A 56651-nucleotide genomic window follows, 5' to 3' on the forward strand; every position below is an offset into this window, starting at 1 on the left:
GACGCCGTCCTTGTGGGAGCGGCCTTGCGTCGCGAAAGGGGCGCAGCGCGCCCCCAGGGCTCTACCCCTTCATCCGCGGCATGTCGATGCGATGCTCATGCACTCGCCGATAAAGCGTCGCCCGCGAAATACCCAAAGCCCGCGCCGCATCAGCCGGCTTCCAGCGATGGCGAATCAGCGCGTCCAGCAACAGCTGCCGTGCCGGGCACGACACCCCGCTTTCAGCCGAGCCAACTGCTTCACCGCGCACCTCCTGCGGCAGATCCTGAAGCCGCACCTGCCCGCCTTCACTCACCGCACAGGCATACCGCAACACCTGCCGCAGTTGGCGCAAATTGCCCGGCCAGCGATAAACCAGCAGCGCCTGCAGCGCGTCATCCGCCAACACCACCTCCACCCCGCAGGCCGCAGCCTCTTCGGCCAGCAACTGGTGAATCAGCCCCAGCCGGTCATCACGCTCACGCAAGGGGGGTAGCTCAAAGCGGGCATTGGCCAGGCGGAAGTACAAGTCTTCACGAAATCGCCCGTCCTCCACCATCGCCGCCAGATCGCGATGGGTCGCACAGATCACCTGAATATCCACCCGATCCCGCCGCGCCGCACCCAGCGGCGCCACCTCGCCCTCCGCCAGCACCCGCAGCAGGCGGGTTTGCAGGTTCAGCGGCATGTCCCCGATCTCGTCGAGGAACAGCGTACCGCCATCGGCCTGCTGCAACAGCCCTTGCATGCCTTTGCTGGAAGCCCCGGTGAAGGCCCCGGCCACATAGCCGAACAACTCGCTCTCGATCAGGCTTTCCGGGATGGCCGCGCAGTTCAGGGTAACGAACGGGCCATCACAGCGCTGGCTTTGCTGGTGCAGCTGGCGGGCGAATACCTCCTTGCCGGCCCCGGTCTCACCCAGTACCAGCACCGCCAGGTTGCAGTCCTTGACCCGCGTGGCCAACCGCAGGTGTTGCTCGATACGGGTGTCCTGGGCCTGGCGCAAAGGCTGCGCACGCTGGCGTTGCTGCGGTGCGCTGACCCGGCCATACAAACCGCCCAGACCAGGCAGACGCTGGGCGGACGACGCGCTCACCCGGCGCAGTTGGTCGATGTCGAACAGTTCGCCAATATGCTCGGGCAAGCGCCCCAGGCGCTCCACCAGCCGATGCCGCGCCAGGCTGTTGATTGCCTGCAAGCGGCCATCGGCATCCCAGGCCAGCAGGTAATCGGGTTGGCTCTCCATATAGCCCGGCGTGCCATGCGCACGCATCACCCAGTGGCCCTGGGCGCTGTGCATGAAGAAAGCGTTTTCGATCTCGCGGGCGGTCTGCTCGACCAGTTGGCGGATCAGGTGCTGGCTGCGCCGATCGTCCGGCGACTGCAAGGCCGACACATCGACCACGCCCAGCAACTCGCCCAACGGGTCGAACACCGGCGCCGCGGTGCAGGTCAGGCCAATGAAGGCGGCGCGAAAGTGATCGCGCTTGTGCACCGTGACCGGGGCCTTGCTGGTCAGCACCGCCGCCACACCGCATGTGCCCTCCTCGCCCTCCGACCAGCAGGTCCCCAGATACAGCCCGGCCTTGCGACAGTCGTTGCGGATGGCCGACTCGACCCGGTAATCGATGGTGCGCCCCTGGGCATCGGTAAGCAGCACGCAGTAGTCAGCGCCGCGCACCCGTTCGTGCAAGCGCGCCACGGCATCGCTGGCGATGCGCAGGAACAGTTCGGCGCGTTCGCGGCATTCGTTGAGCAGGCTTTGGGAAAGGATCCGCGGCCCCTGCTGGGAACCGGGGTCGAGGCGGTACACATCCATGGAGCGGCGCCATGAATCGAGGATCAGCGGTGGTACCGGTGCCTGCGGCAGGCGATCGGCATTCTTCAACACCCTGCTGACGCAGTCCACATGGGCTCGGGAGTTCGCGGCAAGCATTCAGGCCCTCCGGTTCTCGTTGCTGTTTTTATCGTTGTCCGGCCATTAAGCGCCTCTGGGCATGCCCCGACAAGCACTGTGTGATTACCGGCTGGCTTGAGACGCAGCGTCTCAGTGTCTCGGCAACGCAGGCCCGGAGCTGGCACCCAGCGTCTCGCCGCCACATCCGTGAAGACCTGCCCGAACACGACCAGAACCCTCTAGCCCGGCCACTTCAGCCATCGCGAAGAAAGCTGGCACCCCGCTTGCTCCTCCCCTTGCAAACAAAAATACGAGGTGCGCCATGCCGCTACCCGCCCCGATTGTCGGGATCATTGCCAACCCTGCCTCTGGCCGCGACCTGCGCCGCCTGACCGCCAATGCCGGGCTCTATTCAAGCACCGACAAGGCCTCGGCTATCCAGCGCCTGCTGGCCGCTTTCGGCGCCACCGGCATCGGCCAGGTGTTGTTGCCCAGCGACATGACCGGCATCGCTGCCGCCGTGCTCAAGGCCAGCCAGGGCCCAGGGGCCCGTGACCAGCACTGGCCGGCCATCGAGATCCTCGACCTGCCACTGAGCCAGACCGTGGCCGATACCCGCCTGGCTACCCGGCGCATGGTCGAGCGCGGCGTGGCGATGATCGCCGTGCTGGGCGGTGATGGCACCCACAAGGCGGTCGCCGCCGAGGCCGGTGACGTGCCGCTGCTGACCCTGTCCACCGGCACCAACAACGCCTTCCCCGAACTTCGTGAAGCCACCAGCGCGGGCCTGGCCGGTGGCCTGCTTGCCAGTGGCCGGGTACCGGCCAGCATCGGCTTGCGCCGCAACAAACGCTTACTGGTAAACGTGCCTGAACAACAGCTGGCCGAATGGGCCTTGGTCGAGGTGGCCGTATCGCCGCAGCGCTTCATCGGTGCCCGTGCGCTCAGCCGCAGCGAGGACCTCTGCGAAGTCTTCGCCTGCTTCGCCGAACCCCACGCCATCGGCCTGTCGGCCCTGTGCGGTCTGTGGTGCCCGGTGTCACGGCAAGACCCGCACGGCGCCTGGGTACGCCTGGCCCCCGACGCCGAACAGGCGCTGTTGGCGCCGTTGGCGCCCGGCCTGCTGCAAGCCTGCGGCATCACGGCCTGCGGTCCGCTGACACCCGGCGTCGCCCAGCGCCTGAGCCTGGCCAGCGGCACCCTGGCCCTGGACGGCGAACGCGAAATCGAATTCGCCGAGCATGACACACCCACCATCACCCTCGACCACCAAGGCCCACTCAGTGTGGACGTCGAGGCCGTGCTGGCGCATGCCGCCCGCCACCACCTGCTGGCCGTCCCGCGCGGCCACCGGCTGCACCCTGCAAACCCGTGTTGAGACAACCCCGGAGAACAACAAGATGTCCAATCAACTCAGTACTGATCAACTGCTGCATGCCTATGAAGTCATGCGGACCATCCGCGCCTTCGAAGAACGCCTGCATGTGGAGTTCGCCACCGGCGAAATTCCCGGCTTCGTCCACCTGTATGCCGGCGAGGAAGCCTCTGCAGCCGGGGTCATGGCCCACCTGCGCGACAGCGACTGCATCGCCTCGACCCACCGCGGCCATGGCCACTGCATCGCCAAAGGGGTGGACGTGTACGGCATGATGGCCGAGATCTACGGCAAGAAAACCGGCGTGTGCGGCGGCAAGGGCGGCTCGATGCACATTGCCGACCTGGAAAAAGGCATGCTCGGTGCCAACGGTATCGTCGGCGCCGGCGCACCACTGGTGGCCGGGGCGGCGCTGGCGGCCAAGCTCAAGGGCCGCGATGACGTGTCGGTAGCCTTCTTCGGCGATGGGGCATCCAACGAGGGCGCCGTGTTCGAGGCCATGAACATGGCGTCGATCATGAACCTGCCCTGCATCTTCGTGGCCGAGAACAACGGCTACGCCGAGGCCACTGCCTCCAACTGGTCCGTAGCCTGCGACCACATTGCCGACCGCGCTGCCGGCTTCGGCATGCCAGGGGTCACCATCGACGGCTTTGACTTCTTTGCCGTCTACGAGGCCGCCGGCGCTGCCATAGAGCGCGCCCGCTCCGGGCAAGGGCCGTCGCTGATCGAGGTCAAGCTCAGCCGTTACTACGGCCATTTCGAAGGCGATGCGCAAACCTACCGCGCCCCTGATGAAGTGAAGAACCTGCGCGAATCCCGCGACTGCCTCATGCAATTTCGCAACAAGACCACCCGCGCCGGCCTGCTCACGGCCGAGCAACTGGACGCCATCGACGCCCGCGTCGAGGACCTGATCGAAGACGCCGTACGCCGCGCCAAATCCGATCCCAAGCCACAGCCCGCCGACCTGCTCACCGACGTCTACGTCGCCTACCCCTGAGCCGCGGATTACAAGAACAACAGGAGAACCACCATGGCAAGAAAGATCAGCTACCAGCAGGCCATCAACGAAGCCCTGGCCCAGGAAATGCGTCGCGACAGCACAGTGTTCATCATTGGCGAAGACGTCGCCGGTGGCGCCGGTGCGCCCGGCGAGGATGACGCCTGGGGTGGCGTGTTGGGCGTGACCAAAGGCCTGTATCACCAATTCCCCGGCCGCGTGCTTGACGCGCCGCTGTCGGAAATCGGCTACGTCGGCGCGGCCGTCGGTGCCGCCACCCAGGGCCTGCGCCCGGTGTGCGAACTGATGTTCGTCGACTTCGCCGGCTGCTGCCTGGACCAGATCCTCAACCAGGCCGCCAAGTTCCGCTACATGTTCGGCGGCAAGGCCGTGACCCCGCTGGTGATGCGCACCATGTATGGCGCCGGCCTGCGTGCGGCAGCCCAGCACTCGCAGATGCTCACTTCGCTATGGACGCACATCCCCGGCCTGAAGGTGGTGTGCCCATCCTCGCCTTACGATGCCAAGGGCCTGTTGATCCAGGCGATCCGCGACAACGACCCGGTGATCTTCTGCGAACACAAACTGCTGTACAGCATGCAGGGTGAGGTGCCGGAAGAGGTGTACACCGTACCGTTCGGCGAAGCCAACTTCTTGCGCGATGGCGACGACGTGACCCTCGTTACCTACGGGCGCATGGTGCATGTGGCGCTGGAGGCCGCCAACAACCTGGCCCGCCAGGGCATCGACTGCGAGGTACTGGACTTGCGCACTACCAGCCCGCTGGACGAGGACAGCATTCTGGAAAGTGTGGAGAAGACCGGCCGCCTGGTGGTGATCGATGAAGCCAACCCGCGCTGCTCGATGGCCACCGACATCAGCGCGCTGGTGGCACAGAAGGCTTTTGCCGCACTCAAGGGTCCGATCGAAATGGTCACCGCGCCGCATACCCCGGTGCCGTTCTCCGACGCCCTGGAAGACCTGTACATCCCTGACGCGGCGAAGATCGAAGCCGCCGTGCGCAAGGTGATCGAAGCCGCAAGGAGTGCCGCATGAGCCAGATCCATACCCTGACCATGCCCAAGTGGGGCCTGTCGATGACCGAGGGCCGGGTGGACACCTGGCTCAAGCAGGAAGGTGACGAAATCAGCAAGGGCGACGAGGTGCTGGACGTCGAGACCGACAAGATCAGCAGCAGCGTCGAAGCGCCGTTCAGCGGCGTGCTGCGCCGCCAGGTGGCCAAGCCGGATGAAACCCTGCCCGTCGGCGCACTGCTGGCGGTGGTGGTCGAAGGCGAAGCAGAAGAGGCCGAGATCGATGCCGTGGTACAGCGCTTCCAGGCCGAGTTCGTCGCCGAAGGCGGCGCCGACCAGAGCCAAGGGCCGGCCCCTCAGAAGGCGGAAGTCGGCGGGCGCCTGCTGCGCTGGTTCGAGCTGGGTGAAGGCGGCACACCGCTGGTGCTGGTGCACGGGTTTGGCGGTGACCTCAACAACTGGCTGTTCAACCACCCGGCACTGGCTGCCGAGCGGCGGGTCATCGCCCTCGACCTGCCGGGCCACGGCGAGTCGGCCAAGGCCCTGCAGCGGGGCGACCTGGATGAGTTGAGCGAAACCGTGCTCGCCCTGCTCGACCACCTGAACATCGCCAAGGCCCACCTGGCCGGCCATTCCATGGGCGGTGCCGTCAGCCTCAACGTGGCGCGCCTGGCCCCGCAGCGGGTGGCCAGCCTGAGCCTGGTGGCCAGCGCCGGTCTGGGCGAAGCGATCAACGGGCAGTACTTGCAAGGTTTCGTCACCGCGGCCAACCGCAATGCACTCAAACCGCAGATGGTGCAATTGTTTGCCGACCCGGCGCTGGTCACTCGGCAAATGCTGGAGGACATGCTCAAGTTCAAGCGCCTGGAAGGTGTGGACCAGGCCCTGCGGCAGCTGGCAGGGGCGCTCGCCGACGGCGACCGGCAGCGCCACGACTTGCGCGGGGTCCTTGGCAATCACCCGGCACTGGTGGTGTGGGGTGGCAAGGATGCGATCATCCCGGCCAGCCACGCCGAGGGCCTGGAAGCCGAAGTACAGGTGCTGCCAGAGGCCGGCCACATGGTGCAGATGGAGGCGGCCGAACAGGTCAACCAGCAACTGCTCGCATTCCTGCGCAAGCACTAAGCCCTTTTCGTGAGCCTGGAGAACAACAATGAATGACCTGAGCCACACCCACATGCGCGCGGCCGTCTGGCATGGCCGCAACGATATTCGTGTCGAACAGGTACCTTTGCCGGCCGACCCAGCGCCGGGCTGGGTGCAGATCAAGGTGGACTGGTGCGGCATCTGCGGCTCCGACCTGCACGAATATGTTGCCGGCCCGGTGTTCATCCCGGTAGAGGCCCCGCACCCGCTGACCGGCATTCAGGGCCAGTGCATCCTCGGCCACGAATTCTGCGGCCACATCGCCAAGCTTGGCGAAGGCGTGGAAGGCTATGCCGTAGGCGACCCGGTGGCGGCAGACGCGTGCCAGCATTGTGGTACCTGCTATTACTGCACCCATGGCCTGTACAACATCTGCGAACGCCTGGCGTTCACCGGCCTGATGAACAACGGGGCCTTCGCCGAGCTGGTCAACGTGCCCGCCAACCTGCTCTACCGGCTGCCGCAGGGCTTCCCTGCCGAAGCCGGGGCACTGATCGAACCGCTGGCGGTGGGTATGCACGCGGTGAAAAAGGCCGGCAGCCTGCTTGGGCAAACCGTTGTAGTGGTGGGGGCCGGCACCATCGGCCTTTGCACCATCATGTGTGCCAAAGCCGCGGGCGCAGCACAGGTTATCGCCCTGGAAATGTCCTCAGCACGCAAAGCCAAGGCCAAAGAGGTAGGCGCCAACGTGGTGCTGGACCCCAGCCAGTGCGATGCCCTGGCAGAAATCCGCGCACTGACTGCAGGGCTGGGCGCCGATGTGAGCTTTGAGTGCATTGGCAACAAACATACGGCCAAGCTGGCCATCGACACCATCCGCAAGGCGGGCAAATGCGTGCTGGTGGGTATTTTCGAAGAGCCCAGCGAGTTCAACTTCTTCGAACTGGTGTCCACCGAGAAGCAGGTGCTGGGGGCGTTGGCGTACAACGGCGAGTTTGCTGACGTGATTGCCTTCATTGCTGATGGTCGGCTGGATATTCGCCCGCTGGTAACCGGCCGGATCGGATTGGAGCAGATTGTCGAGCTGGGCTTTGAGGAACTGGTGAACAACAAAGAGGAGAACGTGAAGATCATCGTTTCACCTGGTGTGCGCTGATTGCACCTTGAAGGTAACGTGGCACCTGTGGGAGCGGGCGGGCCCGCGAACAATGCAACACGGTGGAGGGCACCGGCTTCGCCGATGTTCGCGGTTGAAGCCGCTCCTACAGGGTTCGCGCCGGGTACAAGGCCTGTGCGCCGACACAGGGGCTCGCTGTCTCAGGATCCCATTCTGCGTCATACTCGGCAGACCTATTGCCCGGTCATCGCCATGCGTCCACTGCTCCCCATTACCCTGGTCCTGCTGCTCGCCGCCTGTGGCGATGGCGAATCGCTGCTCCCGCCGGACGCACGGCTGCCTGACGGTGGGCGTTACCGGGGGCAGGTGGTCGATGGCCTGCTGCAGGGTGAGGGCCGGATCGACTACCCCAATGGCAGCTGGTACGCCGGCAGCTTCAAGGACGGCCAGTGGCACGGCCAGGGCGAATGGCATGGCCAGAATGGCGAGGTCTACCGCGGCCAGTTCGCCGAGGGGCTGTTTCAGGGCCTGGGCGAGCTGACCACCCCGGGCAGCCACTATAGCGGCACCTTCCGCCACGGCCGCCGCGACGGCGAGGGCACCCTCAAGCAAACCGACCAGACCTACCGCGGCCAGTTCAAGGACGACCTGTACGACGGCGCAGGCCAACTGGAGCTGGCCGACGGCAGTCGCTACCAAGGCCTGTTCGCCAAGGGCAAGCCCAACGGCGCCGGGGTGCGCAGCGATGCCAGCGGCAACCAGTTCAGCGGCCACTTCGTCAACGGCCAGCTACAAGGCGCCGGCACCTACGACAGCGTTGATGGCGAGCAGTACATCGGCGAGTTCAAGGACAACCGCCTGGAGGGCCGAGGCCGCTACGAAAATGCCGATGGCGACGTGTGGATCGGTGAATTCAAGGACGGCTCGCTGATCGGCGAAGGCGAGTTGCTGGGCAGCGATGGCAGCCACTACAAGGGTGAGTTCGCCGACTGGCGTCTGTCGGGCCAGGGCAGCCTGCAACTGGCCGACGGCAGCAAGTACATCGGCGGTTTCCTGAACGATGCCTACCATGGCCATGGGCGGCTGATTCTGCCCACTGGCAAGGTCGAAAGCGGAACATGGGCCAACGGCGTGCGCGTGCGCGACCAGAATGGCAAGCTGCTGCCAGACCCACTGGACCTGGCGTTGCTCAACCAGGGCCGGCTGCTGGACGAGGCGCTGGCACGGGTACCTCGCTCGGCACCACCGATCCAGCTGTATAGCCTGGTCGTGGCCGGCGATGGCCAGCAAAGCGTATTCCTGCGCGAAGCCGACTACGTCAGCAACCTGCTAAAGGTGCGCTTTGGCGCCCGTGGCCAAGTGACCCTGGTCAACCACCGCGACCACATGGCCACACGCCCCATGGCCACCCGCGAAAACCTCTCCCGCGCTGCCGCCACCCTGGCAGAGCGCAGCGGCCCCGAAGACCTGGTGTTCATCTACCTCACCAGCCATGGCAGCCAGGACCACCAGCTGGTGCTCGACCAGCCCCGTCTGCAACTGGCCGACCTGGCCGCTGACGAGCTGGCCACTGCCTTGGCGCCGCTGAAGGATCGCGACAAGGTAATCGTCATCTCCGCCTGCTATTCAGGGGGCTATATCGCTCCGCTCAAAGACGAGCGCACGCTCATCATGACCGCTGCCCGGGCCGACCGCGTCTCCTTCGGTTGCTCGGAGGAAGCCGACTTCACCTACTTTGGCGATGCCCTGTTCGCTGAAGCGCTGAACCAGACCGACGACCTGAAACAGGCGTTTGAACTGGCACGTGCCAGCGTTGCCGAAAGAGAACAAAGGGAAGGCTTCGAGGCCTCCGAGCCGCAGCTGTGGGCACCGCCGGCCGTGCTTGAGCACTGGCATCACCTGCGCCAGCAACAAGCCGAAGAAGCATTGCGTAACGCCACACAGGCCAACGTGAGGGAACAGGCAAAAATGCCCGGCACTCACTAGACTTGTGTGTAACAAGGGAGAGACATCATGTACTTGACGCCTCAGCATGTCCTGCTTGCCGGAGCCACCGGCCTGACCGGTGAACACCTGCTAGACCGCCTGCTCAACGAGCCCACCATCACCCGTGTCCTGGCGCCTACACGCCGGCCATTGGCCGAGCACCCGCACCTGGAAAACCCGGTGGGCGACCCGGCGGTATTCCTTCCGCAACTGGCCGGGCGGGTCGACATCGCGTACTGCTGCCTGGGCACCACGCTGAAGCAGGCGGGTTCCGAATCGGCTTTCCGCGCAGTGGATCTGGACATGGTGGTCGCCTTCAGCAAGCGTGCCCGAGAAATGGGCGCACGGCATCTGCTGGTGGTGAGTGCAGTGGGCGCCGACCCTAAGTCGTCAATTTTCTATAACCGGGTCAAGGGCGAGATGGAAGAAGCGCTCAAGGCTCAGGACTGGCCACAGTTGACCATCGTGCGGCCCTCGTTCCTGCTGGGCGAGCGGCTGGAGCCACGGCTCACTGAACAGCTTGTTGCGCCATTTTCCAGGTTGATCCCGGGGAAGTATCGGGGAATCGAGGCTTGTACCCTGGCGCGAGCACTGTGGCGGCTGGCGCTGGAGGAAGAAGACGGCGTGCGGGTTGTGGAGTCGGATGAGTTGCGCAGGTTGGGCAAGATCTAGGCTTCGCTTGTGCTGGCCTCTTCGCGGGCACGCCCGCTCCCACTGGTGAGTAGTCACCGGAAGATTACGGAGATCCTGTGGGAGAGGGCGTGCGCGCGAGAAGGGCCATCACAGGCCGCCGCTAGCCTGGAAGCCTATGCCGGCCGCTGTCAGCAAAGACAACGGCAGCAGCAGGGTATCGAGCAGCATGCTGCCGGGCAGATCCAGGCGCGGATACGCCGGAGCGTCCGCCCCGTAATGATCCCGCGGGCAACACCCGCCATTGATCACATACAAATCCAGCCGGGTACCGGCATACACCACCGGTGCGCCGGGCTTGTTGGCATCCAGCGTGCGCACCGTGGCGCACCCACCCAGCATCACCAGCGCCAGCAACCCCGCCAGTGCTCGCTTCAATCATCCACCCCGAAGTGGTGCTCGCCCCAACGCGGCAACATATCCTGGGGGATGTTCAGCAGGTTGAGGATACGCGCCACGACAAAGTCGACCAGGTCGTCGATGGTCTGCGGCTGGTGATAGAACCCCGGAGCCGCCGGCAAGATCACCGCGCCCATTTGCGACAGCTTGAGCATGTTTTCCAGGTGGATGGTGGAGAACGGCGCTTCGCGTGGCACCAGGATCAGCTGGCGACGCTCCTTGAGGGTGACGTCGGCAGCCCGCTCGATCAGGTTGTTGCAGGCGCCAGTGGCGATGGCCGACAAAGTGCCAGTGGAACAGGGGACCACCACCATTGCCGCCGGGGCGCCAGAACCCGAGGCTACCGGCGACATCCAGTCTTCCTTGCCATACACACGGATCTGCCCATCGGCCGCGCCGGTGTATTCAGTCAGGAAGGCCTGCATCGCCTGGGGCTTGGCCGGCAACACAACATCCGTCTCGGTGGCCATCACCAACTGTGCGGCCTTGGAGATCAGGAAGTGCACCTCGCGGTCTTCGCGTACCAGGCAATCGAGCAGGCGAAGGCCATACTGGGCACCCGAGGCGCCCGTCATGGCCAGGGTGATGCGTTCCGGCCCGTTCACTTCAGCGCCTCGGCCAGCTTGCCGTGCAGGCCGCCGAAGCCGCCGTTGCTCATGATCACCACATGGGTGCCTGGGCGAGCCTGGCCTTTGATCCGCTCGATGATCGCTTCGAGGCTGTCGGCCACCACGCTGGGTACCTTGCACTGCGCAGCGGTGGCGGCCAGGTCCCAGCCGAGGTTGGCCGGCGCATACCAGATCACCTGGTCGGCGTCGTTGACGCTTTCTGGCAGGCCGTCACGATGGGCACCGAGTTTCATCGAGTTGGAGCGTGGCTCGATCACCGCGATCACAGGTGCCTCCCCCACCCGCTTGCGCAGGCCGTCGAGCGTGGTGGCAATGGCGGTCGGATGGTGGGCGAAGTCATCGTAGATGGTCACACCTTGAACTTCGGCAACCTTCTCCATGCGCCGCTTGACGCTCTTGAACGCACTCAGGCCGTCGATGCCCATGGCCGGCACCACGCCTACATGACGCGCTGCTGCCAGGGTGGCCAAGGCATTGGCGACGTTGTGCTGGCCGGTCAGCGCCCAGTCCACCACACCCTGCACTTCGCCCTCGAACAGGACTTCAAAGCGCGAGCCATCGGGGCTGAGCAGGCGGGCTTGCCACTGGCCGCCCTCCCCGGTGGTTTGCACAGGGGTCCAGCAGCCCATGCCGATCACACGCTCCAGCGCTTGCTCGGTGGTCGGGTGGATGACCAGGCCTTCGCTGGGGATAGTCCGCACCAGGTGGTGGAACTGCCGCTCGATCGAGGCCAGATCCGGGAAGATGTCCGCGTGATCGAACTCAAGGTTGTTGAGGATCGCGGTACGCGGGTGATAGTGGACGAACTTCGAGCGCTTGTCGAAGAAGGCGCTGTCGTACTCGTCGGCTTCCACCACAAAGAACGGCGTGTCGCCCAAGCGGGCCGACACCGAGAAGTTCTGCGGCACGCCACCAATCAGGAAGCCCGGGCTCATGCCGGCGTGCTCCAGCACCCAGGCCAGCATGCTGCTGGTGGTGGTCTTGCCGTGAGTACCGGCAACGGCCAGCACCCAGCGGCCTTGCAGCACGTGGTCGGCCAGCCACTGCGGGCCGGAGACGTAGGGCAGGCCCTTGTTCAGCACGTATTCAACCGCTGGGTTGCCGCGCGACATGGCGTTGCCGATGACCACCAGGTCTGGCGCCGGATCCAACTGGGCCGGGTCATAGCCTTGGGTCAGTTCGATACCCTGGGCTTCGAGTTGGGTGCTCATCGGGGGATAGACGTTGGCGTCGGAGCCAGTGACGCGGTGGCCAAGTTCCTTGGCCAGCACCGCCAGCGAACCCATGAAAGTGCCGCAAATACCGAGAATGTGAATATGCATGGTCGACCTCGCAAAACATCGAGGCAGGGTAGCCCAGGGCGCGACAAATCGCACCCGCTGTTTCGCTCAGTCGCCCCTGGTAATGCCGTGTTTGCGCAGTTTTCGATACAAGGTATTGCGGCTGATGCCCAAGTGCTCGGCAACGCGGGTGAGATGCCAGTGTTTTGCCTCCAGGACCTCCTTCAGCGCTTGCCGCTCCGCGTCGAGCAGAACCTCGGTCCCTCCAGATTCACCCTCGATCTCTGCGGCACTGCCGGACCTGTGGGAGCGGGCTTGCCCGCGAACGAGGGCAACGCCCTCGCCCTCTATTGCCTGGTCGGACATCTTCGCGGGCTCGCCCGCCCCCACGGGAGGTGGGCTGGTGCGGATGACTGCGGGGAGGTCCGTAAAGGTGATGCGGGCATCTTCGCAAAGCGCCACCAGGGTACGCAGCACATTGCGCATCTGCCGCACGTTCCCCGGCCAGTTAAATGCGAGCAGCGCCTGCCGCGCCCTGGGCTCGATGTCTATGCGTTGCCCCTGCGTCTCCTGGCGTAGCAGAAAGTCCAGCAACTGCGCCTTGTCACTGCGTTCGCGCACCGCCGGCAGCGCTACCTCCAGGCCATTGAGGCGGTAATACAGGTCCTCGCGGAAACTGCCCTGTTCAACCCGTTCCAGCAGGTCACGGTGCGTAGCGCTGACAATGCGCACGTCCACCGCCTGTGGCTCTCCCCCGATCGGCACCACCTGGCGTTCCTCCAGTACCCGCAGCAGTCGGGTTTGCAGGGCAAGCGGCATATCGCCGATCTCGTCCAGCAGCAAGGTGCCGCCGTCGGCCTGCAACAGCTTGCCGCGCATGCCCTCCTTGCGCGCGCCGGTAAAACTGCCGCCGCGGTACCCGAACAGCTCACTCTCGATCAGGCTTTCCGGGATAGACGCGCAGTTGATCGCGACGAACGGCTTGCCGCGCCGCTCACTGGCCTGATGCACAGCCTGGGCGAAGGCCTCCTTGCCACAGCCGGTCTCGCCGCGCAGCAGTAATGGCACATCGCGCTCGAACACCCGCACGCTGCGGCGGAAATCATTTTGCAACGCAGGGTCCAGCAGACAGACCAGCGGCTCCACTTCACCTGCGGGCCGCGGCTGGGCGGCCGGCACCGACCACACCGGCGCCCGGGCCTGCCCCCGCAGGCTGGCGAACACCTGGCGACCGTCCAGGGTGCGCAGCGGCCAGGCAGTACTGCCGCCGGGCGTGGCACGGCTGAACATTTCGTCATGGCTGCACGCGAAAAAGCACGCCAACGGTTTGCCCAGCACGCCGCCCCGTACCGTGCCCAGCAGGTTCAGTGCGCTTTGGTTGGCAGCGCAAATGCGCCCATCGCCGTCGAACGCCAGCAAGCCTTCGCTGAACAGGCCGACCGACTCGGCTTGCAGGTGAAAACGCAATAACCATTGCTGCTCGAAATGGCGCAGGAAATAGCAGCTTTCGATCATCTTCGCCGACAGGCTGACCAACGCCATGGTGTGGAACTGGCTTTGCCGCGATACGTCGGGGCGCGCAGAGGACACGTCGAGTACCGCCAGCAGGTCGCCATGCGGGTCGAACACCGGGCTGGCCGAGCAGGTCAGCCCGGTGTGACGGCCACGGAAGTGCTCGTTCTGATGGATGGTCAGCGCCTGGCGCTCGACCAGGCAGGTGCCGATGCCATTGGTGCCCTCGCGCGCCTCGCTCCAGTCAGCGCCCAACCACAGCCCCGCACGCTCGAAGCTGCGCCGCTCGGTGGGGGCACTGACGCAATTGAGGATCACCCCACGGGCGTCGGTCAGCAGCACCGCGTGGCCTGCGCCGGAAAGCTGCTGGTGCAGGCTGTTCATCTCATGGTCGGCAATTTGCAGCACCTGATGCAGGCGCTCGCGGCTTTCCAGCAGGCGCCCGTGCTCAAGCACCACCGGCGCTTCGATCACCGCCGGGTCGAGGTGGTAATCCTCCAGGCAGCGCAGCCAGGAGCGGGCGATGGACGGGTCACTGCCGCCCTCCCCGGCCCCACCATGGGCAACGCTATGCACCTGCCGGGCATGGCGCGTGAAGTGATTGCTCTGCATTGTTGTAATTCTCCGCAGATAGAGCGTCAGCCCAGCATCCTCCACCCGGGTAGGCTTTGCAATGCACACGCCTGTGATGTGTCGTAAACGGCACAAAATGTCACCCCAGGCGTACCGGCACCGGTACAGCGGCCCTTTATCAGCCCCGTAAAAATGACTCAAGTCATTGATTTGCCTGGCGTGGCCAACACTGGCCCAACCCTTGCTCTATGCTTTCCAACTCCCTAAAAAGCACAATACCAAGGAGACACACCATGCGTTATGCACATCCCGGTACCGAAGGCGCGAAGGTTTCCTTCAAGAGCCGCTACGGCAACTACATCGGTGGTGAGTTCGTTACTCCGGTAAAGGGGCAGTACTTCGAAAATACCTCCCCGGTGAATGGCAAGCTGATCGCTGAATTCCCCCGCTCTACTGCCGAAGACATCGAGAAGGCCCTGGATGCCGCCCATGCTGCGGCCGACGCCTGGGGCCGCACTTCAGTGCAGGATCGCTCCAACGTGCTGCTGAAGATCGCCGACCGTATCGAGCAGAACCTCGAATTGCTGGCCATCACCGAAACCTGGGACAACGGCAAGCCGATCCGCGAAACCCTCAACGCCGACATTCCGCTGGCGGTCGACCACTTCCGCTATTTCGCTGGCTGCATCCGCGCCCAGGAAGGCGGCGCTGCCGAAATCAATGAAGGCACCGTGGCCTACCACATCCACGAGCCACTGGGCGTGGTCGGGCAGATCATCCCCTGGAACTTCCCGATCCTGATGGCTGCCTGGAAGCTTGCCCCGGCACTGGCCGCTGGTAACTGCGTGGTGCTCAAGCCTGCCGAACAGACGCCGCTGGGCATCACCGTGCTGCTCGAAGTCATTGGCGACCTGCTGCCACCTGGCGTGCTCAACGTCGTGCAAGGCTATGGCCGCGAAGCCGGTGAAGCCCTGGCCACCAGCAAACGCATCGCCAAGATCGCCTTCACCGGCTCTACCCCGGTGGGCTCGCACATCATGAAATGCGCCGCCGAGAACATCATCCCGTCCACCGTCGAACTGGGTGGCAAGTCGCCGAACGTTTACTTCGAAGACATCATGCAGGCCGAGCCAAGCTTCATCGAGAAGGCGGCAGAAGGCATGGTGCTGGCGTTCTTCAACCAGGGCGAAGTGTGCACCTGCCCGTCGCGTGCCCTGGTGCAAGAGTCGATCTATCCGCAGTTCATGGAAGTGGTGATGAAGAAGGTGCTGCAGATCAAGCGCGGCGACCCGCTGGACACCGACACCATGGTCGGCGCCCAGGCCTCGCAGCAGCAGTTCGAAAAGATCCTCTCGTACCTGCAGATCGCCCAGGACGAAGGCGCCGAGTTGCTCACCGGCGGCAAGGTCGAGAAGCTGGAAGGTTCGCTGGCTACCGGTTACTACATCCAGCCGACCCTGCTCAAGGGCAACAACAAGATGCGCGTGTTCCAGGAAGAAATCTTCGGCCCGGTGGTCAGCGTCACCACCTTCAAGGACGAAGCCGAAGCACTGGCGATTGCCAACGACACCGAGTTCGGCCTGGGCGCCGGCGTGTGGACCCGCGACATCAACCGTGCCTACCGCATGGGCCGCGGCATCAAGGCTGGTCGTGTGTGGACCAACTGCTACCACCTGTACCCGGCGCATGCCGCGTTCGGCGGGTACAAGAAGTCGGGGGTTGGGCGTGAGACGCACAAGATGATGCTGGATCACTATCAGCAGACCAAGAACCTGCTGGTGAGCTACGACATCAATCCGTTGGGCTTCTTCTAGACCGCGTCGCCTTCTTCGCGGGTAAACCCGCTCCTACAGGTTCACCGTTTGTTACAGAACCGGTGCGGTACCTGTGGGAGCGGGCAAGCCCGCGAAGAGGCCGGATCTGCGTAACACAAAACCCAGGGCAGCAACCGTGCACCAGCCGCCCTGGCTCGCTTTCTGCAGCACCCATCACCATCGGCCCGGAACCCTTCCGGCCCACCAAGAAAAAAAACAGGTGAATCTATGCCAAGCGAACATTCCGCCGGATCGCCGGCAGGCTCTTCCGTCGACTTCGAGAAAGTCGGCTCTGACTATTTCCAGCAACGTGAACTGAAAAAAGGCGCCGCCGGCTGGGTACTGCTGGTCGGCCTGGGCGTGGCGTACGTCATTTCCGGCGATTACGCCGGCTGGAACTTCGGCCTGGCGCAGGGCGGCTGGGGCGGCATGTTCCTGGCCACCTTGCTGATGGCAACCATGTACCTGTGCATGTGCTTCTCGCTGGCCGAGCTGTCGTCGATGATCCCCACCGCTGGCGGTGGCTATGGCTTTGCCCGCAGTGCCTTCGGCCCGTGGGGCGGCTTTTTGACCGGCACGGCGATCCTGATCGAATACGCCATCGCCCCTGCCGCCATCGCGGTGTTCATCGGCGCCTACTGTCAATCGCTGTTCGGTATCGGCGGCTGGATGATCTACCTGGCGTTCTACATCGTGTTCATCGGCATCCACATTTTCGGCGTGGGTGAGGCACTGAAGCTGATGTTCATCATCACCGCCATCGCCGCCATTGCCCTGGCCGTATTCCTGATAGGCATGGTGCCCCATTTTGATGCAGCCAACCTGTTCGACATCGCCAAAACGGACGCCGTCGGCGCCAGCAGCTTCCTGCCGTTTGGCTATGTCGGCGTGTGGGCAGCCATCCCCTACGCCATCTGGTTCTTCCTTGCCGTCGAAGGCGTGCCGCTGGCCGCAGAAGAAACCAAGAACCCCAAGCGTGACCTGCCACGCGGCCTGATCGGCGCCATGCTGGTACTGCTGGCCTTCGCCTTGCTGATCCTGGTGGTCGGCCCAGGCGGCGCAGGCTCCGAGGCGCTGAAGGCCTCCGGTAACCCGCTGGTCGAAGCCCTGTCGAAGGCCTACGGCGGCTCCACCTGGATGGGCGGCTTCGTCAACCTGGTCGGTCTGGCCGGGCTGATCGCCAGCTTCTTCTCGATCATCTATGCCTATTCCCGGCAGATCTTCGCCCTGTCCCGCGCCGGTTACCTGCCGCGCAAACTGTCGGAAACCAACAAGAGCAAGGCCCCGGTACTGGCCTTGGTCATCCCCGGCATCATCGGTTTTGCCCTGTCGCTGACGGGCCAGGGTGACTTGCTGATCCTGGTGGCAGTGTTTGGCGCTACCCTGTCTTACGTGCTGATGATGGCTGCGCACATCACCCTGCGCATCCGCCGGCCAAAGATGGAGCGCCCCTACCGCACCCCGGGTGGCATCTTCACATCCGGCCTGGCGCTGGTGCTGGCGTGCATCGCCGTGGTCGCCGGATTCCTGGTTGACCCGCGGGTAGTCATTGGCGCTGCAGTGATCTATGCGGTATTAATTGCCTACTTTGCTTTCTACAGCCGCCACCACCTGGTTGCGGGCACACCGGAAGAGGAATTCGCCGCGATCCAGAAGGCCGAAGAGGCCCTGCACTGATCGCCGCCACCCGCCGCGGGGCAACCCGCGGCTCTGGAGATTCTGTATGGCAAGTTTCGTACACACGGTCGGCCACTTGGTCTACCGCTTCGACAGCCTCAAGGACGTGATGGCCAAGGCCAGCCCGGCACGCTCCGGGGACTGCCTGGCAGGTGTCGCGGCCAGCAACGACGGTGAGCGCGTCGCCGCGCAGATGGCGTTGGCCAATATTCCGCTGACGCACTTTCTCAATGAAGCACTGATCCCTTACGAAGCAGATGAAGTGACCCGCCTGATCATCGACACCCACGATGCCCAGGCCTTCGCCCCGGTCAGCCACCTGACCGTGGGTGGTCTGCGCGACTGGCTGCTGAGCGAGGAAGCCAACGAAGACAGCCTGCGCGCCCTGGCGCCCGGGTTGACCCCGGAAATGGCCGCTGCCGTTTCGAAGATCATGCGCGTGCAGGACCTGGTGCTGGTGGCGCAAAAAATCCGCGTGGTCACCCGGTTCCGCGGCACCATGGGCCTGCGCGGGCGCCTGTCGACCCGGCTGCAACCCAACCACCCGACAGACGAACCGGCCGGTATTGCCGCCAGCATTCTCGACGGCTTGCTGTACGGCAACGGCGACGCCATGATCGGCATCAACCCGGCCACCGACAGCATCGCTTCGATCTGCGCCCTGCTGGAAATGCTCGACGCCATCATCCAGCGCTACGACATCCCCACCCAGTCCTGCGTGCTGACCCACGTCACCACCTCGATTGAAGCAATCAACCGCGGCGTGCCACTGGACCTGGTGTTCCAGTCCATCGCCGGCACAGAGGCGGCCAACGCCGGCTTCGGCATCAACCTGAACGTGTTGCAGGAAGGCTACGAAGCGGGTCTGTCGCTGAAACGCGGCACCCTCGGGCAGAACCTGATGTATTTCGAAACTGGCCAGGGCAGCGCGCTCTCGGCCAACGCCCACCACGGCGTCGACCAGCAGACCTGCGAAACCCGCGCCTATGCCGTGGCCCGTCACTTCAAGCCGTTCCTGGTCAACACCGTGGTCGGTTTCATTGGCCCGGAATACCTCTACAACGGCAAGCAGATCATCCGCGCCGGCCTCGAAGACCATTTCTGCGGCAAGCTGCTGGGCGTGCCGATGGGTTGCGATATCTGCTACACCAACCATGCCGAAGCCGATCAGGACGACATGGACACCTTGCTGACGCTGCTGGGTGTGGCCGGCATCAACTTCATCATGGGCATCCCCGGCTCCGACGACATCATGCTCAACTACCAGACCACCTCGTTCCATGACGCGCTGTACGCGCGCCAGACCCTGGGCCTGAAGCCCGGCCCGGAATTCGAGGCATGGCTGGCCCGCACCGGTATCTTCACCCAGGCCGATGGCCGGGTGCGCTTCGGTGACAACCTGCCGCCGGCCTTCCGCCAGGCCTTGGCACAGCTTGCATAGGGATGACCATGGACCATCGCACGCCTACCCCCGACAACCCTTGGCTGGCCCTGCGCAACCTGACCCCGGCGCGCATCGCCCTGGGCCGCACCGGCACCAGCCTGCCGACCGGGGCGCAGCTGGACTTCCAGTTCGCCCATGCCCAGGCACGAGATGCCGTGCACCTGGCTTTCGACCACGCCGGCCTGGCCAGCCAGCTGAGTGACCGCGGGCGCGAAAGCCTGGTGTTGCACAGCGCTGCCAGCGATCGCCACCAGTACCTGCAGCGCCCGGACCTTGGACGGCGGCTGAACGAAGACTCGATTACGACGCTTCGCCAGCACGCCCAGGCCAACCCCGGCGGCGTCGATCTGGCCATCGTGGTGGCTGACGGCCTCTCGGCACTGGCCGTGCATCGCCACACGCTACCGTTCCTGACCCGCTTCGACGAACAGGCTGCCGCCGACGGCTGGACCAGCGCCCCGGTGGTACTGGTGCAGCAGGGCCGCGTGGCAGTGGCCGACGAGGTCGGCGAGCTGCTGGGCGCCCGGATGACGGTGATGCTGATCGGCGAGCGCCCGGGGCTGAGCTCGCCCGACAGCCTTGGCCTGTATTTCACTTACGCACCCAAGGTTGGCCTGACCGATGCCTACCGCAACTGCATTTCCAATATCCGCCTGGAGGGGCTGAGCTATGGCATGGCGGCGCACCGCCTGTTGTACCTGATGCGCGAAGCCTGCCGGCGCCAGCTTTCCGGGGTGAATCTGAAGGACGAAGCCGAGGTCCATAGCCTGGAGAATGAAGACAGCGCCAGCCAGAAAGGTAACTTCCTGCTCGGCAAAGAGTAAAAAACCTGTCACGGAAGGCGGATTGCACTTGTGCCGTGCATTGGGCAGCATGCCCTTGAACGCTGCTGGCATTCCGCTGTTTCCCAAATGGACTCTGAGGGCCGCACATGCGCATCATCAAAGCAACCTTGGAACACCTCGACCTGCTCACCCCGTTGTTCGTCAAATACCGTGAGTTCTACGGGCAACTGCCCTACCCCGACAGCTCGCGCAGCTTTTTGGAAAAGCGCCTGAAGCGGGACGAATCGGTGATTTACCTGGCACTTCCGGATGATGACGACGGCAAACTGCTGGGCTTTTGCCAGCTGTACCCGAGCTACTCGTCGCTGTCGTTGAAGCGGGTATGGATTCTCAACGATATCTATGTAGCCGAGGACTCCCGGCGCATGCTGGTCGCCGACCACCTGATTCGCGAAGCGAAGAAAATGGCCAAGGAGACCAATGCTGTGCGCATGCGCGTGTCGACCAGCGCGAACAATGAAGTGGCGCACAAGACTTACGAATCCATCGGGTTTCGTGAGGATACCGAGTTCAAGAGCTACATCCTGCCAATCAGCCAGGATTGACTGGCACCGCCCGCTTCCACAAGCAAGGTAGTGATCCTTGTGGGAGCGGGCGTGCCCGCGAAGCGGTTGGCAAAGGAATACCCCTCTACCGTAACCCCCCGCTACAAACTCTCCGGGCATGTTCCTGACTTAGCCGTATAATGGCTCACCTGTCATGTGTGAAAATTTACCCTCCCCCCGGTAACCAAGCCTACGCCCAAGAACACAGGTGCTGTACATGGATTTCAACCCGCTGGACCTTATCCTGCATCTCGATGCCTACCTCGATCTGCTGGTCACCAATTACGGTCCCTGGATCTACGCCATCCTGTTCACCGTGATCTTCTGCGAAACCGGCCTGGTAGTGATGCCATTCCTGCCAGGCGACTCGCTGCTGTTCATCGCCGGCGCCGTGGCGGCGGGTGGCGGCATGGACCCGGTGCTGCTGGCCGGCCTGCTGATGGCCGCTGCAATCCTGGGCGACAGCACCAATTACGTGATAGGCCGAACAGCCGGCGAGCGTTTGTTCAACAACCCTAACTCCAAGATCTTCCGCCGCGACTACCTGCAGCGTACCCACGATTTCTATGAACGCCATGGCGGCAAGACCGTGACCATGGCGCGCTTCCTGCCCATCTTGCGCACCTTCGCACCGTTCGTCGCGGGCATCGCTCACATGCACTATCCACGCTTCCTCGGCTTCAGCGTTGCCGGTTCGCTGCTTTGGGTCGGCGGCCTGGTCACCTTGGGCTACTTCTTCGGCAACGTGCCGTTCATCAAGCAGCACCTGTCGCTGATGGTGGTGGGCATCATCATCCTGTCGCTGGTGCCGATGATTCTCGGCTTGCTGCGTGGGCGCCTGGGCCGTACGGCCAAGGCTCACTGAACAGGTAAAGAACAAACGGCATGTGGTCATTCAGCGCCTGGCGGCGCAAACGTACTCTGGCGCGTTACCCAATCACGCCACAGCAATGGCAGGCCGTACGCGAGCGGCTGCCGATGCTGGACGGCATCAGCGACGCTGAAGACCGCTGGCTGCGCGAAGCCTGCATCCTGTTCTTGCTCGACAAGCACCTCACCTGCCTGCCCGGTGTCGAGCTGGACGACGAGCAGCGCCTAATGCTGGCCGCCCAGGCACAGTTACCCCTGCTTCACCTGGGTGAGCTGAACTGGTACCAAGGCTTCCACGAAATCATCCTGTACCCCGACGACTTCAAGAGCCCCCAGCGCCACCGCGATGCCAGTGGCGTGGAACATGTGTGGGACGGCGAACACAGCGGCGAGGCCTGGCAGCAGGGGCCGATCATCCTGGCCTGGAACGGCGTGCAGGCCAGTGGTGGCTGGGAGGCTTACAACCTGGTCATCCATGAGCTGGCGCACAAGCTCGACATGCTCAATGGCGATGCCAACGGCCTGCCACCGCTGCACAGCAGCATGCCAGTTGATGAGTGGGCAACAGCCATGCAGCAGGCCTACGACGACCTCAACCACCAACTGGACGCCAACCCCGACGCCGAAACCGCCATCGACCCCTACGCTGCGGAAAACCCGGCAGAGTTCTTTGCCGTTACCAGCGAGTACTTCTTTAGTGCCCCCGACCTGCTTCATCAGGCTTATCCACAGGTCTACCGCCAGTTGTCGCTGTTCTACCGGCAAGACCCGCTGGCGCGCCTGTGCCAGCTGCAGGCGGAACACCCCGAGTACCGCGAAAGCCACGCCTGACGGGCCCGCACATCAGGCCAAGCGTGGCATGCCCCGGCAGAATGTGCCTATAATCGCCGCCACTTTTTGGTCAAACACGGGGGCACTGCCCAATGAGCTACAGCAAGATTCCGGCGGGCAAAGACCTGCCGAACGACATCTACGTCGCCATCGAGATCCCGGCCAACCACGCGCCGATCAAATACGAAATCGACAAAGACAGCGACACGCTGTTCGTCGACCGTTTCATGGCTACCCCAATGTTCTACCCAGCCAACTATGGCTTCATCCCGAACACCCTGGCTGACGACGGTGACCCGCTGGACGTGCTGGTGGTTACCCCTTACCCAGTGGCCCCAGGCTCGGTTATCCGCGCCCGTCCGGTTGGCGTGCTGAACATGACCGACGACGGTGGCGGCGACGCCAAGGTCATCGCTGTTCCTCACGACAAGCTGTCGCAGCTGTACGTTGACGTCAAGGAATACACCGACCTGCCAGCCCTGCTGATCCAGCAGATCGAGCACTTCTTTGCCAACTACAAAGATCTCGAGAAGGGCAAGTGGGTCAAGATCGAAGGCTGGGAAGGCGCCGACGCCGCCCGTGCCGCGATCACCAAATCGGTCGCTGCCTACAAGGGCTGATTCCGATTGCAGGAGAAACCCCGCTTAGGCGGGGTTTTTTTATGCAGGAATGGGCAATACGCACATTACTGGTAATAAATCCTACGCCGTCCTACACCAGAGCCTTACAAACAACCACTTTTCATACAAACCCCGTCAACATCCGGTTCATATCCTGTCTGGCAATTCGCCGCTACACTCGCCGCCATGAACACTTCCGGCGACCGCCTCAGGGCCCTGCTCCAAGAATGTGGCCTAACCCCTTCCGATTTCGCCGCCCAGCGCAGCGTCACAGCACAGCACGTCAACAACTGGTTCAAACGCGGTGTACCTTTGGCCCGGCTGGACGAACTGGCCGATCTGTTCTGTGTGCACCGACGTTGGCTGCGCACCGGTGAAGGCCCCAAACACCCCAATCCACTCCTGCGCAACGGCCTTCCACGGCCAGTGCCCGCCAACCCGCTTACCCCGCTGTCGGGCCATCGTGGCCGGTTATTGAAGGTGCCCTACTACGAAGTGAGCAACGGCTTGCTGTCGCCAGTGAGCAGCAAGCACCTGCGCTTGCCGGCAAAAGCCCTGAAGGGTTTGGGTGTGCAAGCCGGCAACGCAATCTGCCTGGCAATGCCGGCCAGCAACATGCTCCCGCTGATTTCCCTGGAAGCTACCCTGGCCATTGATCTGGGCATGACCCGGGTGGTCGAGGGCGAAACCTATGCCCTGCTGCAAAACGGCATGCTCAGGGTAAACAACCTCAGTCTTGGCCCGCACGGCACCCTGTACCTGCACAGCCATGACCGGCGCAACTACACGGTCGAACGCTACACCGCTGCCCAGCGTCAGGCGCAGGGCCTGGAAATTCTTGGCTGGGTGTTCCACTGGTCACATTTCCGCCAGCAGCGGCCCAGTTGAAGCGCCCTGGGCAATTTTTTGCTGGGCATCCTGCGCCCGCCCTTGTATGCTACGCCGCACATTAAGCCCCGACCGGCGCGAGCCGCGTTCCAGAGGGCTCGGCGATATCCCACACGGGCATCTGCCATCTCTTTCAGGCCCTTGATGGCCACACAGTTAAGGCGATTGCGACTTACCATAAATTAGTCGGAAGCGTCCCCGAGAAGCCGGCCACAAGCCGGCTTTTTAATTCCTAACCCTCTGAAGTAAAAGAGAATTTGTGCTAGGCCAAGGTCAGCCCATGCTCTGTCAAAGCACATCCCCCGCACCTATCTGTGCCAAGTCGGCATGAGAATGAAGGCAAGCTATTTCTCACTTGGCCTGAAAATCTCGGGATAGCATCGTCGAAGCCATTGACGGCTCAATAGCTTGATCACCTCAGAACTGTCGAGCAGCGATACACGATGGAATCGCGTCAGCATTTCATCGTAGTTTGTGAGTGATTGCGTATTGAGGCGCAAGCGAAGTGCTGTTCCTTGGTACGAGGTTACTCGGTCTTCTTTACCCGTTGCGCCAAGGAGAAGCCCTGCCCATTACTCGCAATGAAGAAATTGCCCCCTGCTCTTGGCCCTTTCAGTTTGCAGCAAGTAACGCAACCCACGGGAAGCTGACAGAAAAGTAATGTCGGGCTCAGTTATCTGACAGCCTCAGGTAGCTAGATTGTCCTTGAGCATAGCGCCATCAGGCCTGTCCGCTTGATTAGGAAGGCAAGCAAACCGGCACACGAGTTGCTGAGACGCGCTTCCAAAAATGTAATTACCCCAGCATCAAAACGATGGCAGCGTCGAGCTTCTTTCCCCCGTAAAGCTTGTGCTCTTTTGAACGTCGTCGAGGCTGATGGGAGCGCTATTGAAACCGTAGGTTGCTACATCCAGCAGCCTGGACACCAGCAATCCATATGAGTGGGCGCAACGGCATGCAAAGTAAAACCACCAGACGCTCCTTCGTCAAAGGCCTGGCTGCCACCGGAATACTCGGCGGGTTGGGCATGTGGCGCATGCCAGTGTGGGCGTTGACCAGTCCTGGCCAGCCGAATGTGCTGACGGGCACCGACTTTGATCTCTACATCGGTGAACTGCCGGTGAATATCACAGGTGCAAAACGGACAGCCATGGCAATCAACGGTTCTGTACCTGGCCCAACGCTTCGGTGGCGTGAAGGCGATATCGTTACGCTTCGTGTGCGCAACCGCTTGAAACAGGACACCTCGATCCACTGGCACGGCATCATCCTGCCGGCGAACATGGACGGTGTCCCAGGCCTGAGCTTCCATGGCATCGCACCAGATGGCATGTATGAGTACAAGTTCAAACTCCATCAAAACGGCACCTACTGGTACCACAGCCACTCTGGCTTCCAGGAGCAAGTCGGGGTGTATGGCGCACTGGTCATCGACGCGAAAGAACCCGAGCCTTTCGCCTATGACCGGGATTACGTGGTTATGCTAAGCGACTGGACGGATGAGGACCCTGCCCACGTTCTATCCAAGCTAAAGAAGCAGTCTGACTACTACAACTTCCACAAGCGGACCGTGGGTGACTTCGTCAACGACGTAAGCGAAATGGGCTGGTCTGCTGCGATGGCCGATCGCAAGATGTGGGCCGAGATGAAGATGAGCCCCACTGATCTCGCGGATGTGAGCGGGTATACCTACACCTACCTCATGAACGGCCAGGCTCCGGATGAAAATTGGACGGGTGTTTTCAAGCCTGGCGAGAAAATCCGGCTTCGGTTCATCAACGGCTCCGCCATGACGTATTTCGATGTACGCATTCCTGGCCTGAAAATGACAGTGGTTGCAGCGGATGGGCAGTATGTCCATCCGGTCTCGGTCGACGAGTTCCGTATCGCAGTAGCCGAAACCTACGATGTCATTGTTGAGCCAGAAGACGAACAGGCATACACCATCTTCGCTCAATCCATGGACCGTACGGGCTTTTCCAGGGGCACCCTGGCCATCCGTGAAGGCTTGCAAGCTGCTGTTCCAACCGTTGACCCACGCCCCCTCATTTCCATGAATGATATGGGCATGGACCACAGCAGCATGGCCGGCATGGATCACAGCAAAATGGCTGGCACGGACCACGGCAGCATGGCCGGCATGGATCACAGCAAGATGGCTGGCACGGACCACGGCAGCATGGCCGGCGTGGATCACAGCAAGATGGCTGGCATGGACCACGGCAGCATGGCCGGCATGGATCACAGCAAGATGGCTGGCACGGACCACGGCAGCATGGCCGGCATGGATCACAGCAAGATGGCTGGCATGGACCACGGCAGCATGGCCGGCATGAGTAAGGAAATGCAGAGTCATCCAGACTCAGAGCTCAACAACCCATTGGTCGACATGCAGACGATGACCCCGACGGCAAAATTGGATGACCCGGGCATCGGGCTACGTAACAACGGCCGCCGCGTCCTGACCTATGCAGACCTGCGGAGCACCTTCATCGACCCAGATGGACGAGAGCCTAGCCGGAATATCGAGCTGCACCTGACGGGTCACATGGAGAAATTCGCCTGGTCCTTCGACGGCATCAAGTTTTCCGATGCCGCCCCCCTGCGCCTCAAGTACGGAGAGCGCCTTCGTATCACCTTGATTAACGACACCATGATGACTCACCCCATCCACCTTCATGGCATGTGGAGCGACCTGGAGGATGAGAACGGCAACTTCATGGTTCGAAAACACACCATCGACATGCCACCAGGCTCAAAACGAAGCTATCGCGTAACTGCGGATGCTTTGGGGCGTTGGGCCTATCACTGTCACCTCATGTTCCATATGGAAACGGGCATGTTCCGAGAAGTCCGTGTGGACGAATGAACGGGAGATCCGAGATGAGCAAACCAATGAAACGAAGCACGTTTTTCCTCTCCGCTGCGATGGCTGGCCTGTTTGCTATTTATGCCCCGTTGTCGTGGTCCAGCGATGACCATGAGCAGCACGCCCAGAAAACTGCCGATGCTGCGAAAGGCAAAGGTTCCCAGGGCATGGATCATGGATCCATGATGGGTATGGATCATGACTCGATGAAGGGCATGGATCATGAATCCATGATGGGTATGGACCATGACTCGATGAAGGGCATGGACCACAAAAAAATGATGGAATCACATGGCAGCGACAAAGCTAAGGCAGGGAAAGATGGCCAATAGCCTGGCGCGACCATCGCTGCTGGCCTTGACCCTTTCAGCCGGCATGCTAGGCGCTGTGCCCAGCTTTGCCGCTGACGAAATGGACCATTCGGCAATGGGGCACGGGTCCATGAAAATGGGCAGGGCCCCGTCGCATGACTCGATGCCAGGCATGGACCATGGGGCGATGGATCACTCTACGATGAACCATGGCTCTAGCGAGCCTGCGACCAGCAGCCGTACCCCGATTCCCGAACTAACGGACGCGGACCGCCAAGCGGCCTTCCCCCCACTGGGCGGGCATCAGATGCACGACAGCGCGATCAACAGCTTCTTCTTGCTGGATCAACTGGAGTATCAGGACGCAGACGACGGCAGTGCGCTGTCGTGGGACGCTTCTGGCTGGATAGGCGGCGATATCAACCGGCTCTGGCTCCGCTCCGAAGGTGAACGCACTAGCGGCGTCACTGAAGATGCCGAGTTGCAAGTCCTCTATGGCCGTTCTATAAGCCCCTGGTGGGATGTGGTTGCCGGGGTGCGCCAGGACTTCAAACCCGAATCCCCCCAGACCTGGGCGGCGTTCGGTATTCAGGGTATGGCACTTTACGACTTCGAAGCCGAAGCCACGGCATTCATCGGTGAAAACGGTCAGACCGCCGCTCGCCTGGAAGGCGACTACGACATTCTCCTGACTAATCGCCTCGTCCTGCAGCCAACAGTTGAAGCCAATTTCTATGGCAAGAACGATCCCGCGCGCGACGTAGGTTCCGGCCTCGCGAATACCGAAGTCGGACTGCGGCTACGGTTTGAAATCGTCCGTCAGTTCGCACCCTACATAGGCGTCACCTGGAGCCGCTCCTACGGCAAGACCGCAGACTTCATCCGCGATGAGGGTGGGGATGTGGATGAAGCGCGTTTCGTTGCCGGTATTCGCATGTGGTTTTGAGAGCCTTACATGAAAAGAACAATTACAACGCTCGTAGTAGCGGGTGCCGCGGCCAGTGCAGGGATATTGGGTGCAGCTTACCTTGGCCTGGTCAACGTCGGCGCTGACGATCCGCATTTCCCTGCAGTGCATGCATTTCTGGTCATGGCTCGGGATCGCTCCATTGAGGTACGCGCACGAAACATCGAGGTACCGAACCTCAAGGATGAAAACCTGATTCGTGTCGGCGCCGGCAACTACAACGCCATGTGCATCGGTTGCCATCTTGCCCCTGGCGTCGAGAAAACAGAGCTCAGCCAGGCGCTTTATCCGTCTCCTCCCAACCTTGGCAAGCTTGGGGTCGGTGGTAAACCCGCCGTAGCATTCTGGACCATCAAGCACGGCATCAAAGCCTCTGGCATGCCTGCCTGGGGCAAGAGCATGGGCGATGAGTACATCTGGGGACTCGTTGCATTTCTGGATCAACTACCCCAGATGAACGCCCAACAGTACAACGCGATGGTCGCGATCAGTGGCGGTCACCAGCATGGTGGAGGTGAAAGTGAAATGCACAGCCATGAAGGCCAACACGGCGACAACGTGCCCAATCATCCAGAGGCAATCTCGGGGAGAGATCATCATGACAGGGGACATGCAGAGGCACACCATCCCAAATCACCATCACCAGAGCCCGCGCCTGAACACCACGGCCATGACGAAACCGGCAGTGATCACCACTCAAAGCCGGCTCAGAAGAAGCATATTCACCGTGATGGTGCGGAGCATACCCATGAAGGCTAATTACGATCCTCCCATGAATCAGCCGTCATAAGTCGCAGAAAAAGCCGGTCAAAAACGACCCCAAAGTGGCGGATTTCAACGCTTTAAAAAGTTTAAAAGTTAATACTAATCATATGGATATTCTTAAAATACCAACCATAAGCCAGCTTTTTAATTTAACAAGATTTTAAAAACATCAGTCACAATCCGCGGGTATCCAACCCCTACCTACGTGCATACGCAGCCCTGCACCTCCCGTTGTGCTCAGCCGCCGCTGTTCACGGGCAGCACACAAGCGATCCTGGCATGTCTGCTTTTTCTTGCAACGCATATAGACATCAAATTGATATTTCGAAATCTTCCAAGGGGGCGGTTTTTTTGAAGGTGAGCGTTTCGCACTAGTCTATAATTAAAGGATTAGATGAATGCCGACACGTGCAGCTATCCTTGGAGATTGCTTAATAATATTTAATCTGAAACGGCTTGGTGTAGTGATGAGGACTTAGCATGAACGCCTTGTTGAAAGAGCTGCACGCCTATCATCATGAGGTGGCTACCAAAATTACTCAGATCAAAGAATTACTGGAGAGGATAAGGCACGGATCCGCGGGGGCCGATGACTGCAAGCTGTTGTTTAAGCAGCTGGAAGCCTTGCATGGTGATGCAGAGCGACACCACCATGAAAATGAAGAGCTTATTCGGCTGGCCTTGCTGGCAACCGACGCACCGATTCACCAACGGGTCATGGCTATCGAGCAAGATCATAAAGCCTTCAAGCGAATTGCCGGACAGCTCAAGATGTTGGAGCAGTCAACGCAAGAGGCGAGAGTAATCGCCGACACGATCGAAGACTTCATCAAGAAATATTATGACCATATGGATGCCGAGGAGAATATTTTCTTTCCGGTGGCAGACAAGTGGTTGTCAGACACCCAATGGCAGGAAATAAAGCATCAATGGCACCCCTCGTAGATTTAATTTTCTTGAATTAAAAGCACGCTACTTATTAACACGCGGCCTCACAACTTTATGGCCCTGATACCCGAGGGTGCAGATACGCTCCCACGTTTCTCATCATTCAGCCTCAAGGCCGCGCCCTTTGCAGGCGCGGCCTTGTTTTACGGCGCACCTGGCAGCCACAGACTTCGTCAGAAGTCATACCGCGCCCCAACCATCATGCTGCGCGACGGCCCGTAGAAGTTGAACGTCGAGGTAGACCCCACCCGCGACAGGTAGTCCCGGTCGAACAGGTTGTTGACGTTGAGGGTGGCCGTCAGCTTCGAAGTCACCGGGTAAGACAGCATCGCATCCACCGTGGCATAGCCCGGTGCATCGATACGCACGCCGCCACTCTCGGAGTGGAAGTTGCTCATCGCCGATATACCGCCACCCACGGCCAAGCCGGTCAGCGGCCCTTGGCTGATGGTGTACTTGCTCCAAAGCGAAGCCTGGTTGCGCGGCATGATGAAGAACGTGGTTTCGGCGTCCCCCTTGACGGTTTCGGTCTCCATCCACGTGTAGCCAGCCAGCAGTTCCCAGTTTGGCGTCAGCTTGCCGCTCACTTCCACTTCCGCGCCCTTCACACGGGTCTTGCCGGATGCAACGGAGTCGGTGGTGGCCACACCATCAGCATCGTACACAGTGGTAGCGCGGTTCTTGTCGGTCAGGCGGAATACCGAGAAGCGCGTATTCAAGTCGCCGCCAAAGTAGCTGCTCTTGAGGCCGAACTCGTACTGCTCGCCTTCACGCGGTTTCAGCACCCGACCATTGCTGTCGGTGTCGGACTGCGGCTTGAACACCTGCGAATAGCTGGCGTACAGCGCGTGGTTGTCGGTCAGGTCATAGACCAGGCCACCATAAGGGGTGAAGTGGCCGTCGACGCGTTTGCTGTCATTGGTGGTGGCGCCGCTGCTAAGGGTGGTGGTGTAGAAGTCACCGCGATACCAGCTGAAGCGGCCACCGGCAATCAGCGCCAGGCGTTCCACCGGGCGGAAGGTCACTTTGGAGTACAGGCCGTACTCTTCTTCCTGCATGCCGGTCTCGGTGCTGTAGTTGGGCGACGGCTTGGCGAACTGCTTCGGCGAGTAAGTATTCACGTTGATCGCGCCGAGATTGGTGGTGCCGTTGAGGTACTCGGTGTCGTAGTTCTTGTAGTCACTCCCGACCACAAACTCGCTTACCTGCCCGAAGGTCTCGAACGGCTGGCTGTAGCTGGCGTCCAGCGAATAAGTGTCTTGCGTGAAATCACGGGCGCTGGCGCGCTCGGAGTTGGCGCCTGTGGTGGCATTGGTTGCAGTGAAGGCGTACAGATAGTTGGTGTCGCGGTGCGAACCACGGGCCGCGACACGGCCGTAACCGCCATTGTCGAAGCGGTGGGTCAGCTCGGCGACCAAGTCGGTGGTCTTGCCGTCGAAGTAGTTCCAGTCGGCGCCCAGGAAACGCGAATGGCTGAAGTCGGGCACCTCGCCGGACAACGTGGCCGGGTAGCCGTTGTGCGGGGTGATGTTCTTCACTTCATGCATCAGGCCGAACGACAGGGTGGTGGCGTCGTCCAGGTCGATGTCCAGCGCACCGTAGTAGGTGTTGCTGGTGTTGGCGTTGTAGTCCACTTCACCATTGGTGTCGTCACGGGATGCGATGAAGCGCCCGCGCACGCGACCGGCCTCGTCCAGCGGCCCGCTCAGGTCGATTTCCTCATGATTGGTGTCCCAGGTGCCGTAGCTGCCTTCGATATGCCCCTGAAACTCGGCGGTCGGGCGCTTGCGCACCATGTTGACGATGCCACCCAGCTCGCTGGTACTGCTGAACAGCCCGGCCGGCCCGCGCATGATTTCGACACGGTCGAACGCCGCCAACGACGGGACAGTACCGAAGATGCTGGCCATGGGCGCCGGCAGGCCGTCGATATTGAACTCGCTGTACTCGTAGCCACGGGCGTAGATCGACGAGCGGCCGCTGTCATTGGTCAGGGTGCGCAGGCCAGCGGTGTACTTGGCCAGGTCATCCAGGTGCACGAACTGGCGATCCTTGACGTAGTCCTGGGTGTAGACGGTGATCGACTGCGGGATGTCCTTGAGCGCTGCCGGCGTCTTGGTGCCCACGGTAGCGGCATCGACGCTGTAACCGCCGGTTTCTTCCGAAGGCAGCATGTCGTACAGGCGGTTGCCTTCGATGGTCAATGCAGGCAGATCAAGCGAGTTGTCTTCGGCCGCCACCTGGGCCGCTACCGTTTCGGCCACTGCCGATAAAGAAAACGGCGCCAGCAACCCCAGCGCCAGCCATCCCCGAACCCGCTGTAAGCTGCCCACACTTTTGAAACCGGTCATGACACACCCTTCGCCCAAATGATATTGAATCGCAAACGAAACAAGTTGCTTTTTGCGAACGATACCGGAGCGAAAACCAGGGTGCAGCAGGATTAACCTTCTTAACACATCAAGGCGTTGCCCTTTCCCTGCAGCCAGTGGGATGATTCGCAACTGATAAAAGTTCTCATCAAGGCTCGCCGTGCCCACCTCACTTCTCCTTGCCGAAGACGACCCACGCCTGCTTCAGGACCTGGACCGTCATTTCCGCAACCGCGGTTTCCAGGTGCACGCCTGCACCAGCGGCACCCAGGCCCTGAATGCCATACAGCAATCGCAGTTTGAACTGGTGCTGCTGGACATCATGCTGCCAGGCATCGACGGCCTCAGCCTGCTCGACGCCCTGCGCCGCCAGCAGGCCGTGCCGGTCATGCTGATGTCGGCACTAGGGGCCGAGCAGGATCGCATCAGCGGCTTCACCCGTGGTGCAGACGACTACCTGCCCAAGCCCTTCAGCCTGGCAGAGCTGGACGCACGGGTAGATGCCTTGCTGCGTCGCGTGGCATTCGATCGTGGTACGGCGCTGCGTCCCGACGTGGGGGAGGTGATGCTGGACCACGACCGCCAGGACGTTATCCACAACGGCAACGCCGCTGGTCTTACCGCTTCCGAATTCCGCTTGCTGGTCACGCTGCTGGCCCACCCCGACGAAGCGTTGAGCAAGCCCTTCCTGTACCAGACCGTGCTGCACAGGGCCTATACCCGACTGGACCGAGGCCTGGATGTGCATGTGTGCAACCTGCGCCGCAAACTGGCCGACATCAACGCCCAGCACCTGCAGATCCAGGCCGTGCGTGGCCAAGGGTACATCCTGGTCGACACGGAGCAGACCTGATGCGTCGCCACCCGTTGCTGTGGAAACTGGCCTTGCTGCAAGTCAGCTTCTGCCTGTTGCTGATCTGGCTCATCTGGACCTGGGGCCTTTCGGTGGAACGCAGTACCTATTTTCTGTCCCAGGCCGACCAGGACTACCTGGCGCGTTATGCTCAACAGGCCGAACAGGCGTGGGAGCAGGACGGCGCAGCCGGCACCGAAGCCTGGCGCAAGCAGGTGGCACTGGCCGAGGACACCTGGGTGGCCGTGATAGGTCCACACCTTCAGAGCCTTGGCATCACCCCGCTGAGCGCCGAGGAAGCCAGCCACCTGACATTCATGCGCAAGCTCGACTGGCCGATGAGCCGGCGCCTGCAGGATGAATTGCCATACGTCAGCATCGAATTTCCGCAACACCCCGAGCATGGCCGCCTGGTGCTGCAACTGCCCGAACGGCTGCTACCCACAGGCCTGACACCCTGGACCCATGTGGTGACTCATGGCGTTGCCCCCGCGCTGCTGGCCCTGCTGCTGGGCCTTGCGCTATACCGGCACCTTGTCGTGCCGCTGAACCGCCTGCGCGACCGCGCCGACGCCCTGCGGGCCGATGACCTGGACAGCCCCGCCCTGCCCCTGCAGCAACGCCGTGATGAGCTGGGTGAACTGGCTCAGGCCTTCGAGCACATGGCCGGGCGCCTGCGCCAGAGCCTTGAGCAACAGCGCCTGCTGTTACGCACGCTGTCTCACGAACTGCGCACGCCGCTGGCGCGGCTGCGCATCGCCCATGACAGCGACTTGCCACCGCCGCAGTTGCGCGAGCGCCTGGACCGTGAGGTGGCCGACATGCAGAAGTTGCTGGAAAACACCCTCGACCTGGCGTGGATGGACACCGAACAACCCAGCCTGTCGACCGAGCCGGTATTGGTGCTTTCCGTGTGGGAAGCCTTGTGCGAGGACGTCTGTTTCGAAAGCGGCTGGGACCGTGCGCGCCTGCCGTGTTCACTTGGCACTGACTGCCTGCTGCAGGCCCATCTGGACAGTCTGGCCCAGGCCCTGGAAAACCTGTTGCGCAATGCCATTCGCCACTCGCCGACCGAAGGCCGGGTCAGCCTTGATGGCTGGCGCGAGGGCGCATGCTGGCACCTGCGCCTGAGCGACCAAGGGCCAGGCGTACCGGATACCGACCTTGAGCGCATTTTCAAGCCCTACCAGCGCCTGGCCGACAGTGGCGCAGGCTTCGGCCTGGGCCTGGCTATCGCCCGCCGCGCCATCGAACTGCAAGGCGGGCGGTTGTGGGCCAGCAATGGGCACCCGGGCCTGTGCCTGCACATGACCTTGCCTGCGGCCTGAGACTGTTTAGAAAGTTAATGCGCTTTACGCTCGATCGGGACTGGTTATCATCTGGGCGCTCAAGCCTTGCGCTCCTTGCAAAGCCCTGACGAGACGCCCGATGAGCAAGAAGACCCTGATGCTGGCCTTGGCACTTGCCCTGGCGGCCCCTCTTGTCCTGGCCCAGCCCGAGCATGACCAGAAGATGGACACGTCGGTGTTACAGCGCCAGGACCTGGCCTATCACTTCAGCCAGCTTGATCTGGACTCGACCGATGGCCTGCGTCACTACCGCCTGTGGGTTGGCAAGCCGAATCGTCCAGCGCCAGCATCGGGGTACCCGGTGCTGTGGATGCTCGATGGGAATGCTGCACTGGGGACGCTGGATCAGCAGCAACTGGACAGGCTCGCCGCGGGCCAGGCGCCCCTGCTGGTGGCGGTGGGTTACCGGACCGAACTGCGCATCGACAGGGCCGGCCGCACGCTGGACTACACCCCGGCGCTGCCGGAGCAGGTGCAGCAGCGTGATCCGCTGACCGGCCAGCCCAGCGGCGGGGTCGATGCGTTCCTGAAGCTTCTGACCGGGCGCATGCGCACGATGGTGTCGGCTGTGGCGCCGATCGATCCGCAACGACAGACGCTGTGGGGGCACTCCTATGGTGGCCTGGCTGTGCTTCACGCACTGTTTACCTGCCCCGGCGAATTCAGCCTTTACGCTGCTGCCAGCCCGTCACTGTGGTGGCGCGATGGTGTGATTGTCCGGGAGGCGCAAGGACTTTCCTCACGCCTGGGGGAGGCGCGCCCGCACCTGTTGCTGATGCGCGGCGGGCAGGAGCCCGCCAGCCCGCATGGTTCGCCGCACGAGAACGACGAGTTGCCTGCGCGCCAACTGGCGGCAGATCTGGCCGCGATCAAAGGCCTCGACGTGCGCTTTGAGCGCTTCGAGGGTCTGGGGCATGGGCCCATGCTGGGCGCCTCCCTGCGCAGGGTGATCGAAGGCATGTCTGGCCAGTGACCAGCCCTGTGCCTGCCCGGCTCAACGTTGCGCGTACTTGAGCACGTACAGGCACAGCTCGCGGTAGACATCGACAGGCAACTGCGACATCAGCCTCTGAGCCTGGCCGAGGGTTTTGCAATTGAGTTCGGCCATCGCCCGACGGTGTTCCGAACCCAGCAGGCCGGCATGCACCACCTGCGCATACTGAATATAGGAACAGGGGAAATCGGCCTGGGGACTGCGCTGGACCTTGAAGTTGATCTTCAGGTCTGCCCCGCGGAAGAATGCTCTGCCCTGGTAGGTCTGCTGGGGCACGAGGAGCCCTTTTTCAGGACAGGTGCTGTGACAGACCGGCAGGCTGTTCTTTTCCGTCTCCAGGCCACGTCGATAGATCACGATTTCGGAACCCGGTACCTCGATACAGGCGTTTTCGAAAGCATCGATGATGGACCTGCCATTGATTTGCGCCTCTTCGATCTGCGTCAGGCTGACCACACGCTCGATCTCATGATTGCCAACGCTGTTGACCACACGGTCCAGGGTCGACCAGTGGCTGAACTCTTTCTGACACGCTATCAGATGGACCTCGCTCTGATAGCCCTGCCGGGCGGCTTCAGGTGGAAAATCAGCGAAATGAGGGCTGTCGAGCGCGGTCTCCATGATGATGTTGTATTTGTTTTCCATCGCATACGTGCAAATCATGGCCCCCAGCCGCCAGATGAACGACTCGGTATGCTCATAGACATGCAGCACGCCTTTGTCTTCCATCGCCCGATAATGAGGGTGTAGTTCACGAAAATGGGTTTCGTAAAGGCGAACATAATTGTCGTAGCGCCCGCTCTTCAGCAGCGTGTTTTCCAGCAAGTACGTCTTACCCGAGCCTTGTGTACCGGCAATGATGAGCATTTTGGGCTTGAGCACGCCGTCGACGTAGTCGCGCTTCTTGTCGAACAAAGTGTCGACGACCTTTCTGAATGCGAGATGGAGATCGGTATCGGTAAAAGGATAGAGAGAGGACATGACGGTTCGTTTCCTAGGTTTGCCAATGTGACCGTCACGAAGGTAAGCGCTGCGGCAAGTGCAAAGGGGTAGATGGTTACTGCTGCAAGTCTCATCGAAGGTAGTAGAACCGCGGGTTGCCACTGGGGTGGCCCTGTGCTGTATGCTTGGTCGGTCTTCAGGGCGGGGTGTAAGTCCCCACCGGCGGTAAATCGAAAGATGAGCCCGCGAGCGCCCCGACCATGTCGGGGGTCAGCAGATCTGGTGCAACTCCAGAGCCGACGGTCATAGTCCGGATGAAAGAAGGCGTCATGCAGGGGCCATCCGGGCGCCCTTGCGCGCGCATTTTGTTCGCCCCGAGACGTTCATCGATCATTCACGAGGAGCGTTTCATGTTCACCCAGCACCACACGCAATTTCCCACTGTTTCCGCCGCCATCGCCGCCTTCCAGGCCGGGCGCCCTGTACTGTTGCTCGACGATGACGACCGCGAGGACGAAGCGGACATCATTGCCGCCGCCGAGAACATTACGCTGCAGACCATGGCCATGATGATTCGCGATTGCAGCGGCATCGTCTGCCTGTGCCTGGACGAAGCCACCGTCGACGAACTGCAACTGGCACCCATGGTGCAGAACAACCAGGCCCGCCACGGCACCGGTTTCACCGTCACCATCGAGGCGGCCGAAGGTATCACCACCGGGGTTAGCGCCCAGGACCGCATCACCACCATTGACGCAGCACTGCGCTCCAGCGCCGAACAGCGCCATATCGTCAGCCCGGGGCATGTTTTTCCGCTGCGCGCCCGCAATGGCGGTGTGCTGACCCGCCGTGGGCACACCGAAGGTTCGGTAGACCTGGCGCGCCTGGCCGGCCTGCGCCCGGCAGCGGTCTTGTGCGAGCTGATGAACCCCGATGGCAGCATGGCCCGTGGCGAGCAGGTGGCGGTATATGCACGGCAGTACAATTTGCCGGTGCTGACCATCGAGGAGCTGGCGCGGTACCGTGAGGCGATGCTGGAACGGGAAGCAGAGCCGGCCTGATCCACCGAACCGGGACGCTTTGCGGTCCTTGTGAGAGCGGCCCTTTCGCGACACAGGGCCGCTCCTCCATCGGTCTGTATCAGCCGATGCAGTTGCCGGAAGTTTGCTCCCCCCGCCCCGCTCTGCTAGTGTCGCGCCGTTCTGAATGCCACCGAGACAGTCGCCATGGCCCGCAAAAAAGCCTCCCTCGATTTCGAGCAATCCCTCGCAGACCTGCAAGCACTGGTCGAGCGCCTGGAGAACGGCGAGTTGTCGCTGGAAGAGTCGCTGGCCGCCTTTGAACAAGGCATCGCCCTGACCCGTGACTGCCAGGGCGCCCTGGCCCAGGCCGAACAGAAGGTGCAAATTCTGCTGGAGCGCGACGGTGAACTGGCTGCCCAGCCCTTCGACGCGGAGCCGGAAGCATGATTGGCACCTACCAGGCCAGTTGCCAGGCCCGAGTCGACGCAGCCCTCGAACCGCTGTTCATCGCCCCGAGCAAAGAGCTGGAACGCCTCTACGCCGCCATGCGCTACAGCGTGATGAACGGCGGCAAACGCGTGCGCCCGCTGTTGGCCTATGCGGCCTGCGAAGCCTTGGGCGCCCCGGCCGAACAAGCCAACGGCGCAGCCTGCGCGGTAGAGCTGATCCATGCTTACTCGCTGGTGCATGACGACCTCCCGGCCATGGACGACGACGACCTGCGTCGCGGCCAGCCGACCACCCACAAGGCGTTTGACGAAGCGTGCGCAATCCTCGCGGGCGACGGTTTGCAGAGCCTGGCTTTCAGTGCCCTGCTCGACCCATGCCTGAGCCCTCAGATCGACAGCATTCGCCTGGCCATGGTTCAGGTACTGGCCAAAGCTGCCGGCCCGGCCGGCATGGTTGGCGGCCAGGCGATCGATCTCGGTTCGGTGGGCCAGAAGCTGGACCAGCAGGCGCTGGAGTTCATGCACCGGCACAAGACCGGCGCGCTGATCGAAGCCAGCGTACGCCTCGGCGCCCTGGCCAGTGCCCGTGCCGAACAGGCGCAGCTGGATGCCCTGCAGACTTATGCACAGGCCATTGGCCTTGCATTCCAGGTGCAGGACGACATCCTCGACGTGGAAAGCGACACTGCTACCTTGGGCAAACGCCAAGGTGCAGACATAGCGCGTGACAAACCGACCTACCCGGCCCTGCTGGGCCTGGAAGCCGCCAAAGCCTATGCAATCGAACTGCGCGACCAGGCGCTGGCTGCACTGCAAGGGTTCGGCGAAACGGCCGAACCGCTGCGGGCCTTGGCGCGTTACATCGTCGAACGCCGTAACTAAACAGCTTCACCTATCCCTGTAGGAGCGGTTACCCGCGAATGCGATCTTGAATTTGCCGACGCATTCGCGGGTAGACCCGCCCCCACAGGGGACCGCGTAACCTGTGGTCGAATGGGCACTTTTCCCACAATGGGGTAAACTGCCGCGTCTTCACACACCTATAACGACTCGCCTGATGCCCACGACGTTTCAAGAGATCCCCCGCGAACGCCCGGTCACGCCGTTGCTCGACCGCGCTGACACGCCTGCCGGCCTGCGCCGGTTGGCCGAAGCCGACCTGGAGACGCTGGCCGACGAACTGCGCCAGGAACTGCTCTACACCGTCGGGCAGACCGGTGGGCACTTTGGTGCCGGTCTGGGCGTGATCGAGCTGACCATCGCCCTGCACTACGTGTTCGACACCCCGGACGACCGGCTGGTGTGGGACGTAGGGCACCAGGCCTACCCGCACAAGATCCTCACCGGGCGTCGTAACCGCATGCTCAGCCTGCGCCAGAAGGACGGCATCGCGGCCTTCCCGCGCCGCAGCGAAAGCGAGTACGACACCTTTGGCGTTGGCCACTCCAGCACCTCGATCAGCGCCGCGCTGGGCATGGCCATTGCTGCCCGCCTGCAGAACAGCGCACGCAAGTCGATCGCGGTGATCGGTGATGGCGCGCTGACCGCCGGCATGGCGTTCGAGGCGTTGAACCACGCCCAGGAAGTCAATGCCGACATGCTGGTGATCCTCAACGACAACGACATGTCGATTTCGCGCAACGTCGGCGGCCTGTCCAACTACCTGGCCAAGATCCTCTCCAGCCGCACTTACGCGAGCATGCGCGAAGGCAGCAAGAAAGTGCTGTCGCGACTGCCAGGCGCCTGGGAAATCGCCCGTCGCACCGAGGAATACGCCAAGGGCATGCTGGTGCCAGGCACGCTGTTCGAAGAACTGGGCTGGAACTATATCGGCCCGATCGACGGCCACGACCTGCCCACCATGATCGCCACCCTGCGCAACATGCGTGACCTGAAAGGCCCGCAGTTCCTGCATGTGGTGACCAAGAAGGGCAAAGGCTTCGCCCCTGCCGAGATTGACCCGATCGGCTATCACGCCATCACCAAGCTGGAGCCGGCCGACAAGCCAGCTGCGCCGAAGAAAGCCAGCGGTCCGAAATACTCCGCAGTGTTCGGCCAGTGGCTGTGCGACATGGCCGCCGCCGACAACCGCCTGGTGGGCATTACCCCGGCAATGAAGGAAGGCTCGGACCTGGTCGACTTCAGCGAGCGCTACCCTGAGCGCTACTTCGACGTTGCGATCGCAGAGCAGCATGCCGTGACCCTGGCGGCCGGCATGGCCTGCGAGGGCAGCAAGCCGGTGGTGGCGATCTACTCCACCTTCCTGCAGCGTGCCTACGACCAGCTGATCCACGACGTGGCGGTGCAGAACCTCGACGTGCTGTTCGCCATCGACCGCGCCGGCCTGGTCGGCGAGGACGGCCCGACCCACGCCGGCAGCTACGACCTGTCGTACCTGCGCTGCATCCCGGGCATGCTGGTGATGACCCCCAGCGACGAGAACGAACTGCGCAAGATGCTCAGCACCGGCCACCTGTACAACGGTCCGGCCGCTGTACGGTACCCGCGTGGTACCGGCCCGAATGCGCCGATCAGCGGTGACCTGCAACCACTGGAGATCGGCAAGGGTGTGGTCCGCCGCCAGGGCGAGAAAGTGGCCCTGCTGGTGTTCGGCGTACAACTGGCCGAGGCCATGCAAGTGGCCGAACAGATCAACGCCACGGTGGTCGACATGCGCTTCGTCAAGCCGCTGGACGAGGCGCTGGTGCTGGAGCTGGCAGGCCGCCATGAGCTGCTGGTAACCATCGAAGAAAACGCCATCATGGGTGGCGCGGGCGCTGCGGTGGGTGAGTTCCTTGCCAGTCAGGCAGTGCTCAAGCCGCTTCTGCACCTGGGGCTACCGGATATCTATGTCGAGCATGCCAAGCCTGCGCAAATGCTGGCTGAGTGCGGGCTGGATGCGGCCGGGATCGAGGCTTCGGTGAAGGCCCGCATGGTCAAGCTCGGGCTCTAGGGCGCTTTCGCGGGTAACCCGCTCCTACGACGGCCTGTGCCGAATCACCGGTGCGTTTTCCACCACCGTGGTAGGAGCGGGTTTACCCGCGAATACGGTAGCGCCGGCAACGGTGAACGGCGTGTGGAAACTGGCCTGCAGGACCGGCCCGTTCGCGGGTAAACCCGCTCCTACGGGGACAGCACAGTGCTGTGGAAACCCTTTGGAACTGCCTATGAAAAAGTTTGCCTGGGCCACGATTCTCTGTACCCCTACATTCCTTCTGGCCGCTGAGCGCGACGACGCCCTCAAACTCCCCGACGTGCTGATCAGCGCCAGCCGCCAGGTCGAATCGCGTACCGCCACCAGCGCTGCCAACACGGTCTTCACCCGCACCGAAATCGACCGCCTGCAACCCACCAGCGTTACCGACCTGCTCTCCCGCGTGCCGGGCGTGCAAGTGGCACCTACCGGTGGCCGTGGTAGCCTGCCGGGCATCTTTATCCGTGGCACCAAGGCCGCGCAAAGCCTGGTGCTGGTCGATGGCGTGCGCATCGCCAATGCCACCTCGGGCGACAGCGGCCTGCAGTTTCTGGACATCGACCAGATCGAGCGCATCGAAGTACTGCGCGGCTCGCGCTCAGCGGTGTACGGCAGCGATGCCATTGGCGGGGTGATCCAGATCTTCACCCGACGCAGCAGTGGCCCCGGTCTGCAGCCACGCCTGCGCATGGCCGCCGGCAGCAACCAGACATTCCAACGCAGCCTGGGGCTTTCTGGCGGCAACGACACGACCCGCTTCAACCTTGGCGCCAGCCTGGACGAAACTGCCGGCATCGACTCGACCGGGCCATCCTTCGCCAGCGATGGTGACCACGACGCCTACCGCAACAAGGCGTTGAACCTGAGCCTGAGCCACACCTTCGGTGAGCGCTTCGAGGCCGGCCTGAACCTGCTCGACAGCCGTGGGCGCAGCGAGTACGACAACCCGTTCGGCGGCTTCGACCCCGTTACCTTCGAGAGCTTCGGTCAACAACCCTACACCGACTTCAGCGTCAGCAGCCTGGGCAGTTACGTTGACGTTCAGGTCACCGAAACCTGGCATTCACGCCTTGAACTGGCCCATGGCGAGAACCGAGACGACAAACGCGACAAGCTCAGCGCTGAGCGTTTCGTGTTCAACACCTATCGCGATCAGGCCACCTGGCAGAACGACCTGGCCCTCGGCGAACAGAACACCATATTGATCGGTGGCGACTGGTACGAAGACCGCGTACACGGCAGTACCGACTTCACTGAGGACAGCCGCTGGAACCGTGCCGTGTTCGCACAGCACCGCTACCAGGGCGAGCAGATTTCCACTGAGCTGGGGGTGCGCCATGACCGCAACCAGCAGTTTGGTGGCCAGACCACCTGGAGCGGCAGCCTGACCGTACCGCTGAACGCGCACAACGATGTGCTGCTGTCCTACAGCGAAGGCTTCCGCGCGCCAACGTTCAACGACCTGTATTACCCACAGTTCAGCAACCCGAACCTGGACCCAGAGCACTCCAGAAGCTACGAGCTGCAATGGCGCAGCCAGCTGACTGCAGAGAGCCGGCTGGAGACTTCGCTATACCGCACCGACCTGCGCGACGCGATCATCTTTGGCCAGGACTCGATACCCCGTAACGTCGCCTCGGCACGAATCAATGGCGTGGAAATGGCGCTGGCGCAGCAATGGGGCGCCTGGCACAGCCAGCTTGGCCTGGCGCTGATCGACCCACGCAACCGCGACACTGGCCACACCCTCGCCCGCCGCGCCCGCCGCACCTTGAGCCTGGACCTGGACCGTGAGTTCGGGCGTTTCAGCGCGGGTGCCAGCTGGCAGGCGGTCAGCAGCAGTTATGACGATGAGGCCAACCGTAACCGCATCGGTGGCTATGGCCTGCTAGGTTTGCGCGGCAGTTGGGCGGCTAGCGACGAACTGAAACTCGAAGCCAAGCTGGATAACCTGCTGGACCGCAGCTACAGCCGCGCCCTTTATAGCTACGAGGGTGCGTATCACCCTTACCGCGAAGAGGGCCGCACTGTGCTCTTCAGCATCACCTGGACACCGGCGCTTTAGCGTCCAGCAACGCACACAAGCGGGCGGTGGCTTCGATCATCTGTCCGCTGGGGCGCTCCAGCCCTTTGTCCGGCACCACCAGCAGGCGCCCATCAGCCACCGCTCGAATCTGCGGCCAAGCCTTCCAGCTGGCCAGTTGCGCCTCATCAGCTGCCAGGATGACCTGCGGATTACGCAGCAGCACGGACTCCACATTCACCTGTGGCGCCGGCTGGCCAAGGTCGGCGAACACATTGCGCGCCCCGCACACGGCCAGGGCGTCGGTCACGACCTGTCGGCCACCGAGCGTGTACAACGGCCGATCCCAGACTTGATAAAACACCTGCAAGGGTTCGTCACGCCGATACTGCTGGCGCAGCTGCTGCAGCCGCTCACGCAGGGCTCGTGCGTAGGAATGGCCTTGCTCGGCACGCCCGATACGCCCGGCAATGGCCTCGATCTGCTCGATCAGCTGGCTGATATCGTGGGGTTCGGCGCTGAAGGTGGCCATACCCAGGCGCTTGAGTTGGTCGCGCTGGGCCGGTGGCACACTGCCTGGCCACAGCAGCAACAGGTCGGGGCGCAGGCTGAGCAGGCGCTCCATGTCCAGTTGCCCTTGGCGCCCGACCGAAGGCAAATGGCGCAGCGCAGCCGGCCGTTCGCCACCGTCGAGCACGCCCACCAGCAGGTCGTCTGCCTGCAGCTCAAGCATGATCTCGCTCATCGAGGGGGCCAGACTGACGACACGCAGCGGTTCTGCAGCCAGTACAGTGCAGGCGAACAACGCCAGCAGGCCAGGTAGCAGTCGCATCAGCCCAGCTGGCGCGGAATGCGATAGAGGTACAGCACTACAACGGTAGACAATGCGAGGAGGATCTGCGGCACTGCCTCCAGACCGACCAGCACCGACAGTGCGGCGACCCAAGCCGGGAAGCAGGCATACAGCATGGCCATGCGCCGCACCCGCGCCAGTTCGATCCAGGCAGCGGCTTCTTCGCCCGTACCGAGCACCTTTGAGGTGGCGATAAGTGCGCGCTTGTAGGCACCGAAGCGCGGCAGGCTGAGGAACATGGTGGCCGCACCGGCGATGAACAGTGGCATGGCCAACACCGGGATCAGTGCATCACCGCCCCCAAAGGCCCAAGCCATGACTGGCAGCGGCACCAGGCCCACCGCCAGGTACTGCCACCAGGCCAGCGCCAGGCGCCGCTTGACCTCGGCGCGAGTCACGCCTGGGGCACCTCGCCCTGGTGTTCGTTGCCCAGCATGTGGCCCAACTTGCCGGCCTTGGTCGCCAGGTAGTAGCGGTTGTGCGGGTTATGCCCGGTGTGCAGCGGCACACGCTCGGCAACCACGATGTTCATGTCGGTCAGGGCTTTGACCTTGCGCGGATTGTTGGTCATCAGGCGCAGCGACTTCACGCCCAGGTGCTCGAGCATCGGCAGGCATATGGCGTAGTCACGCTGGTCGGCAGCGAAGCCCAGGCGTTCGTTGGCTTCGACGGTGTCGGCGCCACCATCCTGCAGCTCGTAGGCGCGGATCTTGTTCAGCAGGCCGATGCCACGGCCTTCCTGACGCAGGTACAACAGCACCCCACGGCCTTCGCGGGCGATGGCCTGCAGCGCGGCTTCCAGCTGCGAGCCGCAGTCGCAGCGCTGGCTGAACAGTGCATCGCCGGTCAGACACTCGGAATGCAGGCGCCCCAGTACCGGCTGGCCGTCCGCGATATCACCCAGGCTGAGCACCACATGCTCACGGCCTGTGGCTTCGTCGAGAAAGCCATGCATGGTGAAGGTCGCGAAGGGCGTCGGGAGTTTAGAGGCGGCAACAAAGACGACGGGCACGTTGTGCTCCTGGAATAAGTAGGAAATTTCTCGTGGGCCGATTGTATCAGCAGGTTGGGGGATGTGGGCTGGCTGTATACGGTGGCTTAAGATCGAAAAGTTCGATACTTATTAAAAAGCCATCGCTCAATCACAAGCCCGCTGCCACAGGGGGCCGCGATGTACCTTGGTGTATTCAGCCTCAGTGCGGGTGACTACCGGCGTTGAACGGATAGGGCTGTTTCCAGTGCTCGAAAATCGGTTTCAGTTCGCCGCTACGCACCAGCTCCTTCATGCGCTTGTCGAACAGGTCGCACAGGGCCTTGGCCTGGTCGTTACGGGCAAAAGCCAGGTACAACGGCAACTCGGCCACGTGGGTACGGCGGAAGCGCTCAGGCTGGGAGGCTTGCCCTAGCACGTAGTCGACCTCGGTCAGTGCGTCGATGTAGTAGTCCACCCGGTCGTGCTCGAGCATCGGCAAAATGCCCTCGCGACGCTGGATTTCGCGGAATTCGTGCACATTGGGCAAGTAGCTGCCGTAATCATAACCACGCACCCAAGCCAACCGGTACTTGCCGATGGTATCCAGGGTAGGCGCAGGTTTGCTGGCCAGCCCCAGGGCATAAATGTGGTCCATGTCGAAGTGCCAGCGCGGGTACAGGTTGTCGTCGTTCTCTTCCTTGTACGAGCCAACCCAGGCATCAGCCTCGCCGCGCTTGACCAGGCCAACCGCCCGGCTGTAGGGCGCGCTCTGGGTAACCACCTCGACGCCGGCCGGCTCGAACACTTTGCGCAGCACATCCCAGGCCACCCCGGTACCGTCGGCATTGGTGTAGTCGAGCCACTCCTCGCTAACCAGATGGATCTGTTTCGGGATACCCTCGGCAGCCGTTACCCACGGGGCAATACTCAGCAGCATTGCCAGCAGTACAGTCCTTACGGCCATTCACGCACTCCCTGTTTCAGGCAACCGCCCACACCAGAACCTGCATGCCCAGCCAGGCAAACACGCCGGCCAGGATATCGTCGAGCATGATGCCGACGCCCCCGTGCACATGGCGATCGATCCAGCGGATCGGCCACGGCTTGAGGATGTCGAAGAAGCGGAACATCAGGAACCCTGCCAACAGCCACTGCCAGCCCTCCGGCACCAGCCAGAGGGTGATCCACATGCCGACAATCTCGTCCCAGACAATGCCTTCATGGTCGTGTACACGCAAGTCATTGGCAACTTTGCCGCACAACCAGAAGCCAAACAGCATGCTCACGCCGAGCAACAGCCAGTATCCCCAGTCGGGCAACATCTGCCAAAGCGGGATAAACGGTATGGCCACCAGCGAGCCCCAGGTACCTGGCGCCTTGGGCAAGGTGCCAGAACCGAAGCCAAAAGCGATGAAGTGCCACGGGTTGCGCCAGACCGAAGGCGGAACGAACTCCGCAGGCACCTGGTTGGGGTGATCGGTCACGGTCTCTCCCTAAAGTGTTGATAGCCCCGCTGGACGGGGGTTATGTCCTGGCCCTGCGCGTCGCGCAAGGTCACGCCTTGCCCTTCGAGCACACGACCGACGGTATGCACTTCGATAAAATCGAAGGCTGCCAAGGGCGCCAGCGCCTCGGGTGGCAAGGTGAAGGCCAGTACGTAATCGTCGCCACCGGTAAGCGCCGCCTGCACGGCTGCTTCACGGCCGAGGAAGGCCTCCAGAGCAGGAGACACTGGCACTTGCGCCAGGTTCACCTCCAACGCGACACCGGATGCCTTGGCAATATGCCCACAGTCGGCGAGCAGCCCGTCGGAGATGTCCAGCGCCGCCGTGGCCCGGCCACGCAGCAGGGCACCGAGGGTGAGCTGCGGCATCGGTGACCAGTAATGGGCCAGCAGCGGCTCGGCCTGCGCGGCAGGCGCCTCGCGCTCGCCCAGCACCAAGGGCAAGGCACCGGCGGCCTTGCCCAGCGAACCGCCGACACACAACAGGTCACCCGGCCTTGCACCGCTGCGGCGCAAGGCCTGGCCAGCCGGCACGCGGCCGAACACGGTGACGGTGATACTCAAGGGGCCGCGCGTCGTGTCACCACCGATCAGGCTCATGCGGCAACGGTGGGCCATGCGACCAAGGCCGTCGGCATAGGCCGCCAGCCAGTCAGGGCCAACGTCAGGGAGGGTCAGTGCGAGGGTAAAGCCGATTGCAGTCGCGCCCATGGCTGCCAGGTCACTGGCCGCCACAGCCAACGATCGCTGGCCAAGCAGCAACGGATCGCAAACAGCAGGAAAGTGCACCCCGGCGACCAGGGTGTCGGTCGACACCGCCAGTTGCTCACCGGGGGGAAGGTCCAGCAGGGCACAGTCGTCGCCGATACCCAGCGCCACGCCCTCGCCACCCTGCGCACAGGGCGCAGCGGCGAAGTAATGGTTGATCAGCTCGAACTCACCCATGACCAGGCAGCGCCAGGATCAGCGCTTGTTCGCCTTGACTTCTGCTTCACGCAGCGCCGGGGCTAGCTTGTCGAGCACGCCGTTGACGAACTTGTGGCCGTCAGTGGCACCGAAGACCTTGGCCAGTTCCACACCTTCGTTGATCACGACGCGGTACGGCACGTCGACGCGTTTGATCAGTTCCCAGGTGGACAGACGCAGCACGGCCAGCTCGACCGGGTCGAGCTCTTCCAGTGCGATGGTCATGCAAGGCACCAGCGCTTTGTCGATTTCGCCCTTGATTGCCGGGACCCCATGCAGGATCTCGCGGAAATAGGCACCGTCGACATCGGTGAAATCGTTATCCACCCGGAACTGCGCTTCGATCTCGTTCAGCGAATGCTGGGCCATGTGCCACTGGTAGAGGGCCTGGGTCGCGAGCTTGCGGGCTTCGCGGCGCTTGGCGCTCTTCGAGGGCTTGCCGGCATCCGCAGGTTTTGGATCGCGCGGGTTGAAACGATCGCTTTCGTCGCTAATCACTTGGCCTCCAACTGCGCCAGCAGGCTGACCATTTCCAGTGCGGACAGGGCAGCTTCAGCACCTTTGTTGCCGGCTTTGGTGCCAGAACGCTCGATGGCTTGCTCGATGGAGTCGACGGTCAGTACGCCGAAGGCCACCGGAACACCGAACTCCATGGACACCTGGGCCAGGCCCTTGGTGCACTCGCCCGCCACGTATTCGAAGTGCGGGGTACCGCCACGGATCACGGCGCCCAGGGCGATGATCGCGTCGTAGGCGCCTTGCTGGGCGACCTTCTGTGCCACCAGCGGGATCTCGAATGCACCCGGGGCACGGATGATGGTGATGTCGCTTTCGCTGACACCGTGGCGTACCAGGGCATCAACGGCACCGCTTACCAGGCTTTCGACAACGAAGCTGTTGAAGCGGCCAACCACCAAAGCATAGCGACCTTTGGGGGCGATGAAGGTACCTTCGATGGTCTTCAGGGTCATTCCGATATTCTCATCTTCAAGAGCGAGGCCGCATACAAGCGGCCTCGACAGGGGTCTGGACTCGAGCAGAGGGCGTCAATGCCGCCTCAAGTCACTCGGAGGGCACGTATTCTACAACTTCCAGATCGAATCCGGATATCGCGTTGAACTTCATCGGCGAACTCATCAGGCGCATCTTGCGCACACCGAGGTCGCGCAGGATCTGCGAACCGGCCCCCACGGTGCTGTAGGTAGTCGGTGCCTTGGCCGGTGCATCGCCCGCGCTTTCGCGGATGTGCGCCAGCAGCACGTCGCCGTCCAGCGGGTGCCCCAGCAGCAGCACCACGCCACTGCCGGCTTCGGCCACTGCGGCCATGGCCGCGCGCAAGCTCCAGCGGCCTGGCTGCTTGACCAGCAGCAGGTCACGCAGTGGGTCCATATTGTGTACCCGTACCAAGGTCGGCTCTTCGGCGCAGATCTTGCCCAGGGTCAAGGCCATGTGCACGTCGCCTTCGACCGCGTCACGGTAGGTGACCAGGTTGAACTCACCCAGCTCGCTCTCCACCGATTGCTCGGAAACACGCTGCACGGTGCGCTCGTGGATCATGCGGTAGTGGATCAGGTCGGCGATGGTGCCGATCTTCAGGCCGTGCTCGGCGGCGAACACTTCCAGTTCGGCGCGGCGCGACATGGTGCCGTCGTCGTTCATCACTTCGCAGATCACGCCGCTTGGCTCGAAACCGGCCATGCGCGCCAGGTCACAGGCGGCTTCGGTGTGGCCGGCACGCGCCAGCGTACCGCCTGGCTGGGCCATCAGCGGGAAGATGTGACCAGGGCTGACGATGTCTTCGGCCTTGGCGTCCTTGGCAGCGGCAGCCTGCACAGTGCGGGCGCGGTCGGCGGCGGAAATACCGGTGGTGACGCCTTCGGCGGCCTCGATCGACACGGTGAACTTAGTGCCGAAGCCCGAGCCGTTGCGCGGCGCCATCAACGGCAGCTTCAGCGTTTCGCAACGCTCGCGGGTCATCGGCATGCAGATCAGGCCACGGGCGTGCTTGGCCATGAAGTTGATGTGCTCCGGCTGGCAGCATTCGGCCGCCATGATGATGTCGCCTTCGTTCTCGCGGTCTTCGTCATCCATCAGGATGACCATTTTGCCCTGGCGGATGTCTTCGACCAGTTCTTCGATGCTGTTGAGCGCCACGCGGCACCCCCTTCTCAATCAGGATTTCAAGAAGCCATTGGCGGCCAGGAAGCTTTCGGTAATGCCACTGCCCTTGCTCGGTTCGGCGGCCTTGTCACCCAGCAGCAAGCGCTCCAGGTAACGGGCCAGCAGGTCGACCTCAAGGTTTACCCGACGCCCTGCACGGTAATCGGCCATGATGGTTTCGGACAGAGTGTGCGGGACAATGGTCAGCTCGAACTCGGCGCCATTGACCTCATTGACCGTCAGGCTGGTGCCGTCGACGGTGATCGAACCCTTGTGGGCGATGTACTTGGCCAGTTCCTTCGGTGCACGCACACGGAACTGGATTGCGCGGGCGTTATCGCTGCGCGAAATGATTTCGCCAACCCCGTCGACGTGGCCGCTGACCAGGTGCCCGCCCAGGCGGGTGGTGGGGGTCAGGGCTTTTTCCAGGTTGACCTTGCTGCCGCTCTTGAGGTCGATGAAGGCGGTGCGCTTGAGGGTTTCGACGCTGACATCGGCCCAGAAGCCGTCGCCCGGCAGTTCTACGGCCGTGAGGCATACACCGTTGACGGCGATGCTGTCGCCGAGCTTGACGTCCCCCAGGTCGAGCTTGCCGGTTTCTACATAGACGCGCACGTCTCCACCCTTGGGGGTCAGGCTGCGGATGGTGCCGATGGATTCGATGATGCCGGTGAACATGGGGTCTTCCTCAAAAACGGTTTGCGCGGGGCAAGCCCGGCATTATACGCCGGGTGCTGGCAGGGGGATGGCCGTGACCCGCCAGTCATCGCCCACTGCGCGCATTTCGGTAATTTTCAGCCGTGGTGCTTCGCTCATCTTGTCCATCGGCCAGTCCAGCAGTGGCCGGGCCTGAGAGCCCAGGAAGGTGCCAGCGACGAACAGCTGGTACTCGTCGACCAGGCCTTGCCGAGCGAAGGCACCGACCAGGCCGGCACCGGCTTCCAGCAGGATTTCGTTGACGCCGCGGGCAGCCAGGGCGCGAAGCAGCGCCGCCAGGTCGACCTGGCCATTGTCGCCCGGCAAGCTGAGCAATTCGTGGCCGGCAGCGGCATAGCGCGGGTCATCTGCGACAGCAGTCACCACCAGCGTTGGGCCCGCCTGGAAGAACGGCGCCGCCAGTGGCAGGCGCAGGCGGCCATCGACCAGCACCCGCAAGGGTGTGCGGCTGAGTGCCAGGGCGGCTGTTTCGGCATCCAGGCCCAGCTCGGCGCCACGCACGGTCATGCGTGCGTTGTCTGCCAGCACGCTGGCGGCGCTGGTCAGCACCACGCTGGAGCGGGCGCGCAAGCGCTGCACGGCTGAGCGCGCGGCCGGCCCGGTGATCCACTGGCTTTCACCACTAGCCATGGCCGTGCGGCCGTCCAGGCTCATGGCCAGCTTGGCGCGAACGAACGGCAGGCCGTGCTCCATGCGCTTGAGGAAGCCTGGGTTGAGGGCGCGGGCCTCGGCTTCGAGCACTCCGCTGGCCACTTCGATTCCGGCTTCGGCCAGGCGCCGCAGGCCCTGTCCCGCCACTTGCGGGTTAGGGTCCTGCATGGCGGCTACGACACGCGTCACGCCGGCCTTGACCAGTGCCTCGGCACACGGTGGCGTACGGCCATGATGGCTGCATGGTTCCAGGGTGACGTAGGCACAAGCACCGCGGGCAAGTTCACCGGCCTGGCGCAGGGCATGCACTTCGGCATGAGGCTCGCCGGCGCGAACGTGCCAACCTTCGCCAACCACTTCACCATCACGCACGATCACGCAGCCTACGCGCGGGTTCGGGTGGGTGGTGTACAGGCCTTTACGCGCCAGCTCCAGCGCACGGGCCATGTAGTGGGCGTCAAGGATGGCAGCTTGGCTGGGCATGTTCACTCTTTAGCTGGCTCACGGGCCAGGCGGTCGATTTCTTCGCGGAACTCGTCGAGGTCCTGGAAGCGCCGGTACACCGAAGCAAAGCGGATATAGGCCACTTCATCGAGTTTGCGCAACTCGGCCATGACCATTTCACCGACCACCAACGATTTGACTTCGCGCTCGCCTGTGGCACGCAGCCGGCTCTTGATGTGCGCCAGCGCAGCTTCCAGGCGCTCGACGCTGACCGGACGCTTTTCCAGGGCCCGTTGCATGCCGGCGCGCAGCTTTTCTTCGTCGAAGGGCTGGCGCGTGCCGTCCTGCTTGATCAGCCGGGGCAGCACCAGCTCGGCAGTTTCGAAGGTGGTGAAACGCTCGCCGCAGGCCACGCATTCACGGCGGCGGCGCACCTGCTCGCCCTCGGCGACGAGGCGAGAGTCGATGACCTTGGTGTCGTTGGCACCGCAAAAGGGACAGTGCATGGTGGCAGGCAACAAAAAAAGGGAGGGCCATGGTAGCGCATTGCACTGGCAAGACAAGCCAAAGGGGTTAACATCCATGGGAAATATGCCCGTGAAGGACTCCTCCATGCACTACCGAGCGCTCGTCGTGCTGTGCTGCGCCGCTCTGCTTGCCGCCTGCGGCAGCGACAGGCCAAAGACCGACAACCCAGTGCCCGCGCCAGCCCCCTCGACCAAGGCCGAAGTACTGGGCCCGCTGCCGGCCTACCAGCGCGAGCTGAGCGGCACCTTGCTGGAAATTCCGGCGGGTGCCGAGGTGGAACTGGCCTTGCTGGTGATCGACGAACGCGACCGCCCGCAGCGCCTGCTGGCCAGCAGTAATCTGACCGGTACCGGCCAGGCACTGCCCTACCACCTGCGCTTCAACCCCGAAGCCTTCCCGCCCGGTGCCCGGGTCGAACTGCGTGGCCGCGCCAGCAACTCCGGCCAGCTGATCATGCACCTGCCCCCGGTGCGCATTACCCAGGCACAAACCCAGGTCACCGGCCCGCTGCGTTTCGAGAAGGCGCCTTAAGTGATGCCGCTGGCCCTGCAACAGGCCCTCAGCGGCCTGATCGGCGAAGCACGCCTGATCGTCAGCGAACTGCCCGACTGTGACGTGAAGCTATGGCTGATCGACGACCAGAACATGGATCGCGCCTTCAGCAGCGAAGAAACCCGGCGCATTCTTGAAGAACCTCCCTATTGGAGCTTCTGCTGGGCCAGCGGGCTGGCAATGGCCCGCTACCTGGCCGAACGCCCGGAATGGGTGGCGGGCAAGCGCGTGCTGGACTTTGGCGCCGGCTCTGGTATCGCCGGCATTGCTGCTGCACGCGCCGGTGCACGGGAAGTGGTGGCCTGCGACCTCGACCCGCTGGCCCTCGATGCCTGCCGTGCGAATGCAGCACTGAACGGGGTGACATTACGCTACAGCAGCGATTTTTTTGCCGAGGAAGACCGCTTCGACATGATCCTGGTTGCCGATGTGCTGTACGACCGCGCCAACCTGCCGCTGCTGGATGCCTTCCTGAGCCGCGGTCGGCAGGCCTTGGTGGCCGACTCGCGGGTACGTGACTTTCACCACCCGTTGTACCAGCAATTGGGCGTGCTCGAAGCACTGACCCTGCCGGACCTGGCCGAGCCACACGAATTCCGCCGGGTCAGCCTGTACCACGCCAGCCGCGACACCTTATAGTGGTGCCATACACGATTTTGCGAGAGTCGCGATGAGCCAAGACACGCCTTACATTTTCGACGCCACCGATACCAACTTCCAGCAACTGGTGATCGAGAACTCCTTCCACAAGCCAGTGCTGGTGGACTTCTGGGCCGAGTGGTGCGCGCCGTGCAAGGCGCTGATGCCATTGCTGGCAAAGATTGCCGAGGGTTACCAGGGCGAACTGCTGCTGGCCAAGATCAACTGCGACGTGGAGCAACAGGTGGTTGCCCAGTTCGGCATCCGTAGCCTGCCGACAGTGGTGCTGTTCAAGGACGGTCAGCCAGTGGACGGTTTTGCCGGGGCGCAACCGGAGTCGGCGATCCGCGCCATGCTCGAGCCGCATGTACAACTGCCAGCCGCGCCCACCGCATCGCCACTGGAGCAGGCAAAGGCGCTGTTTGCCGAAAGCCGTTTTGCCGAAACCGAAGCGCTCTTGCAGGCGCTGCTGGGTGAGGACAACAGCAATGTCGAGGCGCTGATCCTGTATGCCCGCTGCCTGGCCGAGCGTGGCGAGCTGGGCGAAGCGCAAGTGGTGCTGGATGCGGTCAAGACTGACGAACACAAAGCTGCACTGGCCGGTGCCAAGGCCCAGCTAACCTTCCTGCGCCAGGCTGCCAGCCTGCCGGAAGTGGCAGACCTTAAAAGCCGTCTGGCGCAGAACCCGCAAGACGACGAGGCGGCGTATCAGCTGAGCATTCAGCAACTGGCGCGCCAGCAGTATGAGGCGGCGCTGGAGGGGCTGCTGAAGCTGTTCCAGCGTAACCGTGGCTACGAGAACGGGCTGCCGCAGAAGGCGCTGTTGCAGGTGTTCGAATTGCTGGGTGGCGATCACCCGCTGGTTGGTGTTTATCGTCGCAAGCTGTCGGCGGCGATGTTCTGAGTGACCTTGAAGCCGGCGCTGGACCTGTGGGAGCGGGCATACCCGCGAAGAAACCGACACAGTGGATGGCACCGGCTCTGCCGGTGTTCGCGGGTAAACCCGCTCCTACGGGTGACAGCGCAGGCGTTTCAATTTTCAAGCAAGACAGCGCTCACCCTACCCAGTGATAAACAGGCGCATCCACGCCGCTCTCCACCTTTACCTCACTGCTGTGCCGCAAGCGCACCAGCAACCGTTTACCCGCCGCCGTACTCCCCGCCAACCCTTCCAGCCGGTCCAGCAATTCCGGCCCGCTCATCTGTCCTGCCAGACGCAACACATTACGCGCCGCAGCCCACTGACCGTCATCTTGGCGCGGTGCGACCACCGCAGCTGTCGCGGCCGCCTGGGCTACCATCGGCACCTCGGTCTGCCGCCCCAGTTGCGCCCACTCTTCAGGCGTCAGCTCGATGGTCAGGTCCACCGGCCAGTCACCAATCTGTCCACGAATTCTCATGATGCATTCCTTGAGCCCAAATCAATGCAGCCATGCTACCGCAACATGAAACATGCGCCACACAGGCTGGCGGCACGCTGAGAAGTTGTTATAACATAACTCGATCTTTCAGCCCGCTCCGGAGTCGTCCATGCGTCGCCTGCTGCTCGCCCTGCCCTTCGCTTTGCTGCCACTGGCCGTGGCCCATGCTCACGATGACCATGACCATGATCATGACCATGCCCACGGCTCCCTCGGCGCCCACGAGCATGGCGTAGCCAAGCTGAACGCAGTGCTCGATGGCAATACCTTGGAACTGGAACTGGACAGCCCGGCAATGAACCTGGTCGGCTTCGAGCATGCCGCCAGCAGCGATGCCGACAAGGCCAAAGTCGCCGCCGTGCGCCAGCAACTTGAACAACCACTAAAGCTGTTCGGCCTTTCCGCCGCCGCAGGCTGCAAGGAAGACCAGCAGGCACTGGAAAGCCCTCTCTTCGGTGACGCCTCCAAGGCCGACGACGAGGGTGACGAGCACGAGCACGGCCATCAGCACAGCGACATCGGCGCCCATTATCAGCTGACTTGCGCCAACCCCGACAAACTGACAGAGCTGGACCTGGCGCCGCTGTTCAAGGCCTTCCCCGCCACCCAGAAAATCAACGTGCAACTGATCGGCCCCAATGGCCAGAAAGGCGTGGAAACCACGCCGGCCAAGGCAACGGTCGCCTTCTGAATGAACCAGCCGTTGATCGATCTGCATGACCTGATGTTCGCCTGGCCAGGTCACCCGCCGCTGCTGGATATTCCGTCATTACGCCTGGACGCTGGTGAAGCGCTGTTTCTCAAGGGCCCCAGCGGCAGTGGCAAGACGACCTTGCTGGGCCTGCTGGGTGGGGTGAACGTGCCGGTCCAGGGCCGCATCCAGTTGCTCGGTCAGGACCTTGGCAGCCTGAGCCAGGGCGCCCGCGACCGCTTTCGGGTCGATCACACCGGGTATATCTTCCAGCAGTTCAACCTGCTGCCGTTCCTCTCGGTACGTGAAAACGTCGAGCTGCCCTGCCGCTTCTCGCGCAGCCGCAAGGCCCGCGCCGAGCAGCGCCATGGCAGTGTTGACCAGGCGGCCAGCACGCTGCTGACCCACCTGGGCCTAGGTGACCCTGCCATGCTCGCCCGCCGCGCCGACAGCCTGTCGATCGGCCAGCAGCAACGGGTCGCCGCCGCCCGCGCACTGATCGGCCAGCCTGAGCTGGTGATTGCCGACGAACCGACCTCGGCACTGGATGCAGACACCCGTGAAGCGTTCATCCGCCTGCTGTTCGATGAGTGCCGTGCCGCCGGTGCCAGCTTGCTGTTCGTCAGCCACGACCAGAGCCTGGCACCGCTGTTCGACCGCCACCTGTCGCTTGCCGAACTGAACCGCGCCGCCAAGCCCCGGGAGGCCTGATGTACCTGCTCCGCCTTGCCTTGGCCAGCCTGGCCAACCGCCGCTTCACGGCGTTTCTGACCGCCTTTGCCATTGCCCTGTCGGTGTGCCTGCTGCTGGCTGTCGAGCGGGTCCGTACCGAAGCCCGTGCCAGCTTCGCCAGCACCATCAGCGGCACCGACCTGATTGTCGGTGCCCGCTCCGGCTCGGTAAACCTGCTGCTGTATTCGGTGTTCCGCATTGGCAACGCGACCAACAACATCCGCTGGGACAGCTTCCAGCACTATGCACAGGACCCACGGGTGAAGTGGGCAATCCCGATCTCGCTGGGCGACTCGCACCGCGGTTACAGAGTGATGGGTACCACCACGGATTACTTCAGCCATTACCAGTACGGCCGCCGCCAGCACCTGGAACTGAGCCAGGGGCGTACGTTCGCCAACGACCCGTTCGAAGTGGTGCTCGGCGCCGAAGTGGCCGAGGCATTGCACTACAAGCTGGGTGACAAGCTGGTGCTGGCCCACGGTGTGGCCGCAATCAGCCTGGTCAAGCACGACGACAAGCCGTTTACCGTGGTCGGCGTACTCAAGCGCACCGGCACACCCGTCGACCGCACCCTGCATATCAGCCTGGGCGGCATGGAAGCGATCCATATCGACTGGCACAACGGCGTACCCGCTCGTGGCGCCGGCCGCATCAGCGCCGAGCAGGCCCGTACCATGGACCTGCAACCTGCCGCCATCACTGCGTTCATGCTTGGCCTTAACAGCAAGATCGCAACCTTCAGTTTGCAGCGAGAGATCAACGAGTACCGCAGCGAGCCGTTGCTGGCGATTCTGCCAGGGGTTGCCCTGCAGGAGCTGTGGAGCCTGATGGGCACTGCAGAACAGGCATTGTTCGTGGTGTCACTGTTCGTGGTGCTGACCGGTT

Annotated in this window: 55 protein-coding genes and 1 riboswitch (1 of these 56 running past the window's edge); of the genes, 35 read left to right on the plus strand and 20 right to left on the minus strand. The window is 62.7% G+C overall.

Annotation, left to right across the window (positions count from 1 at the left end; translation table 11 throughout):
- Positions 1–61: 61 nt before the first annotated feature.
- Entirely contained in the window at positions 62–1915 is a 1854-nt protein-coding gene (locus ACF8Q6_RS13665) for a sigma-54-dependent Fis family transcriptional regulator (protein WP_392492539.1), read from the minus strand.
- Positions 1916–2198: 283 nt separating this feature from the next.
- Here ACF8Q6_RS13665 and ACF8Q6_RS13670 point away from each other — a divergent pair, with 283 nt between their 5' ends.
- From ACF8Q6_RS13670 to ACF8Q6_RS13700, 7 genes are all read left to right on the plus strand, one after another.
- Positions 2199–3254 carry an ATP-NAD kinase family protein gene (locus tag ACF8Q6_RS13670; protein WP_108191695.1) on the plus strand — a complete coding sequence of 352 codons (1056 nt, stop codon included), beginning with the start codon at positions 2199–2201 and terminating at the stop codon, positions 3252–3254.
- Between the two features lie 22 nt (positions 3255–3276).
- Complete coding sequence (locus ACF8Q6_RS13675; protein WP_003255338.1) at positions 3277–4254, plus strand: thiamine pyrophosphate-dependent dehydrogenase E1 component subunit alpha; 978 nt, start codon at positions 3277–3279, stop codon at positions 4252–4254.
- Positions 4255–4287: 33 nt separating this feature from the next.
- Positions 4288–5310, plus strand: a complete 1023-nt coding sequence (locus ACF8Q6_RS13680; protein WP_003255340.1) for an alpha-ketoacid dehydrogenase subunit beta — start codon at positions 4288–4290, stop codon at positions 5308–5310.
- Positions 5307–6413 carry an acetoin dehydrogenase dihydrolipoyllysine-residue acetyltransferase subunit gene (locus ACF8Q6_RS13685; RefSeq protein WP_392492536.1) on the plus strand — a complete coding sequence of 369 codons (1107 nt, stop codon included), beginning with the start codon at positions 5307–5309 and terminating at the stop codon, positions 6411–6413. The genes ACF8Q6_RS13680 and ACF8Q6_RS13685 overlap by 4 nt, the downstream gene beginning before the upstream one ends.
- Before the next feature lie 52 nt (positions 6414–6465).
- Complete coding sequence (locus tag ACF8Q6_RS13690; RefSeq protein ID WP_223279163.1) at positions 6466–7530, plus strand: 2,3-butanediol dehydrogenase; 1065 nt, start codon at positions 6466–6468, stop codon at positions 7528–7530.
- A 213-nt stretch (positions 7531–7743) separates the two neighbouring features.
- On the plus strand, positions 7744–9477 hold the full coding sequence (locus ACF8Q6_RS13695; RefSeq protein WP_014755199.1) for a C13 family peptidase: 1734 nt from the start codon (positions 7744–7746) through the stop codon (positions 9475–9477).
- Positions 9478–9504: 27 nt separating this feature from the next.
- Complete coding sequence (locus ACF8Q6_RS13700) at positions 9505–10149, plus strand: oxidoreductase (protein WP_003255346.1); 645 nt, start codon at positions 9505–9507, stop codon at positions 10147–10149.
- Positions 10150–10257: 108 nt separating this feature from the next.
- On the opposite strand, the gene ACF8Q6_RS13705 is transcribed toward ACF8Q6_RS13700, so the two are convergent.
- From ACF8Q6_RS13705 to ACF8Q6_RS13720, 4 genes are all read right to left on the minus strand, one after another.
- Complete coding sequence (locus ACF8Q6_RS13705) at positions 10258–10545, minus strand: YceK/YidQ family lipoprotein (RefSeq protein WP_003255347.1); 288 nt, start codon at positions 10543–10545, stop codon at positions 10258–10260.
- Positions 10542–11171, minus strand: a complete 630-nt coding sequence (gene ubiX, locus ACF8Q6_RS13710; RefSeq protein WP_003255348.1) for a flavin prenyltransferase UbiX — start codon at positions 11169–11171, stop codon at positions 10542–10544. The genes ACF8Q6_RS13705 and ubiX overlap by 4 nt, the downstream gene beginning before the upstream one ends.
- The gene (mpl, locus tag ACF8Q6_RS13715) at positions 11168–12517 is read right to left on the minus strand and encodes a UDP-N-acetylmuramate:L-alanyl-gamma-D-glutamyl-meso-diaminopimelate ligase (protein WP_003255349.1); all 1350 of its coding nucleotides are present in this window, start codon (positions 12515–12517) and stop codon (positions 11168–11170) included. The genes ubiX and mpl overlap by 4 nt, the downstream gene beginning before the upstream one ends.
- A 66-nt stretch (positions 12518–12583) precedes the next feature.
- On the minus strand, positions 12584–14599 hold the full coding sequence (locus ACF8Q6_RS13720) for a sigma-54-dependent Fis family transcriptional regulator (RefSeq protein ID WP_392492532.1): 2016 nt from the start codon (positions 14597–14599) through the stop codon (positions 12584–12586).
- Between the two features lie 254 nt (positions 14600–14853).
- Between ACF8Q6_RS13720 and ACF8Q6_RS13725 the strand changes: the two genes are divergently transcribed.
- The 14 genes from ACF8Q6_RS13725 to ACF8Q6_RS13790 all read left to right on the plus strand — a co-directional run bounded on the left by ACF8Q6_RS13725 (position 14854) and on the right by ACF8Q6_RS13790 (position 29951).
- A complete protein-coding gene (locus tag ACF8Q6_RS13725; RefSeq protein ID WP_004577014.1) occupies positions 14854–16374 on the plus strand; it encodes an aldehyde dehydrogenase family protein in 1521 nt (506 codons plus the stop codon).
- Positions 16375–16602: 228 nt separating this feature from the next.
- The gene (gene eat, locus ACF8Q6_RS13730) at positions 16603–18051 is read left to right on the plus strand and encodes an ethanolamine permease (RefSeq protein WP_143495038.1); all 1449 of its coding nucleotides are present in this window, start codon (positions 16603–16605) and stop codon (positions 18049–18051) included.
- 46 nt (positions 18052–18097) lie between these two features.
- Positions 18098–19492, plus strand: a complete 1395-nt coding sequence (locus tag ACF8Q6_RS13735; RefSeq protein WP_003255356.1) for an ethanolamine ammonia-lyase subunit EutB — start codon at positions 18098–18100, stop codon at positions 19490–19492.
- A gap of 8 nt (positions 19493–19500) precedes the next feature.
- Complete coding sequence (eutC, locus tag ACF8Q6_RS13740) at positions 19501–20319, plus strand: ethanolamine ammonia-lyase subunit EutC (RefSeq protein WP_003255358.1); 819 nt, start codon at positions 19501–19503, stop codon at positions 20317–20319.
- 107 nt (positions 20320–20426) lie between these two features.
- Positions 20427–20885, plus strand: a complete 459-nt coding sequence (locus tag ACF8Q6_RS13745; protein ID WP_003255360.1) for a GNAT family N-acetyltransferase — start codon at positions 20427–20429, stop codon at positions 20883–20885.
- Between the two features lie 217 nt (positions 20886–21102).
- Positions 21103–21750, plus strand: coding sequence for a DedA family protein (locus ACF8Q6_RS13750; RefSeq protein ID WP_003255361.1), 648 nt, complete (start codon positions 21103–21105; stop codon positions 21748–21750).
- Positions 21751–21770: 20 nt separating this feature from the next.
- Entirely contained in the window at positions 21771–22586 is an 816-nt protein-coding gene (locus ACF8Q6_RS13755; protein WP_019750343.1) for a zinc-dependent peptidase, read from the plus strand.
- A gap of 92 nt (positions 22587–22678) precedes the next feature.
- Complete coding sequence (ppa, locus tag ACF8Q6_RS13760) at positions 22679–23206, plus strand: inorganic diphosphatase (protein WP_003255365.1); 528 nt, start codon at positions 22679–22681, stop codon at positions 23204–23206.
- Between the two features lie 186 nt (positions 23207–23392).
- Positions 23393–24094 carry a helix-turn-helix transcriptional regulator gene (locus ACF8Q6_RS13765; protein ID WP_392493369.1) on the plus strand — a complete coding sequence of 234 codons (702 nt, stop codon included), beginning with the start codon at positions 23393–23395 and terminating at the stop codon, positions 24092–24094.
- A 955-nt stretch (positions 24095–25049) separates the two neighbouring features.
- A complete protein-coding gene (locus tag ACF8Q6_RS13770; protein ID WP_392498957.1) occupies positions 25050–26963 on the plus strand; it encodes a copper resistance system multicopper oxidase in 1914 nt (637 codons plus the stop codon).
- Positions 26960–27295: a hypothetical protein gene (locus ACF8Q6_RS13775; RefSeq protein WP_003255368.1), complete on the plus strand. Its 336-nt coding sequence runs from the start codon at positions 26960–26962 to the stop codon at positions 27293–27295. The genes ACF8Q6_RS13770 and ACF8Q6_RS13775 overlap by 4 nt, the downstream gene beginning before the upstream one ends.
- The gene (locus tag ACF8Q6_RS13780; protein WP_392491267.1) at positions 27285–28220 is read left to right on the plus strand and encodes a copper resistance protein B; all 936 of its coding nucleotides are present in this window, start codon (positions 27285–27287) and stop codon (positions 28218–28220) included. The genes ACF8Q6_RS13775 and ACF8Q6_RS13780 overlap by 11 nt, the downstream gene beginning before the upstream one ends.
- A gap of 9 nt (positions 28221–28229) precedes the next feature.
- Positions 28230–29000 carry a c-type cytochrome gene (locus ACF8Q6_RS13785; RefSeq protein ID WP_392491266.1) on the plus strand — a complete coding sequence of 257 codons (771 nt, stop codon included), beginning with the start codon at positions 28230–28232 and terminating at the stop codon, positions 28998–29000.
- A gap of 486 nt (positions 29001–29486) precedes the next feature.
- Positions 29487–29951: a hemerythrin domain-containing protein gene (locus ACF8Q6_RS13790; protein ID WP_392491265.1), complete on the plus strand. Its 465-nt coding sequence runs from the start codon at positions 29487–29489 to the stop codon at positions 29949–29951.
- 176 nt (positions 29952–30127) lie between these two features.
- Here the strand turns inward: ACF8Q6_RS13790 and ACF8Q6_RS13795 are convergent, their stop codons facing one another.
- On the minus strand, positions 30128–32305 hold the full coding sequence (locus ACF8Q6_RS13795; RefSeq protein ID WP_047605332.1) for a TonB-dependent siderophore receptor: 2178 nt from the start codon (positions 32303–32305) through the stop codon (positions 30128–30130).
- A gap of 181 nt (positions 32306–32486) precedes the next feature.
- On the opposite strand from ACF8Q6_RS13795, the gene ACF8Q6_RS13800 reads away from it, so the two are divergent.
- The 3 genes from ACF8Q6_RS13800 to ACF8Q6_RS13810 all read left to right on the plus strand — a co-directional run bounded on the left by ACF8Q6_RS13800 (position 32487) and on the right by ACF8Q6_RS13810 (position 35501).
- Positions 32487–33179 (plus strand): response regulator transcription factor, encoded by a 693-nt coding sequence (locus ACF8Q6_RS13800; protein WP_392491264.1) that lies wholly within the window; start codon positions 32487–32489, stop codon positions 33177–33179.
- Positions 33179–34507 (plus strand): sensor histidine kinase, encoded by a 1329-nt coding sequence (locus tag ACF8Q6_RS13805; protein WP_003255374.1) that lies wholly within the window; start codon positions 33179–33181, stop codon positions 34505–34507. Before ACF8Q6_RS13800 ends, ACF8Q6_RS13805 begins: the two co-directional genes overlap by 1 nt.
- Before the next feature lie 100 nt (positions 34508–34607).
- On the plus strand, positions 34608–35501 hold the full coding sequence (locus ACF8Q6_RS13810; protein WP_121782802.1) for an alpha/beta hydrolase: 894 nt from the start codon (positions 34608–34610) through the stop codon (positions 35499–35501).
- A gap of 21 nt (positions 35502–35522) precedes the next feature.
- Here the strand turns inward: ACF8Q6_RS13810 and ACF8Q6_RS13815 are convergent, their stop codons facing one another.
- Positions 35523–36503 carry a zeta toxin family protein gene (locus ACF8Q6_RS13815; protein ID WP_012051064.1) on the minus strand — a complete coding sequence of 327 codons (981 nt, stop codon included), beginning with the start codon at positions 36501–36503 and terminating at the stop codon, positions 35523–35525.
- A 149-nt stretch (positions 36504–36652) separates the two neighbouring features.
- A riboswitch (FMN riboswitch) is annotated at positions 36653–36794 on the plus strand.
- A gap of 80 nt (positions 36795–36874) precedes the next feature.
- Between ACF8Q6_RS13815 and ribB the strand changes: the two genes are divergently transcribed.
- The 5 genes from ribB (at position 36875) to ACF8Q6_RS13840 (ending at position 42974) form a co-directional block, all read left to right on the plus strand.
- Positions 36875–37525, plus strand: a complete 651-nt coding sequence (gene ribB, locus ACF8Q6_RS13820) for a 3,4-dihydroxy-2-butanone-4-phosphate synthase (protein WP_003255379.1) — start codon at positions 36875–36877, stop codon at positions 37523–37525.
- A 165-nt stretch (positions 37526–37690) separates the two neighbouring features.
- A complete protein-coding gene (locus ACF8Q6_RS13825; protein WP_003255380.1) occupies positions 37691–37933 on the plus strand; it encodes an exodeoxyribonuclease VII small subunit in 243 nt (80 codons plus the stop codon).
- Positions 37930–38817, plus strand: coding sequence for a (2E,6E)-farnesyl diphosphate synthase (gene ispA, locus ACF8Q6_RS13830; protein WP_003255382.1), 888 nt, complete (start codon positions 37930–37932; stop codon positions 38815–38817). The genes ACF8Q6_RS13825 and ispA overlap by 4 nt, the downstream gene beginning before the upstream one ends.
- Positions 38818–38992: 175 nt before the next feature.
- Positions 38993–40888, plus strand: a complete 1896-nt coding sequence (gene dxs / locus ACF8Q6_RS13835; RefSeq protein ID WP_392498964.1) for a 1-deoxy-D-xylulose-5-phosphate synthase — start codon at positions 38993–38995, stop codon at positions 40886–40888.
- A 214-nt stretch (positions 40889–41102) separates the two neighbouring features.
- Entirely contained in the window at positions 41103–42974 is a 1872-nt protein-coding gene (locus ACF8Q6_RS13840) for a TonB-dependent receptor domain-containing protein (RefSeq protein WP_392494320.1), read from the plus strand.
- Here ACF8Q6_RS13840 and ACF8Q6_RS13845 read toward each other — a convergent pair.
- The 12 genes from ACF8Q6_RS13845 to nrdR form a co-directional block, all read right to left on the minus strand.
- A complete protein-coding gene (locus ACF8Q6_RS13845) occupies positions 42952–43764 on the minus strand; it encodes a cobalamin-binding protein (RefSeq protein WP_014860924.1) in 813 nt (270 codons plus the stop codon). The genes ACF8Q6_RS13840 and ACF8Q6_RS13845 overlap by 23 nt on opposite strands.
- Positions 43764–44183, minus strand: a complete 420-nt coding sequence (locus tag ACF8Q6_RS13850; protein ID WP_003255388.1) for a hypothetical protein — start codon at positions 44181–44183, stop codon at positions 43764–43766. The genes ACF8Q6_RS13845 and ACF8Q6_RS13850 overlap by 1 nt, the downstream gene beginning before the upstream one ends.
- On the minus strand, positions 44180–44797 hold the full coding sequence (gene ribA / locus ACF8Q6_RS13855; protein ID WP_003255389.1) for a GTP cyclohydrolase II: 618 nt from the start codon (positions 44795–44797) through the stop codon (positions 44180–44182). Before ribA ends, ACF8Q6_RS13850 begins: the two co-directional genes overlap by 4 nt.
- A gap of 181 nt (positions 44798–44978) precedes the next feature.
- Complete coding sequence (locus ACF8Q6_RS13860; RefSeq protein WP_003255390.1) at positions 44979–45722, minus strand: ABC transporter substrate-binding protein; 744 nt, start codon at positions 45720–45722, stop codon at positions 44979–44981.
- Positions 45723–45738: 16 nt separating this feature from the next.
- A complete protein-coding gene (locus ACF8Q6_RS13865; protein ID WP_003255391.1) occupies positions 45739–46242 on the minus strand; it encodes a phosphatidylglycerophosphatase A in 504 nt (167 codons plus the stop codon).
- Entirely contained in the window at positions 46239–47207 is a 969-nt protein-coding gene (gene thiL / locus ACF8Q6_RS13870; RefSeq protein WP_011953348.1) for a thiamine-phosphate kinase, read from the minus strand. Before thiL ends, ACF8Q6_RS13865 begins: the two co-directional genes overlap by 4 nt.
- 18 nt (positions 47208–47225) lie before the next feature.
- On the minus strand, positions 47226–47726 hold the full coding sequence (nusB, locus tag ACF8Q6_RS13875) for a transcription antitermination factor NusB (RefSeq protein WP_003255393.1): 501 nt from the start codon (positions 47724–47726) through the stop codon (positions 47226–47228).
- Entirely contained in the window at positions 47723–48199 is a 477-nt protein-coding gene (gene ribE / locus ACF8Q6_RS13880; protein ID WP_003255395.1) for a 6,7-dimethyl-8-ribityllumazine synthase, read from the minus strand. The genes nusB and ribE overlap by 4 nt, the downstream gene beginning before the upstream one ends.
- Positions 48200–48290: 91 nt before the next feature.
- On the minus strand, positions 48291–49382 hold the full coding sequence (ribBA, locus tag ACF8Q6_RS13885; protein ID WP_003255398.1) for a bifunctional 3,4-dihydroxy-2-butanone-4-phosphate synthase/GTP cyclohydrolase II: 1092 nt from the start codon (positions 49380–49382) through the stop codon (positions 48291–48293).
- 18 nt (positions 49383–49400) lie between these two features.
- A complete protein-coding gene (locus tag ACF8Q6_RS13890) occupies positions 49401–50066 on the minus strand; it encodes a riboflavin synthase (RefSeq protein WP_003255399.1) in 666 nt (221 codons plus the stop codon).
- A 42-nt stretch (positions 50067–50108) separates the two neighbouring features.
- Positions 50109–51239: a bifunctional diaminohydroxyphosphoribosylaminopyrimidine deaminase/5-amino-6-(5-phosphoribosylamino)uracil reductase RibD gene (ribD, locus tag ACF8Q6_RS13895; RefSeq protein WP_392494321.1), complete on the minus strand. Its 1131-nt coding sequence runs from the start codon at positions 51237–51239 to the stop codon at positions 50109–50111.
- Positions 51240–51241: 2 nt separating this feature from the next.
- The gene (gene nrdR / locus ACF8Q6_RS13900; protein WP_003255402.1) at positions 51242–51706 is read right to left on the minus strand and encodes a transcriptional regulator NrdR; all 465 of its coding nucleotides are present in this window, start codon (positions 51704–51706) and stop codon (positions 51242–51244) included.
- A gap of 106 nt (positions 51707–51812) precedes the next feature.
- Here nrdR and ACF8Q6_RS13905 point away from each other — a divergent pair, with 106 nt between their 5' ends.
- Genes ACF8Q6_RS13905 through trxA form a run of 3 tightly spaced genes read left to right on the plus strand, consistent with a single transcriptional unit; the run spans position 51813 to position 53823 of the window.
- On the plus strand, positions 51813–52259 hold the full coding sequence (locus ACF8Q6_RS13905) for a YbaY family lipoprotein (RefSeq protein ID WP_392494322.1): 447 nt from the start codon (positions 51813–51815) through the stop codon (positions 52257–52259).
- Between the two features lie 3 nt (positions 52260–52262).
- A complete protein-coding gene (locus ACF8Q6_RS13910) occupies positions 52263–52919 on the plus strand; it encodes a class I SAM-dependent methyltransferase (protein WP_392494323.1) in 657 nt (218 codons plus the stop codon).
- Positions 52920–52950: 31 nt separating this feature from the next.
- Positions 52951–53823 (plus strand): thioredoxin, encoded by an 873-nt coding sequence (trxA, locus tag ACF8Q6_RS13915; RefSeq protein WP_392494325.1) that lies wholly within the window; start codon positions 52951–52953, stop codon positions 53821–53823.
- Positions 53824–53974: 151 nt separating this feature from the next.
- Here trxA and ACF8Q6_RS13920 read toward each other — a convergent pair whose 3' ends face one another.
- Positions 53975–54319 (minus strand): hypothetical protein, encoded by a 345-nt coding sequence (locus ACF8Q6_RS13920; protein WP_221100844.1) that lies wholly within the window; start codon positions 54317–54319, stop codon positions 53975–53977.
- 130 nt (positions 54320–54449) lie between these two features.
- Here ACF8Q6_RS13920 and ACF8Q6_RS13925 point away from each other — a divergent pair, with 130 nt between their 5' ends.
- The 3 genes in view from ACF8Q6_RS13925 to ACF8Q6_RS13935 are tightly spaced (each overlapping or abutting the next) and all read left to right on the plus strand, a layout consistent with a single transcriptional unit that may run on beyond the window.
- Positions 54450–55031, plus strand: a complete 582-nt coding sequence (locus tag ACF8Q6_RS13925) for a DUF2796 domain-containing protein (protein WP_392494327.1) — start codon at positions 54450–54452, stop codon at positions 55029–55031.
- A complete protein-coding gene (locus tag ACF8Q6_RS13930; RefSeq protein ID WP_014755170.1) occupies positions 55032–55742 on the plus strand; it encodes an ABC transporter ATP-binding protein in 711 nt (236 codons plus the stop codon).
- Positions 55742–56651: the 5' portion of an ABC transporter permease gene (locus tag ACF8Q6_RS13935; protein ID WP_011953341.1), read on the plus strand. It continues 356 nt past the right edge of the window; 910 of the gene's 1266 nt are visible here — the first part of the coding sequence; the start codon lies at positions 55742–55744; its stop codon lies off the right edge, out of view. The genes ACF8Q6_RS13930 and ACF8Q6_RS13935 overlap by 1 nt, the downstream gene beginning before the upstream one ends.

The sequence above is a fragment of the Pseudomonas sp. GLN_2 genome, assembly GCF_043106005.1.
In the GTDB taxonomy this organism is placed as follows: Bacteria; Pseudomonadota; Gammaproteobacteria; order Pseudomonadales; family Pseudomonadaceae; genus Aquipseudomonas; species Aquipseudomonas alloputida.

Coding starts and splice junctions, on each gene's coding strand:
- ACF8Q6_RS13720 (WP_392492532.1), bottom strand. CDS start 14,599: ATGCAGAGCAATCACTTCACGCGCCATGCCCGGCAGGTGCATAGCGTT.
- ACF8Q6_RS13765 (WP_392493369.1), top strand. CDS start 23,393: ATGAACACTTCCGGCGACCGCCTCAGGGCCCTGCTCCAAGAATGTGGC.
- ACF8Q6_RS13795 (WP_047605332.1), bottom strand. CDS start 32,305: ATGACCGGTTTCAAAAGTGTGGGCAGCTTACAGCGGGTTCGGGGATGG.
- ACF8Q6_RS13770 (WP_392498957.1), top strand. CDS start 25,050: ATGCAAAGTAAAACCACCAGACGCTCCTTCGTCAAAGGCCTGGCTGCC.
- mpl (WP_003255349.1), bottom strand. CDS start 12,517: ATGCATATTCACATTCTCGGTATTTGCGGCACTTTCATGGGTTCGCTG.
- ACF8Q6_RS13745 (WP_003255360.1), top strand. CDS start 20,427: ATGCGCATCATCAAAGCAACCTTGGAACACCTCGACCTGCTCACCCCG.
- ACF8Q6_RS13810 (WP_121782802.1), top strand. CDS start 34,608: ATGAGCAAGAAGACCCTGATGCTGGCCTTGGCACTTGCCCTGGCGGCC.
- ACF8Q6_RS13685 (WP_392492536.1), top strand. CDS start 5,307: ATGAGCCAGATCCATACCCTGACCATGCCCAAGTGGGGCCTGTCGATG.
- ACF8Q6_RS13695 (WP_014755199.1), top strand. CDS start 7,744: ATGCGTCCACTGCTCCCCATTACCCTGGTCCTGCTGCTCGCCGCCTGT.
- ACF8Q6_RS13930 (WP_014755170.1), top strand. CDS start 55,032: ATGAACCAGCCGTTGATCGATCTGCATGACCTGATGTTCGCCTGGCCA.
- ACF8Q6_RS13805 (WP_003255374.1), top strand. CDS start 33,179: ATGCGTCGCCACCCGTTGCTGTGGAAACTGGCCTTGCTGCAAGTCAGC.
- ACF8Q6_RS13925 (WP_392494327.1), top strand. CDS start 54,450: ATGCGTCGCCTGCTGCTCGCCCTGCCCTTCGCTTTGCTGCCACTGGCC.
- ACF8Q6_RS13825 (WP_003255380.1), top strand. CDS start 37,691: ATGGCCCGCAAAAAAGCCTCCCTCGATTTCGAGCAATCCCTCGCAGAC.
- ACF8Q6_RS13665 (WP_392492539.1), bottom strand. CDS start 1,915: ATGCTTGCCGCGAACTCCCGAGCCCATGTGGACTGCGTCAGCAGGGTG.
- ppa (WP_003255365.1), top strand. CDS start 22,679: ATGAGCTACAGCAAGATTCCGGCGGGCAAAGACCTGCCGAACGACATC.
- thiL (WP_011953348.1), bottom strand. CDS start 47,207: ATGGGTGAGTTCGAGCTGATCAACCATTACTTCGCCGCTGCGCCCTGT.
- ACF8Q6_RS13670 (WP_108191695.1), top strand. CDS start 2,199: ATGCCGCTACCCGCCCCGATTGTCGGGATCATTGCCAACCCTGCCTCT.
- ACF8Q6_RS13780 (WP_392491267.1), top strand. CDS start 27,285: ATGGCCAATAGCCTGGCGCGACCATCGCTGCTGGCCTTGACCCTTTCA.
- dxs (WP_392498964.1), top strand. CDS start 38,993: ATGCCCACGACGTTTCAAGAGATCCCCCGCGAACGCCCGGTCACGCCG.
- ACF8Q6_RS13815 (WP_012051064.1), bottom strand. CDS start 36,503: ATGTCCTCTCTCTATCCTTTTACCGATACCGATCTCCATCTCGCATTC.
- ribB (WP_003255379.1), top strand. CDS start 36,875: ATGTTCACCCAGCACCACACGCAATTTCCCACTGTTTCCGCCGCCATC.
- ACF8Q6_RS13750 (WP_003255361.1), top strand. CDS start 21,103: ATGGATTTCAACCCGCTGGACCTTATCCTGCATCTCGATGCCTACCTC.
- ribE (WP_003255395.1), bottom strand. CDS start 48,199: ATGACCCTGAAGACCATCGAAGGTACCTTCATCGCCCCCAAAGGTCGC.
- ACF8Q6_RS13735 (WP_003255356.1), top strand. CDS start 18,098: ATGGCAAGTTTCGTACACACGGTCGGCCACTTGGTCTACCGCTTCGAC.
- ACF8Q6_RS13905 (WP_392494322.1), top strand. CDS start 51,813: ATGCACTACCGAGCGCTCGTCGTGCTGTGCTGCGCCGCTCTGCTTGCC.
- ACF8Q6_RS13675 (WP_003255338.1), top strand. CDS start 3,277: ATGTCCAATCAACTCAGTACTGATCAACTGCTGCATGCCTATGAAGTC.
- ACF8Q6_RS13845 (WP_014860924.1), bottom strand. CDS start 43,764: ATGCGACTGCTACCTGGCCTGCTGGCGTTGTTCGCCTGCACTGTACTG.
- ACF8Q6_RS13790 (WP_392491265.1), top strand. CDS start 29,487: ATGAACGCCTTGTTGAAAGAGCTGCACGCCTATCATCATGAGGTGGCT.
- eat (WP_143495038.1), top strand. CDS start 16,603: ATGCCAAGCGAACATTCCGCCGGATCGCCGGCAGGCTCTTCCGTCGAC.
- ACF8Q6_RS13890 (WP_003255399.1), bottom strand. CDS start 50,066: ATGTTCACCGGCATCATCGAATCCATCGGCACCATCCGCAGCCTGACC.
- ACF8Q6_RS13690 (WP_223279163.1), top strand. CDS start 6,466: ATGCGCGCGGCCGTCTGGCATGGCCGCAACGATATTCGTGTCGAACAG.
- ACF8Q6_RS13700 (WP_003255346.1), top strand. CDS start 9,505: ATGTACTTGACGCCTCAGCATGTCCTGCTTGCCGGAGCCACCGGCCTG.
- ACF8Q6_RS13860 (WP_003255390.1), bottom strand. CDS start 45,722: ATGGCCGTAAGGACTGTACTGCTGGCAATGCTGCTGAGTATTGCCCCG.
- ACF8Q6_RS13785 (WP_392491266.1), top strand. CDS start 28,230: ATGAAAAGAACAATTACAACGCTCGTAGTAGCGGGTGCCGCGGCCAGT.
- nrdR (WP_003255402.1), bottom strand. CDS start 51,706: ATGCACTGTCCCTTTTGCGGTGCCAACGACACCAAGGTCATCGACTCT.
- ACF8Q6_RS13775 (WP_003255368.1), top strand. CDS start 26,960: ATGAACGGGAGATCCGAGATGAGCAAACCAATGAAACGAAGCACGTTT.
- ispA (WP_003255382.1), top strand. CDS start 37,930: ATGATTGGCACCTACCAGGCCAGTTGCCAGGCCCGAGTCGACGCAGCC.
- ACF8Q6_RS13680 (WP_003255340.1), top strand. CDS start 4,288: ATGGCAAGAAAGATCAGCTACCAGCAGGCCATCAACGAAGCCCTGGCC.
- ACF8Q6_RS13755 (WP_019750343.1), top strand. CDS start 21,771: ATGTGGTCATTCAGCGCCTGGCGGCGCAAACGTACTCTGGCGCGTTAC.
- ribD (WP_392494321.1), bottom strand. CDS start 51,239: ATGCCCAGCCAAGCTGCCATCCTTGACGCCCACTACATGGCCCGTGCG.
- trxA (WP_392494325.1), top strand. CDS start 52,951: ATGAGCCAAGACACGCCTTACATTTTCGACGCCACCGATACCAACTTC.
- ACF8Q6_RS13910 (WP_392494323.1), top strand. CDS start 52,263: ATGCCGCTGGCCCTGCAACAGGCCCTCAGCGGCCTGATCGGCGAAGCA.
- ACF8Q6_RS13920 (WP_221100844.1), bottom strand. CDS start 54,319: ATGAGAATTCGTGGACAGATTGGTGACTGGCCGGTGGACCTGACCATC.
- eutC (WP_003255358.1), top strand. CDS start 19,501: ATGGACCATCGCACGCCTACCCCCGACAACCCTTGGCTGGCCCTGCGC.
- ACF8Q6_RS13840 (WP_392494320.1), top strand. CDS start 41,103: ATGAAAAAGTTTGCCTGGGCCACGATTCTCTGTACCCCTACATTCCTT.
- ACF8Q6_RS13725 (WP_004577014.1), top strand. CDS start 14,854: ATGCGTTATGCACATCCCGGTACCGAAGGCGCGAAGGTTTCCTTCAAG.